Below are 54,982 nucleotides of genomic sequence, written 5' to 3' on the forward strand. Positions count from 1 at the left end.
GGGCGCGGCTGTTCGACCGGGGCTGCGCGTGCCGGTTCGACCGGGCGCGGCGGCTCGGCGGCTTTCGGCGGCGGATCGGCTGCGACCGGGGCCTCTTCGGCCTCTTCCTCGGTGGTGGCCGGGCCGACGCGGTTGGACAGGCCAAGCCGGTGGACCTTGCCGATCACCGCATTGCGGGTGACCCCGCCGAGTTCCTTGGCGATCTGGCTGGCTGACTGGCCTTCGGCCCACATCTTCTTGAGCGTCTCGACGCGCTCGTCGGTCCAGGACATGGGTAAACTCCGCAATTGCCGCCATGGCCACCAGCTGGGCCATTCTAGACGGGACGTGCGTAGATACAGCCGCAACCGGCCAAGTTCAAGGGGCGAGGGCGCGGGAGGCGGGGGAGTGACGCGAAGTCGGGGCCAAGGGGCTGGACGGGCGGGGTCTTTGATGCGGCGCGGCGATGCGCTAGATTGGCCTCATGTGTGGACGCCTGACCCTGACCCATCCGAACGAGGCCCTGGCTGCGCTGTTTGGCGCGGTGGCGGCCAATGACCTGCCCGAAAGCCCGCGCTTCAACATCTGCCCGACCGAGGCGGTGCCGGTGGTGACCTCGACCGCGGGGAGCCGGCGGTTGCGGCCGATGCGCTGGGGGCTGGTGCCATCCTGGTACAAGACGCCGACCGATGGGCCTTTGATCATCAACGCGCGGTCCGACACCGTGGCGGAGAAGCCGGCCTTCCGCGAGGCGATCCGGCAGCGGCGCTGTCTGGTGCTGGCGAGCGGGTTTTACGAATGGAGTGCGGGGGAGGATGGCGCGCGGCTGCCCTGGTACATCACGCGGAAGGATGGGGCGCCGCTGGCCCTGGGCGGGCTTTATGCGCCCTGGGGGGAGCTGGTGACCTGTGCCGTCGTGACCCTGAATGCCGGGCCGAACATGGGCGGCATCCATGACCGCGAGCCTTTGATTCTGGAGTCTGCGGATTGGCCCCTGTGGCTCGGCGAGGCGGGGCATGGCGCGGCTTTGCTGATGAAGCCCACGGCGCCCGGGGTCTTGCAGGCGCATCGGGTCGGGCGGGCGGTGAACTCGAACCGCGCCACCGGGCCGGAGCTGATCGAGGAGATCGAGGCGTGAGAGGCTATGTGATCTGCGCCACGCCGCGCAGTGGCAGCACGCTCCTTTGCCATTTGCTGCGCTCCTCCGGCCGGGCCGGGCATCCGCAGTCGTGGTTTCGCGCCGAGGACCGGGTGGAATATGCGGCGGACTGGGGCGTGGATCCGCAGGATTGGCGGGCCTATGGCCAGGCGGCCTGCCGCGCCGGGCGTGAGGGCGGGGCGGTCATGGGCCTGCGGCTGATGTGGGAGACGCTGGGCGAGGTTGAGGCGGGCCTCGGCGGGGACTGGATGCAGGGGCTGGGGCTGAGCCATGCGATCTGGCTCAGGCGGCTGGATACGGTGGCGCAGGCGGTGTCGCGGTTGAAGGCGGAGCTCAGCGGGACCTGGCATCTGGGCTTTGAAGAGGCGGCGCATCCGGCGGCGGTGGCTTACGACTTCGAGCGGATCCGGACCTGGCGCGACGCGGCTGCGGCGCAGAATCGCGCCTGGCAGGACTGGTTTGCGCGCCGGGGCGTAACGCCCCTGGCGCTGACCTATGAGGAGCTGGCGGCCGATCCGGTGGGCGTGGCGGAGCGGGTTCTGGATTTTCTGGGCCTGCCGATGCCGGCGGGGCAGCGGCCCTCTGCCAGCAACCGGCCGATGGCGGATGCGGTCAGCGCGGAGTGGGCGGCGCGTTTTAGGGACGAAGCACGGCGCCGGGGGTGTTGAGCCTGCCCGCGCGGGATGCTATGAGAGGCGGAGCGCGGGCGTTGTGTAATGGTAAGACCTTAGCCTTCCAAGCTAAAGACACGGGTTCGATTCCCGTCGCCCGCTCCAAAATCCACCAAATCCGATCCATTGCGCCTTTGGCGGGCCGGGGCCTCCGGCGGGGATATTTGTGCCAGACTGAAAGGCGCAAGGGCGGGGGGGCGTGCAGGGCGGCTTTGGGCCGGGCCGTCAGCCCTGTGCGGCTGCGGGGTCCATCCACATCGGGCCGAAGCCGTTGCCGTCGGGGTCCTCGAAGGCGCGGGAATACATGAAGCCGAGGTCTTCCGGCTCGTGGAGGGATTTGCCACCGGCGGCGAGGGCGGCGTCGGTCATCGCATCGACCTCGGCGCGGCTGTCGCAGGACAGGGCGATAAGCACGCTGGCGCCTTCGGAGGGCAGGACCAGCGGTTTGGGCGAGAACTGGCGGAACTGCTCATGCGGTGCCAGCATGAAATAGATCGCCTCGGAGACGACGACGCAGGCCGAGGTCTCGTTGGAGAATTTCTCGTTGATGGTGAAGCCGAGCGCCTCGTAGAAGCGGCGGCTGCGGGCGATGTCGGTGATGGGCAGGGTGAGAAAGATCATGCGGGGCATGGCGCGGTCCTGACGCTAAGGGGGGGGTGAGGCAAGGCGGCTGGTCGGGGTGAGCCCTGCCGGTCGGGGCCTCCGGCGGGGATATTTGGGCAAGCATGAAAGGGGCAGGGGGGGTCAGGGGGCGGCGGCGGCGGGGTCCATCCAGAAAGCCTCCAGCACATTGCCGTCGGGGTCCTCGAAGCTGCGGCCATACATGAAGCCCATGTCCATCGCGGGCTTGGGTTCGGCGCCGCCAGCCTTGAGTGCGGCGGCGGTGAGCGCATCGACCGCGTCGCGGCTGTCCTGGCTCAGCGCCACCATGACGGCGGTGCTGGTGGCGGGGTCGGCCAGCGGTTTGGTCGCGAAACTGGCGAATTTCTCGTGGTTCAGGATCATGAAATAGATCGTCTCGGAGACCACGACGCAGGCGCCGCTGGGGTCGGAGAACTTTTCGTTGATGGAAAATCCGAGCGCCTCGTAGAAGCTGCGGCTGCGGGCGACGTCGGTGACGGGAATGTTTACAAAGATCATTTGGGGCATGGCGGGCCTCTGTTGAATGTTAGCTAATAAGCTAAGTGTTGGCCGATCACGCAACGCCAGGCAAGCAAAAAGCGCGGCACCCTGCGGCGCCGCGCTTCTTTTTGCCAAAAGCTGGCTTCAGATGTTGTCCTGCTGCGGCATGCCCAGAATGTTGAAGCCGCAATCGACATGGACGACCTCGCCCGTGGTGCAATTGCCGTAGTCCGAGCAGAGCCAGACGGCGGTGCCGCCGATGGCCTCCAACGTGGCGTTCTGGCGCATCGGCGCATTGGCCTCGGTGAAGCGGAAGGTGGCGCGGGCGCCGCCGATCGCCGCCCCGGCCAGGGTCTTCATCGGGCCGGGCGAGATCGCGTTGACGCGGATCTTTTGCGGGCCGAGGTCATTGGCGAGGTAGCGGGTGGCAGATTCCAGCGCGGCCTTGGCGACCCCCATCACGTTGTAATTCGGCGTGACGCGGTTCGAGCCGGCATAGGTCAGGGTGATCAGCGAACCACCCTCGGGCATCAGTTCGGAGGCGCGGCGCGACACGTCGATGAAGGAGAAGCAGGAGATCGCCAGCGAATGGCTGAAATTCCCGCGCGAGGTGTTGATGAAGCGCCCGGTCAGCTCGTTCTTGTCGGAAAACGCGATGGCATGGACGAGGAAGTCGATGGTGCCCCACCGCTCTTTCAGGGCGGCAAAGCAGGCGTCCAGGCTTTCGTCATTGGTCACGTCGACATCGACCAGGAAGTCCGATCCGACCGTGGCGGCCAGGGGCTCGACCCTTTTGCCGAAAGCCTCGCCCTGGTAGGAGAAGGCAAGCTCGGCCCCCTCGGCTGCCAAGGCCTTGGCGATGCCCCAGGCGATGGAGCGTTCATTGGCCACGCCCATGACAAGGCCGCGCTTGCCCTTCATCAGTTCCGCCATCACGTCCCCCTAAAAGGCCCCGGTTTTCCGGTTCGGCCTGATAAATGCCGCGCGCCCGGCTGCGTCAGGCGCGATACTTGCTCATCACCAAAGTCGCGTTGGTGCCGCCGAAACCGAAGCTGTTGGACAGCACGCTGTCGATTTCCACCCCGTCGCGCAGGGTCATCACGATTTCGGACGGGTCCAGCGCCGGATCCAGCGTGGTGATATTGGCCGAGGCCGCCATGAAGCTCTTGTTCATCATGATCAGCGAATAGATCGCCTCATGGACCCCGGTGGCGCCGAGCGAGTGGCCGGTCAGCGATTTTGTCGAGGCGACGGGCGGATGCGCCTCGTTGCCGAAGACGCGGCGGATCGCCTCGATCTCGGTCACGTCGCCGACGACGGTCGAGGTGCCGTGGCTGTTGATATAGTCGATCTGGCGGCCCTCGGGCAGGGTCGAAATGGCCAGGCGCATCGCACGCTCGCCACCTTCGCCCGAAGGGGCGACCATGTCGTAGCCGTCGGAGGTGGCGCCATAGCCGGTGACCTCGCCATAGATCTTGGCGCCGCGGGCAAGGGCGTGGGAGAGTTCTTCCAGCACGACGACACCGCCGCCGCCGGCGATGACAAAGCCGTCGCGCGTCGCGTCATAGGGGCGCGAGGCGGTCGAGGGATTGTCGTTATATTTCGAGGACATGGCGCCCATCGCGTCGAAAAGGCAGGACAGCGTCCAGTCCAGCTCCTCGCCGCCACCGGCGAAGACGATGTCCTGCTTGCCCATCTGGATTTGTTCCACGCCATTGCCGATGCAATGCGCCGAGGTCGAGCAGGCCGAGGTGATCGAATAGTTGACGCCCTTGATCTTGAAGGGCGTGGCCAGGCAGGCCGAATTGGTCGAGGACATGCAGCGCGTGACCATGAAGGGGCCCATCTTCTTGGGCGCGCCCTTGTTGACGACCGCATCGAAGGCCTGGAAGAAGTTCGAGGTCGAGGGCCCGCCGGAGCCCATGATCAGGCCGGAACGCTCGTTGGAGACGTCCGAGGGTTCCAGCCCGCTGTCGGCGATCGCCTGTTTCATGGCGAGGAAGTTGTAGGCAGCGCCCGGCCCCATGAAGCGCAGGTCGCGCTTGTCGACATGGTCTTCCAGCACGATCTGCGGCTGGCCCTTGACCTGGCTGCGGAAACCGCGCTCGGCATAGTCGGGGGCGGCGACGATGCCGGACTTGCCGGCGCGGAGCGAGGCCTCGACCTCCTCGGCCGAATTGCCGATGGGAGAGATGATGCCGATGCCGGTGATGACAACACGACGCATGGGATATCCTTTCCGGGGCGGGTCGCCCGAATTAGTTGGCAGAGAGGGCGACTTTCATGTCGGTGACCTGATAGATCACTTCTCCGTCCGCTTCGACGCGGCCATTGGCCACGCCCATGGTCAGGCGCCGGGTTTGCAGCGCCTTGGTGAAATCGACGAAATAGCGCAGCATCTTGCGGTCGGGCCGCACCATGCCGGTGAGCTTGACCTCACCCACGCCCAGCGCATAGCCGCGCCCCTGCCAGCCGCGCCAGCCGAGGTTGAACCCGGTGAGCTGCCAGAGCCCGTCAAGACCGAGGCAGCCCGGCATGATCGGGTTGCCGGGGAAGTGGCAGGCGAAGAACCACAGGTCGGGGGTGATGTCGAACTCGGCCACGATATGGCCCTTGCCGAATTCCCCGCCATCTTCCGAGACTTCGGTGATCCGGTCCATCATGAGCATCGGCGGGGCGGGCAGCTGGGCATTGCCGGGGCCGAAAAGTTCGCCGCGCGCGCAAGCCAGAAGCGCCTCCTTGTCGAATGTGGTCGGAAAAGCGCTCATGCTGCCGTGGTCCCCCCGGAACTGCCTATGCCTGTTGCATCCCATGTAACATCTCGTGAGAAGGGGGCGCAAGGGTGGCAGCCTGCGAAGGCGCCATTGCGACCGGGGCAAAGCTCCCTATCTTGGTCAGACACGGCTTGAACAACGGGAAGGACGGCGGATGAGCACAGCGACAGGCGCAGAGAGCGGGCAGGCCGCGACAGGATTGTCGCAGGAAGCCTGGGGGGGGATCGTTCTGATCGTCGCAACACTTCTGGCGCTTCTGGCGGCGAATTCGCCCCTTGCTGCGGCCTATCAGGGCTTTCTGGACACGCCGATCTCGATCGCGATCGGGGGAAGCGGCTTGGACAAGCCCTTGATCCTGTGGGTGAATGACGGGCTGATGTCCTTGTTCTTCCTCTCGGTCGGGCTGGAGCTGAAATACGAGATGCTGGAAGGCAAGCTGCGCGACCCGAGTGCGGTGGTGATGCCCGGGCTGGCGGCCCTGGGCGGCATGGCCTTTCCGGCGCTGGTCTATCTGGGCCTGACGGCCGGGGTGGGCGTCGGGCAGGGCTGGGCTATTCCCACGGCCACCGACATCGCCTTCGCCCTGGGGATTCTGGCGCTGGCGGGCAAGGGCCTGCCGCCGGGTCTGCGCAGTTTTCTGCTGACTTTGGCCATTCTGGATGACCTGGGCGCGATCCTGATCATCGCGATCTTCTACGGCCATGACCTCAATGTCAGCTATCTTCTGATGGCCCTGGTGCCGCTGGCGGGGCTGATCCTGCTTTGCCGGCTGAAGGTGGCGCGGCTCGGCCCGGCGCTGCTTCTGGGGGCGGTTCTGTGGGTGCTGGTGCTGAAATCGGGCATCCATGCCACTTTGGCCGGGGTGGTTCTGGCCTTCTGCATTCCGCTGGCGGACCGCAGCGGTGGCTCGCCGCTGCATAAGCTGATCGATGCCTTGCAGCCCTATGTGGCCTATCTGATCGTGCCGCTCTTCGCCTTTGCCAATGCCGGCCTGCCCCTGGGCAATCTGAGCCTCGGCGGCAGCGGCGGGCAGATCGCGCTCGGCGTGGGCCTGGGCCTTCTGGTAGGCAAATTCGCCGGCGTTATGGCGATGACCGGGCTGATGGTGGCGACCGGGCTGGCAAAACTGCCCGACGGGATGCGCTGGCCGCATATGGCGGCGGTGTCCCTGCTGGCGGGGATCGGCTTTACCATGTCGCTGTTCATCGGCGGCCTGGCCTTTGGCGAAGGGGCCGAGATGAATGCGGTGCGGCTCGGGGTTCTGGCGGCCTCGGTGATCGCGGCGGGGGCGGGGCTGGTGCTGTTGCGCATGCTCTCTGGCCATGCGGACCCGGCGCTTGTATAGTCGGCAGGCTCGCGGTGGCGGGTGCGATCTTGGCAGAACAGGGTGACAGCGGCATGACGTCTGAGATGCAGTTCAATCCGATGGGGCCCGAGGCCCTGCGCGCAACGGAGTGGTTGGCGCGTGGCGGATTGCGTCCGACGCGGCAGCGGCTGGCCCTGGCGCGGCTTCTGGTCGGCGACGGCGAGAACCGCCATGTCACGGCGGAGAGCCTGTTTGCCCTGACCGGTGGGGCTGGCGAGAAGGTCAGCCTGGCCACCGTCTACAACACGCTGCGCGCCTTTTGCGCGGCGGGCCTGATGAACGAGGTCGTGGTCGATGGGGCGCGCAGCTATTTCGACACGCGGATGGACGATCACCCGCATTTCTACTGGGAAGACAGCCACGCCCTGACCGATGCGCCTGCCGACCAGATCCGGATCACCGCGCTGCCCGAGGCCCCCGAGGGGACCGAGATTGCCCGCGTCGACGTGGTGATCCGCCTGCGCCGCGCCTGAGCGGCGCCGATTTTTCGCAGAAAAATCGAGGGGGGCACGATTTTTCTGCGAAAAATCAGGTTGGAATCGTATCTGCCGCAGCGCCAGGGCAGGCACGATTTTTCGCCGAAAAATCGGGATCGCGCCACCCGGCGTTCAGAACCACTGGCCCGGTTCCATCAACCCCAGATCCATCAGCTGCTGGCTCGACCAGGTGAAGGGGGTCGAATTGTGCCAGCGGAAGGTCTGGATATCGAAGCGCGAGCCCGCGTTGGTTTTCAGCGCCTTGGCGGTGCGAAAGCTGGCCACGGCGGTGGTGATGTTGTGATGCCAGGGGCAGGAATAGGTGTTGTATTCCTCGTCCGAGAAGGTGAAATCCGGGCGCAGGATCAGCCCCGGCCTGGCGCGGAACAGGCAGATCCGGTCGATCTTGCGCCGGGCTGGCGGCACATGCTCCTCGAACCGCCAGCGCAAGCCCCCGAAGAAATCCAGCTGGCGCTCCTTGGGGTGGTTGTGGTTGGCGACATCTGGCCGCCCCAGCGCGTAATAGCCCGACCGGTCGAGATGGGCGCGCTCCAGCGAGACAGCATTGGGGAAAGCCTCCAGATCGTCGGCGTAAAGATCGACGACATAGGACAGCATGGCATCGCGGCGTTCTTCGGTGTGGAAGGCCAGCGCTTCGCGGATGTTGCGGGTCTCGCAAAACGGGTGGAAGAGATATTCGGCGTTGTAGCAGTAATAAAGCCAGATCCCCGGCGCGGCCTCGGCCACGCGGTTGACCGCCGTCATCATCGCCTGATCGGCCAGGGCGTCATAGTCGATCCGGTGCACGCGCGGCGCCAGTGCCACGTCCAGGGGCACCGAAGGGTCGGTCAGCAGCAGGACCTGGACGAAGCCCGCCTCCAGATGGTGGCGCAGGGTCGAGGCGACCTCGACCGCATCCTCGGCCAGGATGATCGCCACCGGCCCCTTGGCCAGCGCCGCCTTGCCCGTCTCCAGAAAGTCGTCAAGCGTGTTGTAGTGCATCCATCACCGTGCGGTCTTTGCCCCAACGTCTCGCATGGCCGCGCCTAACGCAAGGGGCTGCGGGTCCTCGCCCACGCCCCGATTTGGGCGCCGGCGTTGCCAAGGCGGCGCGCTTGGCGTATGGGCGGATTGTCCCCAACATCCGTGCCCCTCATGTCCGACCTCAAGAAGCTTTTCATCAAGACCTATGGCTGCCAGATGAATGTCTATGACAGCGAGCGCATGGCCGAGGCCATGGCGCCGGAGGGGTATGTGACGACCGAGGTGGCCGAAGAGGCCGACCTTGTCCTGCTGAACACCTGCCACATTCGCGAGAAGGCGGGGGAGAAGCTCTATTCCGACCTCGGCCGGATGCGGTCCCTGAAACAGGCGCGGCCCGACATGAAGATCGGGGTGACCGGCTGCATCGCCCAGGCCGAAGGGGCCGAGATCATGCGGCGGATGCCCTTGGTGGATCTGGTCGTGGGGCCGCAAGCCTATCACCGCCTGCCCGAGCTGACCCGCAAGGGCGGCAGCCCGGTCGACACCGACTTTCCCGCCGAATCGAAGTTCGACCTCTTGCCCGAACGCCAGGGCCGCCGCGGCCCGACCGCCTTTCTGACCGTGCAGGAGGGCTGCGACAAGTTCTGCGCCTTCTGTGTCGTGCCCTATACCCGTGGCGCCGAAACCAGCCGTCCGGTGGACCGCGTTCTGGCCGAGGCGCGGGGCCTGGTGTCGCGCGGGGTCAAGGAAATCTCGCTGCTGGGGCAGAATGTGAACGCCTATCACGGCCAGAGCGCGGGCCGCGATCTGGGCCTGGCCCATCTGATTGACGAGCTGGCCAAGATCGAGGGGCTGGAGCGGATCCGCTACATGACCAGCCACCCCAACGACATGACCGACGATCTGATCGCGGCGCATGGCAACCAGCCCAAGCTGATGCCCTATCTGCATCTGCCGGTGCAATCGGGTTCGGACCGCATCCTGAAGGCGATGAACCGCAAGCATACGGCGGGGGGCTATCTGCGCCTGCTGGACCGGTTCCGGGCGGCGCGGCCGGATATCCTGTTTTCCTCGGATTTCATCGTGGGCTTCCCGGGTGAGACCGATCAGGACTTCGAGGACACGCTGAACCTCGTGCGCGAGGTCGGCTATGGCGCCTGTTACACCTTCAAATACTCGCCCCGTCCGGGCACGCCCGCCGCCGAGAAGCCCGAACTGCCGGCCGAGGTTGCCGACGCCCGCCTGCACGCCCTGCAGGCGCTGATCACCAGCCAGCAGCGCGCCGCGCAAGAGGCGATGGTCGGGCGCGAGACCACGGTGCTTTACGAAAAGCCGGGCCGGATGGCGGGGCAGATGGTGGGCAAGTCCGAACATCTGATGGCGGTCCATGTCGCGCATGAGGGCGCCCAGGTCGGCGATCTGGTGCGGGTGCGGATCACTGGCGCCTCCAGCAACTCTCTCGCGGCGGTGCCCCTCGGCTGAGGCGCTGATTCTCTGTCCGGTGGTGCGGCGGCCCCTTGTGGCCGCCGTTCTCATTTGTGCCGCATTTTGTGGCGGGCGGGAAAAAACAATCATGGCTAAAATGTGGCAACATGTTTCCAGACTCGCTTCAATGATTTACCATCTTTGGCTCTGGTTCCGATGGGTCAACAATTAACCTGTAACTTCAAATGCTTAGTCTGGTTTTTGCTTTACTTCGTGCGGGGGGCAAGGCAATTCTGTGGCAAAGGCGCGGCATGGGGCGCGGACTTTTGGGACAATTTTAGGAGGCCTTGGCTGTGGAACGTATTTCCAGCGCTCTGAGGATGGCGATAGGGGCGGGGGCCCTGTCGGCTGGGCTGTTCGGAGCAAATTTCGCGATGGCGCAGGGGGTGGCTGTGCAGCCGCCGCCGCAGGTCGCGGGCAAGATCAATTGGGGCATCTGGGTCGATGACGACGGCTGCATGCACTGGTGGGCGGATGGCGGGCTGGAAGGCTATATGCTGGACCGCGTCAATCCCAAGACCGGCAGGCCGGTCTGTCTGGCCAAGAACACCTGCCTGACCGCCAACACCGACACGCTGTTCGCCACCGACTCGGCGCAGCTGACCGGCGAGGGGCGTCGCCGCCTGACCGCGTTTTTCCAGAGCGCCGGGGCCTTTGGCTACGCGATCTACGGTCATACCGACAGCCGTGCCTCGGATGAATACAACATGAAGCTGTCGCAGCGCCGGGCTGCAGCGGTGGGCGATGTCGCCCGCTCGGTCGGCGGCGTGGTCCAGCGCCAGCTTGGCTTTGGTGAACGCCAGCCCATCGCCTCGAATGCGACGGCTGCGGGCATGCAACAGAACCGCCGCGTTGAAGTGGTCTGCTATACTTGGGGGCAAAACTGATGCGTGTGGTTTCTCTCTCCAAGGTTCTGGCCGGGCTAGTCGCGGTCGGCACGCTTTCGGCCTGCAGCGACCTTGCGCCCTATCAACCGGGCGCGGGCGAGGTGATTGCCACCTCGCATGACACCGGGATCGACGGCAGCGCCCTGCGCGACAGCCAGGCCGCCATCGCCTATGACCCGGATGGCTGCCAGGGCTGGATCATCGACGACGGGGCCGAGGGCTATTCGGGTCGCCGCTATGACCCGAAATCCGGCCTGCCGGTCTGCAACAACCTCTATCCGCCGGGCACCGTGCTGGGCGATTACCGTCGGCAAAATCCGGGCATGCCGGATTGGGTTCCGGTCAACTGAGATTAGTGTGGCGTCACGAGTGTCAAAGGGGCTGCAGCGTGCTGCAGCCCCTTGTTTTTTTGCCGATTGCCGGTGCCGGCGCCTGCCGCCGCCTTGAAGGCGTTTGATCCGTGCCTATTTTGTCATCGTAAAGTCGCACCCTTCAGCAAGTGTGAAGCTGCAAGCGAAATCCGCTCTGGACTCAAAGCCTCTGCAGGCTCAAACTTGCCTTACGGAACTACAGATTGCGTAAGACCTGACAGCTTCGACTGAATCTAGCACCAGAAGGAGAGCCCATTGGGCATCAGCGCGCTGACCCCCCCGACCCGTCCGGAAGACATCGTGGAAACATTGGTGGAATTCCCGGACAATCGCCTCTTGATCGAACTGTGCGGCGAATTTGACCGGAACCTCGCACAGGTTGAGCATCAGACGGGTGTGCATGTGTTGCGGCGTGGCAATCGACTTGCGGTGATCGGCGACCGCTCTGCCCGCGAGCAGGCCTGCGCCGTTTTGCGCGGGCTTTACGCCCGGCTTGAGGCGGGCAAACATATCTCGGCTGGCGACATCGACGGCTCGATCCGCATGGGTCGCCCGGCCAGTGATCAGGTCCGCCCGCTCGGCGACCAGATCGAGATGTTCCAGACCGGGGCGATGGAGATTCGCACCCGCAAGAAGGGGGTCGAGGCCCGGACCGAGGCGCAGAAGAACTACGTGGCCAACCTGTTCTCGCACGAGATGGGCTTTGGCATCGGGCCTGCGGGCACCGGCAAGACCTATCTGGCGGTGGCGGTCGGTGTGACCATGTTCATCTCGGGCGCGGTCGAAAAGATCATCCTCAGCCGTCCGGCCGTCGAGGCGGGCGAGCGTCTGGGCTTCCTGCCCGGCGACATGAAGGAAAAAGTCGATCCCTATATGCAGCCGCTTTACGACGCGCTGAACGACTTCCTTCCCGCCAAGCAGGTGCAGAAGTTGCTGGAAGAAAAGCGGATCGAGATTGCGCCGCTGGCCTTCATGCGCGGGCGCACGCTGTCGAATGCCTTTGTAGTGCTGGACGAGGCGCAGAACGCCACCTCGATGCAGATGAAGATGTTCCTGACCCGTCTGGGCGAGGGCAGCCGCATGGTGATCACCGGCGACCGCACCCAAGTTGACCTGCCGCGTGGCACCGCCTCGGGTCTGGCCGAGGCCGAGCGGATCCTGAAGGGGGTCAAGGGCGTCAGCTTCAACTACTTCACCTCGAAAGACGTGGTGCGCCATCCCTTGGTGGGGCGGATCATCGAGGCTTACGAGGCCGACGAAGCCCAGGGCTGAACCCGGGGCGGAATGTTGGAATAATGCAGGATGAGGGGGCGTTTGCCCCCCTCATTTTCATTCGCGGCGTTGGAATTCCGCATCCCAGAAGGCGGCGCTGGTCAGGGCCGCAAAGCCCGTGCGCCACTGTTTTTCCAGCCTTTTGTGCCCGGCCAATAACCGCAGGACATTGCCGACGCCACGCAGGGCCTGGGCCAGAAGGGCGCGCTTGTTCTGCCGCACCGTCATGGTCCTTTGACCCCTGGCGTCGACATAAGAGATCTGGCTCGCCCCCAGCGCCGGGCCGAAGCGGCCCCTTTGATCGGGGCTGAGCGTGATGTGATTGGCGAAGCTGGCATAGAAGGGCAGGAACAGGCCGTTGAGCGTGGCCAGAAGCACGGCTCGTGTGACGCGGGCCTGCGGGTTGATGCGCTGGCGTGTTTCGGGCGGCTTGGTCAGGGGGCGCCAGACCTCCTCGCGCGCTTGGGCTGCAATCTCGGCGCGGCGTTCGGCAAGGTCGGCGTGGGTGGCGAAATAGCCCGGGCCACGCAGGACATCCTCGATGGCGAGGTTCAGGGCCCGCAGGGAATCGACATGGTGCTGGAGCAGGCTGCGGCCGAAGAAGATCATCGCGATGCGGGCAAGCTGCCAGCGGCTCAGCGCGATCTGCGGCAGGGCGAGGTGCTGGATCAGGTGGTTGCGCAGTTCAAGGTAAAGCGTGAGGGCGCCCTCCTTGGCGGCAAAATCCTGATCCTGAAAGCAGATCACCCCGGGGAGCGTGGTAAAGCGGAAGGGGTTGGAGAGCGAAAAGGCAATGTCATCGCCGCGCACGAAGAAGGGGAAGGGCTCGTGCCGGACCGCGGCCAGGGGGAAGGCCAGGAACCAGAAGCCTGCGTAGAAGTCGAAGGGCTTGTCGAAGGTCTCGCTCTCCAGCGCCACGGCGGCGGCGGTGGAGGTCAGGTCCAGCCCGCGATGCAGCGGGCGGCAGATCAGCCGAAACGTGGCGCCGCTTTCGAAAATCCGCGTCGGATCGGCGCCTTGCGTCAACCCGCCATAGACCGCCGTGGCCGGGTCGGTGGCATAGGACAAAAACGCCCTGACCCGCGCAATCGCCCCCATGTCGATGGCCGCATCGTCATCCATGAAGATCGCATGGCTCGCCCCGATGTCCCGCGCCGCGTGCAGGCAGCGCGCAAAACCGCCCGCACCGCCGAGGTTGCGGCTCGGGATCACCGTGACGCCCTCCAGCGCGGGCAGGCGCAGGCTTTGGCCATTGTCGACCACGACGAGATGCAGATCCTTCTGCTTCTTGGCGAAGGCGGCAAAGCGCGCGGCAGCGGCCGAAACCGCCGCCTCGCGGTGAAAGGTGGTGATGCCGAGCACGATCTTGGGCTGGCATAGCGGCGTCTGCGCGGTCTGCCACTCGGCCGCCTTCAGATGGCCGGGAGTCAGGGCGCGCAGGCGGATCGCCAGCACCGGCGCATCGCGGTGCAGGGCAGGGGTGAGGTCGATCAGCGGGAACTCGGAAAGATCGACTTCGCAGGTCAGGATATCGCAAGGCTCGGGGCCAAGCCCGCTGACGGTCAGCTGAAAGCGCCCCTCGCCGCGCAGGGCAAGCCGGAGGTCGTCGAGGGCGCAAAACTTGCGCCATTTGGCCAGGGGGAAGAGGTTGAAGGCGGTGTCGAAATCGACCGCCCCGCCTGCGTCAAAGCCGATCCCTTGCCCGTTCAGCCGCGCCCCCGCCCGCAAGCGCAGGGTCAGGCCCGGGTCGGGGCAAAGCTGCGGATCGGGCCAGAGCAGCGCCTGCAAGAGGGTCAGGCCGGGCGCGGTCATGCAAGCTCCCCCAAGGCCGGCTCAGGGCATCAACTGGCCGCCGTTCACCTCGATCACCTGACCGATGATATAGCCCGACAGCGCCCGGCTGGCGAGGAAGAGGTAGGCCCCGGCGCAATCCTCGGCCAGCCCGAGGCGGCCCTGCGGCACGGTGGCAAGGTTGGCGGCCAGCTGGGCGGCGGAGGAGTAACGCTCGTGGAAGGGCGTGGTGATCACCCCCGGCGCCACGGCGTTGACGCGGATGCCGAAGGGGATCATCTCCTTGGCCAGCCCGCGGGTCATGTCATGCACGAAAGCCTTGGAGGAGCCGTAAAGCCCGGCCCCGCCCGAAGCCCCGTTGCGCGCCGCAATCGAGGTCGTGTTGATGATGAAGCCGCTGTCATCCCTGGCAGCCGCCTTCAGATGCGGGATCGCCGCCGCCGTGGCCACCACGACCGAACGGGCGTTGAGGTCCATGATATCGTCATAGTCCTTCTCGGTGGCATTCTCATAGGTCACCCGCCGCACCATGCCACCGGCGTTGTTGATCAGGCCATCCAGACGCCCGAAGGCCGCCACCGCCTGATCCACCGCCGACTTCGCCCCGGCCCCGGTCGAGACATCGGCGCGGATCAGCGCCACCTGGCCGCCGGACGCGGTGATCTCCGCCGCCAAAGCCTCCGCCGCCTCGACGCTGGCGTTAAAATGCAGGCCGACCAGTGCGCCCTGCGCGGCAAAGGCCTGCGCCATGGCGGCGCCGATCCCAGTCGAGGCGCCGGTGATCAGCACCGCCTTGCCGGCGAGGTCAGGAATCTTCAGTCCGGTGAAGGAAGCCAAGGTCATGATGCAGCCCTTTCCTCAAGGCGGGTTTCCACGGCGGCGACGGCGGCCTGAACCGCCTCGTCCACCGTCATTTCGGATGTGTCGAGCATGATGGCATCTTCGGCCGGGCGTAAGGGGGCCTCGGCCCGTGACATGTCGCGGGCGTCACGCTCCTGAACCTCGGCCAGAACCTGGGCCGCGTCGCCGCCGACCTCGAGCCAGCGGCGATGGGCGCGGACCTGGGCGCTGGCGGTCACGTAAAGCTTCACCTCGGCCTCGGGGCAGATCACGGTGCCGATGTCGCGGCCATCGAGAACGGCGCCACCGGGGGCGCGGGCAAAGCGGCGCTGAAATTCGGTCAGGGCGGCGCGGACCTCGGGCAGCACGGCCACCCGGCTGGCTTCCTGCCCCGCGGCAAGCGAGCGCAGGTCGGGCCGGGCCAGATCCTCGGGGGTCAGCGTGCGGGCGGCGGCAACCGGGTCACCGCCCTTCACGCCGACGGCGCGGTACAACAGCCCGGTGTCGAGATGGGCAAAGCCGAAGCGCCGGGCGATTTCGCGCCCGATGGTGCCCTTGCCCGCCGCAGCCGGGCCGTCGATGGCGACCGTGAAAATCATCGCGCGCTCCTTCGTGCGGGCCAAGCCTAGGATGGCGGGGCCTTCGCGTCAAACCGATGGTGTCAGCGTTTGCGCCAGGCCTGCCAGGTTGCGATCAATGCCAGCACAAGCGCCAGGGCCAGCGCCAAGAACTTGGCTTGCGTGAAGCCCGAGGCCACCGACACCGGCCCCGCGCCCACATCCATCCCCAGCCGCAACAGGCGGGCCACGGCGACATTCTCGGCCAGATCGAAGATGCCATAGGCCAATGCGGGCAGGAACCACAGCTGGCCGCGCCCGCGCAGGGGCAGGCACAGCGTCAGGGTCAGAAGGATCGGGAACAGCGTGTCGGCCAGCCGCGCCATCCCAAGGTAAAGCGCGGTGCCGGCCGGCGACAGCGCCGCCAGATAGGCCCGCGCCTCTTCGAGGTCATAGCCATCGACCCGCAGGTCGAACGGCAACCCGCCCGAGGCATCGGCCACGAGCGCGGGCACGATATACCAGGCCAGCAGCGCAAAGAACGCAAGCGTGGTCAGGGCCAGAGCCCAGTTCAGAAACCGCATGATATCCTCTGCCTTCCGGCTTTGCCGTCAAAGCGCCCCATGCGAGAGGCGGGCGCCCAGCCCGGTCATCAGGCTTTCGAAAATCGGGAAGGAGGTGACGATGGGCGAGGCGTCGTCGATCGAGACCGGCTTTTGTGACGCCATCCCGGCGACCAGAAAGCTCATCGCGATCCGGTGGTCGATATGGGTCTTGGCCGTGGCGCCGCCCGGCATGCCGCCCGGGCCCATGCCGTGGACGATCAGCGTATCCTCGTCTTCCTCGATCGTCACGCCGCAAGCCTCAAGCCCGCGCGCCATGGCGTCGATCCGGTCGCTTTCCTTGACACGCAATTCCTTGACGCCGCGCATCACGGTCTTGCCCGTGGCGAAAGAAGCCACGACCGACAGGATCGGATATTCGTCGATCATGGAGGGCGCCCGCTCGGGCGGCACCTCGATGCCCTTCATGTTGCCACTGAAGCGCACGCGCAAATCGGCCACCGGCTCACCGCCCTCGGTGCGGGGGTTCTGGAACTCGATCTCGGCGCCCATTTCGACCAATGTCAGATAAAGACCATTGCGGGTCAGGTTCTGGCTGACTCCGGGCACGAAAATGTCGGAATTTTCAACGATCAGCGCGGCACACACCGGGAAGGCGGCCGAGGACGGATCGCGCGGCACCGCCACCGTCTGCGGCCGAAGCTCCGGCTGGCCGGTCAGGGTGATGACATTGCCCTCGGCGGTCTTCTCCACCGTCAGCTCTGCGCCAAAGCCCAGAAGCATCCGCTCCGAATGGTCGCGGGTCGGCTCTTTCTCGATCACCACGGTCTGGCCCGGCGCGTTCAGCCCCGCCAGCAGGATCGCCGATTTGACCTGGGCCGAGGCCACGGGCAAAGCATAGCGCACCGGCACGGCATGGGCCGCACCCACCACGGTCATCGGCAGGCGCCCACCCTTGCGGCCAAAGGCCTGGGTGCCGAACAGGCTCAAAGGATCGGTCACCCGCCCCATCGGCCGCTTGCGCAAGGAGGCATCGCCGGTGAAGGTCGCGGTGATCGGCGTCGTGGCCATGCACCCCATGATCAGGCGCACGCCGGTGCCCGAATTGCCGCAGTCGATCACATCGGCAGGCTCCTGAAAGCCGCCCACGCCCACCCCCTGCACCGACCAGGCGCCCGGCCCATGCTGCATTACGGTCGCGCCAAAGGCCCGCATCGCCTTGGCGGTGTCGAGCACGTCCTGGCCTTCCAGCAGCCCGGTGATCGTCGTCTCCCCCACCGCCATGGCGCCAAAGATCAGCGCGCGGTGGCTGATCGACTTGTCCCCCGGCACCGAGGCCGTGCCTTTCAGCGGGCCGGATTTATGGGCGATCATCGGTTGGGCAAGGCCGTGGGCGGACATGGGGGTCTCCTCTCGTTCCACCCGCCTGATAGCGCAAGCAGGCCACAGGGTCCACCCTCCAGCGGTCACAAGCCAGTGCCCGCCGCAGACCAGACCAGCCACCCCCCCCTTTGCCCTCTGCCCAAATACTCCCGCCGGAGGCAGCGCCCGAGCCGGTTGGCCGCAGGCCAGAGGCGAGAAAAAACAATGCGCGAAAGCGCGCCTTTGGATCAGCGCTCAGGCCCGGCGGAAGGTCAGGTAATGCGGCGCCCGGCCTTCGCGCAGGGCCTTTTGCTCGTAGCGGGTCGAAAACCAGTCGGCCCAGGGCGTGCTGCCCTGATCGACCAGCGTAAACCCGGCCTGCGGCACCTCTTCCAGCGTCTGGCGGACGTAATCGGGGATGTCGGTCGCCACGCGGAACTCGGCCCCCGGCACCAGCACGCGGTGAAGGGCGGCGAGGTAATCCGGCGTCACAAAGCGCCGGCGGTGGTGGCGCGCCTTGGGCCAAGGGTCGGGGTAGTTCAGGAAAGCCTTCTCCACCCCCGCCGCGGGCAAGACCTCGAACAGGTCGCGCACATCGCCGGGATGCAGGCGCAGGTTGGTGACCCCGGCTTTGCGGATCTTGCCCAGAAGCATCGCGATGCCATTGACGAAGGGCTCGGCGCCAAGGAGCGCCACTTCCGGATAGGTCTCGGCCATATGCACCATATGCTCGCCGCCGCCAAAGCCGATTTCGAGCCAGAGCGGCCGGCCCTGGCGCCAGGGCTCCATCTCGACCAGGCTGCGCGCCGGGTTTTCCTCGCGCGTGACGCCATTCAGGGTCATCGGGCCGAGGTCCTCGGCCAGGTAGTCCTTCTGGCTCGCCCGCAGGGTCTTGCCGCGGATCCGGCCATAGAAGTTGCGGCGCGGGGTCGGGGTTTCGGCCTCCATCAGCCGCGACCCCGGTAGGGGGCGACGCCCTGATCGGGGATCCAGACGCCTTCGGGAGGCGCGCCGGTCTGCCAGAAGACATCAATCGGAATCCCGCCGCGCGGATACCAATAGGCGCCGATCCGCAGCCATTCCGGGTTGAGCAGCGCCACCAGTTTCTTGGCGATATCCAGCGAGCAATCCTCGTGGAAGGCGCCATGGTTGCGGAAAGAATGCAGGTAAAGCTTCAGCGACTTCGATTCCACCAGCCAGTCCTTCGGCACATAGTCGATGACGATATGGGCGAAATCCGGCTGCCCGGTCATCGGGCAGAGCGAGGTGAACTCGGGCGCCGTGAAGCGCACGACGTAGAGCGTGCCGGCATGGCTGGCCGGCACCCGCTCCAGAATGGCCTGATCGGGGCCTTCGGGCAGGGTGGTCGCCTGGCCAAGCTGGGTCAGGCCGGAAACATCGGTTTTGGACATGGGGCAGCCTCGCACCGGTTTGGAATCCGGGCCTGCTGCCTGAAAACCCGGCGCTTGGCAAGTCCTCCGCAGGGTCACGTCCGCAGTCAGGCGCTGGCAGGCATGGTGTCAAACCGGGGCAGGGCGGGGTCGAGATGGTCCCAAGCCTGCGCCCGGCTGTGGTAGGCCACGAACTTCGGCTGATAGAGCGAAGGGTCGTCGAGCGAGGCGGCGCGGACGGCGAAGAGGCCCGGCTGCGCCTCGAACGTGCCATAGACCGGGGTGCCGCAGGTGGGGCAGAAGGCGCGGGTCTTGATCGTGCCGCTGTCGCCGCGCATCGGCCAGAAGCTGGCCGCGCCGGTCACCGTCACCGCCGCGCGCGGGAAAAGCACATGGCAGGCATGGCCGGTGCCGCTGTCCTTCTGGCAGTCGAGGCATTGGCAAGCGACCATGACCAAAGGTTCGGCTTCGGCGCTGTAGCGCAGGGCGCCGCAGAGGCAGCCTCCGGTGATCGGGCTCTTCACGGGATCACGCATGCGGCACCGCATCGGCATCGCGCGCCGCCTCGTTCAGGCGGGGCATCAGGGTGACCCAGCCCTTGCTCATGTTTTCATGCGCGAAAGCGTTGCGCGGCAGTTCGAAGCCCGCGTGTTCGACCTTCAGCCGCGTGCCGGTGGGCGTGGGCGTCAGGGTCATCGTCACCGTGGTCGAAAGGCGCGAGCCGTAGCCGACATTGCCGTCATCGCCGCCCTGCCAACTGTAGACCAGCCTTTCGCGCGGCAGCACTTTCAGCACGCGGCAGCGGATCGTGCCATCCCACAGACCCGCCGGCTTGGTCTGAAAGGTGAAATCCTGGCCCTCCACCGCGGCAAAGCCCTGCGGCGGCATCATCCAGCGCGCCATCAGCGCCCCCTCGGTCAGGGCGCGCCACATCAGGGCGGGGGCATGGGGGAAGTCTTCTTCCACGGTGATCGTGGCCAATGGCTCAGGCATCGGAATTGTCCTTGCTGTCAATCGTTGGGTCTGGCTTTGGGTCCATCTGCTGCAACAGGGCGCGCAGATCGCCGAAGCTCTGGCGCCAGAACTGGCCGTAATGGTCGAACCAGGTGGCGAGGGGGGCGAGCCCCTCAGGCGTGGCACGGTAATGCACGTTCCGGCCCTGCGGGCGTTCCGCCACGAGACCGGCGAGCCGCAAAGCCTTCAGATGCTGCGAGACGGCGCCTTGGGTGACGCCGCTGCCCTTGGTCAGGTCGGCCACGGTCAGCTCCGGCACCTGCGACAGGCGCTCATAAAGCGTGCGCCGCGTCGGGTCGGCCAAGGCGCGCATCAGGGCGGAAAGATTGGGGTCCTGGATCATGGGATAATCATTAGCATTGGCTAATCAATGAGTCAACGCTAATGCAATGCTGCAGCAAAAAGCCCGCGTCCCGAAGGGGCGCGGGCTTTGGATAGGCTCAGACCGGACTCAGACGGCTTTCTTCAGCGCATCGACCAGATCGGTGCGTTCCCAGGAGAAGCCGCCGTCCTCGGTCGGCGCGCGGCCGAAGTGGCCATAGGCCGAGGTCCGGGCGTAGATCGGCTTGTTCAGGCCCAGATGCGTGCGGATGCCGCGCGGGGTCAGGTCCATGCAGTCTGCCACGGCCTTTTCGATCTGCGCTTCCTCGACCTGGCCGGTGCCATGGGTGTCGACATAGATCGACAGGGGCTTGGCCACGCCGATGGCGTAGGAGACCTGCAGCGTGCAGCGGTCGGCGAGGCCTGCGGCCACCACGTTCTTGGCCAGATAGCGCGCGGCATAGGCGGCCGAGCGGTCGACCTTGGTCGGATCCTTGCCCGAGAAGGCGCCGCCGCCATGCGGTGCCGCCCCGCCATAGGTGTCCACGATGATCTTGCGGCCCGTCAGGCCCGCATCGCCATCCGGACCGCCGATCACGAAGGTCCCGGTCGGGTTGACCCACCATTCCGTCTTCTCGGTGATCCAGCCCGAAGGCAGAACCGCGCGGATATAGGGCTCCACAATCGCGCGGATGTCGTCGGAGGATTGCGTGTCGTGGGCGTGCTGGTGGCTCAGCACGATCGACATCACTTCGACCGGGACGCCGTCTTCATAGCGCAGGGTCAGTTGCGATTTGGCATCCGGGCGCAGCGTCGGCTCGGCGCCGGATTTGCGCGCTTCGGCCAGGCGGCGCAGGATGGCGTGGGAATACTGGATCGGCGCCGGCATCAGTTCCGGCGTCTCGCGGCAGGCATAGCCGAACATGATGCCCTGATCGCCCGCGCCGTCGCGGTCCACGCCTTGCGCGATATGGGCGGATTGCTTGTGCAGGTAGTTCTGCACCTTCAGCGTGTTCCAGTGGAACTCGTCCTGTTCGTAGCCGATGTCCTTGACGCAGCCGCGCACGATGTCCTCGACCCGCTCCATCATCGCCTTGAGCGCTTTCTTGTCGGACAGGCCGACCTCACCGCCCACAACGACCCGGCCGGTGGTGGCGAAGGTCTCGCWGGCGACGCGCGCGTGGGGTTCCTCGGTCAGGAAGGCGTCCAGGACCGCGTCCGACACGCGGTCACACAATTTATCAGGATGCCCCTCTGATACGGATTCAGAGGTGAAGACATAGGACTTACGCGGCGAGGTCGAAATCATGGGGGAAGTGCTCCGTTTGATGATCCCTGTCACGCCAGGAAGCCGTTGTGACAGTTCGGTGCGAAGGGCTAGACCGATTGGCCGGGGGCGTCAAGCGGAAGGGGAGGATTGTCGGCGTATCGCCAGAAGGGCGAGGGCTGCCAGCAACAGAAGGGCCGGAATCTCGCCCCAGCGGGCATAGGGCGGGGCGGGCAGGGCGCCGGGCAGCGCCACGTCCAGCGCGCCCTGGGTGCCGAAGGGCAGGGCGGCCACGATGCGGCCGCGCGCGTCGATCATCTCGGTGACACCGGTGTTGGCGGCGCGGGCGAGGGGCAGGCCCTGCTCGATGGCGCGCAGCCGCGACTGGGCGGCATGCTGGAACGGGCCGGAGAAGGTGCCGAACCAGGCGTCATTGGTGATCTGCAGGATCCATCCGGCGCGCTCGGCCACCCGCAGATCCTGGGGAAACACCGCCTCGTAGCAGATCAGCGGCAGGACCTTGCCAAGCTTGGCCCCGAGGTCCAGCACCTTGGGCCCCGGGCCCGCCGTATAGGCCCGCCCCGCCCGCGCCGCAAAGGCGCTGATGCCGAACCAGTCATAGGCGAGGTCGCCGAGCGGGATATACTCGCCGAAGGGCACCAGATGGTGCTTGTCATAGGTCGCAATCTCCACCCCGCCCGGGCCAAAGACCTTTAGGCTGTTGAAGCCGCGGATATCCTCGCCCGACCGTTCGACCCGCTGCAAGCCCACCACGACCGGCGCGCCATGGCCTGCGGCGGCGATCATCGCGGGCAGTTCGGGCGCGTCCTCGATCAGATAGGGCAGGGCGGTTTCGGGCCAGATCACCAGATCGGGCTTGACCGGAGGCTGCGCGGTGGAAGGCGCCGCGGTCAGCGTCATCAGCCGGTCGAAGAAGGTCTGCGCGTGGTCGGGGTCCCATTTGGCATCCTGCGGCGCATCGGGCTGCACCAGCCGCAGGGTCACGCCCGGCGCGGGCGGCGCCGGTTGCGCCAGCGCCCAAAGCCCATAGGCCCAGCCCGCCGCAACCAGCGCCACGCCGCCGGCCGCGCCGCGCAGGGTCAGCCGGCTCGCCAGAGCCGCAGCGCAAAGCGTCAGCAGGGTCAGGCCGAAGGGGCCTGTCAGCGCATCGACCTGCGCCACCGGGGTGTCGATCCAGATATGGCCGGGCAGGGCCCAGGGAAAGCCGGTCAGGATATAGCCGCGCAGAAACTCCATCGCGGTCAGGCCCGCCACAAGGCCGGGGGCACGGCGCGGCAGCAGGGCGCCAAGGCCGAAGCCCGCCGCCCAGAACAGCGACAGACCCGCCGCCATGAAGACCAGGGCAAAGGGCGCCATCCAGCCATAGGTCGCGGCATCGACCATGAAGGGCTCGACGATCCAGGTCAGCCCGGCGCCGAAATAGCCCAGGCCCGCGAGCCAGCCGATCCAGGCGGCCTGCCCGGGCGAGGCCGCAAGCGCCAGCCGGATCACCAAAGCCAGCGCCGCCAATGCCAGCCACCACAGGCCAAAGGGCACCAGCCCCAAGGCCATCAAGGCACCCAGCGCCACGACCCCGAGGCCGCGCCGCCAGCCAGGCAGGCTCTGCCGCATCAGGGTGCCTTGGCCACGGCGTCGTCGGCCTGCGGTTCGGCCTCTTTGCGCACGCCGGCCCAATCCGCGGCGACGGCCTTCAAGGCGGCGCGATCAGCGGCCGCCTTGTCGGCGGCGGCTTTCTCGGCGGCGCGTTCGACGACCTCGGCTGCCGCGGCGGCGGAAACCGCGCCGGGCAGGCGGACGCGCAGGCGCTTGATCCGGCGGGCATCGGCATCGACGACCTCGAACTCCACACCGCTTTCATGCGGCACGATCTCGCCCCGCGCGGGCATCCGCCCGGTGCGGATCATCACGAGGCCGCCTAGGGTGTCGATCTCCTGATCTTCCTCGGTGGTGCGCAGCGTCACGCCGATGGCAGGCTCGAATTCCTCCAGCGGGGCGGTGGCTTGCGCGAGGAAAACGCCGGGCTTTTCCTCTTTCCAGAGGGTATCCTCGGCCTCGTCATGTTCATCCTCGATCTCGCCGATCACGGTTTCGATCAGGTCCTCGATGGTGACCAGCCCGTCGACCCCGCCATATTCGTCGATGACCAGCGCCATATGGACCCGCTCGCGCTGCATCTTCTGCAACAACACGCCGACCGGCATCGAGGGCGGTGCATAAAGGATCGGGCGCAGCAGTTTGCGCAGCGAGAAGCGGCCGCCGGGGCCAAAGCCGTGCTGCAGCGCGAGATCCTTCAAAAGGATCAGACCCTGCGGGCTGTCCAGCGTGCCCTTGTAGACCGGCAGGCGCGAGAAGCCATGTTCGCGGAACACCGCGACCAGATCGTCCTTGCCGATGTCCAAGGAGACGGCGACGATATCGACCTTCGGGATCGCCACGTCATCGACGCGCAGCCGCCGCAGATTGCTCATCCCATGGGTGGCCACGACCTGCACGACCGGGGGGCTGGCGTCCTGCGTCACCGGCGCGGGAGCCGTGCGTTTGAACAGGCGTCCCAGAAGCCCAAGCTGCGGAGGCTTGTCGGCCTCCGAATTGAGTTGGTCGGAAGATTTCGTATCGGTTGCGGCCGGCGAAGATGAGGCCGGTCCTTCGGTGCTACTGCCCATTGGTCCTGTGTCCAGAGTGGCCCTGCGAGAGGGTTGCGATCTAATATGGGTCAGGAAGGCCCAAAGATGCAAGTATCCGTACCTCCAACCCTTCCATGCGGGCGGCATCGCCCTCACGGACGTGATCATAACCGAGGCAATGTAACAGGCCGTGAATGACCAGATGGGTCACATGATCGGCCATGGGCTTTTCCGCCTCCTCCGCCTCGCGGGCGCAGGTTTCCCAGGCAAGCGCTATGTCGCCGAGGGATTCGGGGTCCGCAGGGTCGCCCTCGCCGGGCAGGAAGGGCTCGTCGCCCTCATCCTCGGGGGAAAGATCCTCGGTCGGCCAGGACAGCACATTGGTCGGCGTGGGCTTGCCGCGGAACTCGGCGTTGAGCGTGGCGATGCGGGCGTCATCGCAGCCCATGACGCAGATCGTGTATTCGTTCAGCGGGAGTTCAAGCGCTGTCAGAGTGGCTGTGGCCGCACGGGTGGCCAGTGCCTCCAGCCCGAAGGCCTGCCAGCGGTCATCTTCAAGAACGAGGTCAACAAGGTTTTCCATGCGCGGCTGATAGCCTTTCGGGGCGCAAAGGGGAAGATGGGAGCGGCGAATCGGGGCGGGTGCGTTCTGGCGCGAGGCAGGGAACCTTTGCCGCGCGCTGGCGTTCCCTCCCGGTGGCGAGCTGTGGGGGATGACTATGGAGCAGGGCAGGGCAATCCGGGTGACCCGCGTGCGCACCGTGACCCGGCCCGGCGGCGGGGTCGGGCAGCTTGTGGTCAAGGCCCTCGTGGTCGGCACGGCCCTTTGGGCGTTCAACCGCCTGATCGAAAAGCCGCAGCCGAGCCTTGTCGCCGCCTCGCCCCGGGGGCGGTTGCAGCTGGATGGCCCGCCGCATGGCGGGCTTGTGCAGCCGGGCGATCCCAAGCTGGATGGGGCGGGCGTCTGGTTCACGACACGCAGGCTCTGGGAAGAGGTCAGCAAGGACCGCGTGCTGAGCGTGGCGGGCGGCCTGACCTTCTTCTGCCTTCTGGCGCTGTTCCCCGGCCTGACGGCTTTCGTCTCGATCTTCGGCCTTTTCGCCGACACGCAACAGGTCGCGCAGAACCTTGGCAGCCTGACCGCGCTTCTGCCGCATGACGCGGCGCTGATCCTGATCGATCAGGCCAAGGCGATCACGGCGGCGGGGCCGGCCAAACTCTCCTGGGCGCTGGTTCTGGCGCTGGCCTTGGCGCTCTGGTCGGCCAATGGCGGCACCAAGGCCCTGATCGAGGCGCTCAACGTCGCCTATGGCGTGGCCGAGACCCGCAGCTTCCTGCGGATGAGCGCGCTGTCGCTGGTGGCCACCCTGGGGACGATTGCCACCGGGCTGATGCTGGTCAGCGCGGTGGCCCTTCTGCCGCGGTTTCTGGAGATGATCTGGCTCGGCGCCTTGTCGGAAAACCTGATTCTGCTCGGGCGCTGGCCGGCGATCTTCGTGATCATGCTGGGTTTTCTGGCGGTGGCCTACCGCTTTGCCCCGAACCGCCCCGATGCCCGGTGGCGCTGGATCACCCCGGGGGCGGTGCTGGCGGCGACCGGGCTGCTTGGCTTCTCGCTTCTGTTCAACTGGTATGTGCAGAACCTCGGCACCTATAACCAGACCTATGGTGCCCTGGGCGCGGTGATCGCCCTGATGACCTGGATGTGGCTTTCGGCGGCGCTGGTTCTGATCGGCGCCGAACTGAACGCCGAGCTGGACCGCCAGTCGGTCGCCGCCAACAAGAAGGGCCCGGCAGCAGCGCCCGCCAACGCCTCGCGCTAGGGCCAGCCCCAGAGACTGCGCCAAGGGTCGCGCGAGACCCTTCCGGCCCTTAATATACTGGACATAACGCGCCCCAGAGGGTAAAGCGGCGCGAGCTTAGGCAGGGTCGGGCATTCTCCCGGCCCTGTTGGCATTGAGCAAGACCGGCGGAGCCAACCGCATGGCCAGTAAAATGAGTGAAAAGGATAACGACTGCATGTGCGCTAAAAACACTATGGAAGACTTCGAAGCCCTGTTGAAGGAAAGCTTTGAAATCGACACGCCCGAAGAGGGCACGGTTGTCAAAGGCCGGGTCATCGCGATCGAAGCGGGCCAAGCCATCATCGACGTCGGCTACAAGATGGAAGGCCGCATCGATCTGAAAGAATTCGCTAATCCCGGCGAAGACGTCTCGCTCAAAGTCGGCGATGAAGTCGAGGTCTATCTGGACCGCGTCGAGAATGCCCGTGGCGAAGCCCAGATCTCGCGTGAGAAAGCTCGCCGCGAAGAAGCCTGGGACCGTCTGGAAAAAGCCTACGCCACCGAGACCCGCGTCGACGGCGCGATCTTCGGCCGCGTCAAGGGCGGCTTCACGGTCGACCTCGGCGGTGCCGTTGCCTTCCTTCCCGGCAGCCAAGTTGACGTCCGCCCGGTGCGTGACGCCGGCCCGCTGATGGGCATGAAGCAGCCCTTCCAGATCCTGAAGATGGACCGTCGTCGCGGCAACATCGTTGTCTCGCGTCGTGCGATCCTTGAAGAATCGCGTGCCGAACAGCGTGCCGAAGTCATCGGCAACCTGCACGAAGGTCAAACCGTTGACGGCGTGGTCAAGAACATCACCGAATACGGTGCGTTCGTGGACCTCGGCGGCGTTGACGGCCTGCTGCACGTCACCGACATGGCCTGGCGCCGCGTCAACCACCCGTCGGAAATCCTTGCCATTGGTGAGACCGTTAAGGTCCAAGTCATCAAGATCAACAAGGAAACCCACCGTATCTCGCTGGGCATGAAGCAGCTGCAGTCCGATCCGTGGGATGCCGTCGAGAAAGCCTACCCGCTGGGTTCGGTCCACAAGGGCCGTGTCACCAACATCACCGATTACGGCGCATTTGTTGAGCTGGAAGCCGGTGTTGAAGGCCTGGTTCACGTCTCGGAAATGTCCTGGACCAAGAAGAACGTGCACCCCGGCAAGATCGTCTCGACCTCTCAGGAAGTCGAAGTCATGGTGCTGGAAATCGACAGCGCCAAGCGTCGCGTTTCCCTGGGCCTCAAGCAGACCCAGCGCAACCCGTGGGAAGTCTTCGTCGAGAACCACCCGGTCGGCTCCGTCATCGAAGGCGAAGTCAAGAACATCACCGAATTCGGTCTGTTCGTGGGTCTGGACGGCGACATCGACGGCATGGTCCACCTTTCGGACCTGTCCTGGGACCAGCGCGGCGAAGATGCCATTGCGAACTATCGCAAGGGCGACACCGTCAAGGCCTCGGTCACCGAAGTCGACGTCGAGAAGGAGCGCATCTCGCTCTCCATCAAGGCGCTGGGCGATGACAGCTTCACCGACGCCGTTGACGGCGTGAAGCGCGGTTCCATCATCACGGTTGCGGTCTCCGCGATCGAAGAGGGTGGCATCGAGGTGGATTACAACGGCGCCAAGTCGTTCATCCGCCGCTCGGACCTGAGCCGTGACCGTGGCGACCAACGCCCCGAGCGTTTCTCGGTCGGCGACAAGATCGACGTCCGCGTCACCAACATCGACCCGAAGACCCGTCGTCTGGGCCTGTCGATCAAGGCCCGCGAGATCGCCGAAGAGAAAGAAGCCGTCGAACAGTATGGCTCCTCCGATTCGGGCGCTTCGCTGGGCGACATCCTCGGCGCCGCGCTGAAAGGCGACCGGAGCTGATCTAAGTCACCGCAGGTGATGAAAGGCCCCGCCGAAAGGTGGGGCCTTTTGCTTGTCGGCTGTTTTTGCAGATCAATTTCATTTGTGCGGGGCGGAATTTTCGTTACAGTCACGATCAATGTGAACAACAGCGGCATCAAACGGCCCGGAACAGGGCTGGGGTGACCGCGAGGGGGGTGTCGGATGATCCGTTCGGAACTGATCCAGAAGATTGCGGATGCGAATCCCGATCTGTCGCAAAAGGTGGCCGAAAAAGTCGTGCAGACGGTCTTTGACGAGATCATAACCGCGCTGGCCAACGGCGACCGGGTCGAACTGCGCGGGTTTGGCGCTTTCTCGGTCAAGGCGCGCGACGCCCGCGTGGGCCGCAACCCTCGCACGGGCGAGGCGGTCAAGGTCGAGGACAAGAAGGTTCCCTTCTTCAAGACCGGCAAACTCTTGCGTGACCGGCTCAACGGCAAGGCCTGAGGCGGCTCCAAGCTTGCAAGCCCGCGCCAAGACGGTGATACAGGACGGGACAACCCCTGATCCGAAGGTGCGGGCATGAGCCGATATCTGCGATATTTCCTGCTGTTCGTTCTGACGCTGGTCCTTCTGGTCCTGGCGCTGGCCAATCGCACGCCGGTGACGCTGAGCCTTTTGCCCGACGACCTCGCAGTGCTGCTGGGCTGGCAGGGGCGGATCGACGTGCCGGTCTTCGTGGTGCTGGGCCTGGGCGCGGTGGTCGGCCTGGCGCTGGGCTTCATCTGGGAATGGCTGCGCGAGCACAAGCACCGCAAGGTGGCCCGGGTCCAGACCAAGGTGGTCTCGAAGCTGGAACGCGAACTGGCCGCGATGAAGGACCAGCATTCCCTGCCCGAGGACCCGGTTCTGGCGATCCTGGAACGCCCCAAGGCACAATGATGGGAGAGATCCGCGTCAAGATCTGCGGTCTGCGGACCGAGGCGGATGTGGCTGCCGTGGCTGCGGCCGGCGCGGCCTATGCCGGCTTCGTCTTCTTCGCCAAATCCCCGCGCCACCTGACCCTGGAGGAGGCCCGTCCCCTGGCACTCGCAGCCCCGCCCGGCCTCGCCAAGGTGGCGCTGACGGTCGATGCGACGGATGCCTTCCTCGATCAGCTGGTCGAGGCGATGCCCCTGGACATGCTGCAGCTCCACGGCCACGAAAGCCCCGAGCGGGTGGCCGAAGTGCGCGCCCGCTATGGCCTGCCGGTGATGAAGGCGGTGGGTGTCGCGGATGAGGATGATCTGGCCGCGATCCTCGATTATGCGCTGGTGTCCGACCAACTGCTGATCGACGCCAAACCGCCCCGCAACGCGGCGCTGCCGGGCGGCAACGGATTGACCTTCGACTGGCGCCTCGTGGCCCAGCGCCGCTGGCTGCGCCCCTGGATGCTGGCCGGCGGCCTGACCCCGGACAACGTGGCCGAGGCGGTGCGCCTGACCAATGCCCGACAGGTCGACGTCTCCTCCGGCGTGGAATCGGCGCCCGGCATCAAGGACCACACCCGGATTGCCGCCTTCGTCGACGCTGCCGGCTGATCCAATAGCGCGCCTGCGGCGCAAGCCTTGTCCTCGCCTCTGGCCTGCGGCCAACCGGCTCAGGCCTGCCTCCGGCGGGAGTATTTGGGCAAAGCGCAAGTCGTAGTGGCCTCTTCTTTCCTTTGCGCTTTGCCCAAATACTCTCGGGGGGTGAGCGCGCAGCGCGAGGGGGGCAGACAGCCCCCCTTTCCTCGCCCCCTGCAAGGCGCTAGGTAAGATGGCAACAAGCGTTGAGGGAGACAGGCCATGGCCAAGGACAATCCGAATTCTTTCATGACCGGCCCGGACGAGCACGGCCGCTTCGGCCTCTTTGGCGGGCGCTTTGTGTCCGAGACGCTGATGCCGCTGATCCTCGACCTGGAGGAGCGCTATGAATTCGCCAAGACCGACCCTTTGTTCTGGGCCGAGATGGACGACCTCTGGAAGCATTACGTCGGCCGGCCCTCGCCCCTGTATTTCGCCTCGCGGCTGACCGAGCATCTTGGCGGCGCCAAGGTCTACATGAAGCGCGACGAGTTGAACCACACCGGGGCGCACAAGATCAACAATGTGCTGGGGCAGATCATTCTCGCCCGCCGCATGGGCAAGACAAGGATCATCGCCGAGACGGGGGCAGGCCAGCACGGCGTGGCCACCGCCACGGTCTGCGCCAAGTTCGGGCTGAAATGCGTGGTCTACATGGGCGCGCATGATGTCGAACGTCAGGCGCCCAACGTCTTCCGGATGCGGCTTCTGGGGGCCGAGGTGATCCCGGTCACCTCCGGCCGTGGCACGCTCAAGGACGCCATGAACGACGCTCTGCGCGACTGGGTCACCAATGTGCGCGACACTTTCTATTGCATCGGCACCGTGGCTGGCCCGCATCCCTATCCGGCGATGGTACGCGATTTCCAGTCGATCATCGGCAAGGAAGTCCGCTGGCAGCTGGCCGAGCAGGAGGGCGAGGGCCGTCTGCCCGACACGCTGGTCGCGGCGATCGGCGGCGGGTCGAACGCCATGGGCCTGTTCTTCCCCTTCCTCGATGACCCTTCGGTCAACATCATCGGGGTCGAGGCCGGCGGCAAGGGCGTCGACGACCGGATGCAGCACTGCGCCTCGCTGACCGGCGGCCGCCCCGGCGTCCTGCACGGCAACCGCACCTATCTGCTGCAGGATCCGGATGGCCAGATCCTCGAAGGTTTCTCGATCTCCGCGGGTCTCGACTACCCCGGCATCGGGCCGGAGCATTCCTGGCTCCACGACATCGGCAGGGCGAAATATGTCTCGATCACCGATGCCGAGGCGCTGGAGGCCTTCCAGCTGTCCTGCAAGCTCGAAGGCATCATCCCGGCGCTGGAGCCGTCGCACGCCCTGGCCCATGTGATGAAGATCGCGCCGACCCTGCCGAAAGACCATATCATCGTGATGAACATGTGCGGTCGCGGCGACAAAGACATCTTCACCGTGGCCAAGCACCTCGGCTTTGACATGAAGGTCTGAGCCCTCCGGGCCGGGGGCGCCACGAACCGCCCCCGGCGCCCCGGTTTTTCGTCGAAAAATCGTGTCCTGATTTTTCGCAGAAAAATCGTGCGCCGTGCGCCGCGCGCGCGCAGGTTCAGTTGGCCGGAGCGGTCGCCGCCGGGGCAGGGGCCTCGGGCGGGGCGATCAGGATGCCGTGTTTCCAGACCCCTTCGCTGATCTGGTCCTTGCGGTAGGTGAGCTTGCCTTGCCCCTCGCGCTGGCCCGCCACGAAAGCGCCTTCGTAGACCGCGCCGCCGGGATAGGTGGCAATCCCCGTCCCCTCGATCACCCCGGCCTTCCAGTCGCCGTCATAGCTGAAACCGTCCTTGGCCTTCAGACTGCCCTTGCCGTCGCGCAGGCCGGCGGTGAAATGGCCGTTGTAGACCGTGCCATCGGCATAGGTTGCCACCCCTTCGCCCTCGCGTTCGCCGGCCTTCCAGCTGCCGGAGTATGTGTAGCCATCGGCATAGGTCATCGTCCCGCTGCCCTCGGGCTTGCCGGCGACGAAATCGCCCTCGTAGGCCTGGCCATTGGCATAGGTTGCCCGGCCCTTGCCGGCGATGACGCCCGCCACCCAGGCGCCGTCATAGGTCGTGCCATCGGCATAGGTGATCTTGCCCGTGCCATCGGGCAGGTCGGCCTTGAAATTGCCCTCATAGACCGCGCGATCGGGATAGGTCATCTTGCCCGCGCCCTCGCGGCGGCCCGCAACCCAGGTGCCGGTGTAGGAGGAGCCGTCCTTGGCGGTAAAGCTGCCCTGGCCCTCGCGCAGATCGGCCTTGAAGTCGCCCTCGTAGACATCGCCATTGGCATAGGTCACCATGCCCTTGCCGTCGCGCTTGCCGTCCTTGAAGGCGCCCTTGTAACTGTCGCCATTGGCCTGTTTCAGCAGGCCCTCGCCGTTGATCTGGCCCGCGGCCCATGCCCCGTCGTAGCTGACGCCATCGGGCATGACGAGCTTGCCTTTCCCGGCCCGCAGGCCCGCCTTGAAGCTGCCCTCATAGGTCGTGCCATCGGGGCTGGTGATCTTGCCCTGGCCCTCTTTCTCGCCCGCGACCCAGTCGCCCTCGTAGGTCGTGCCATTGGCATCGGTCATCACCCCCTTGCCCTGGCGCTTGCCATCGACAAAGCCGCCGACATAGGTCGCGCCCCCGGCATAGGTCGCCTTGGCCGTGCCGGTCATCGCACCACCCTTCCAGTCGCCCTCATAGGTGCTGCCATCGGCGAAGGTGATCTTGCCCTTGCCCTCGGGATGGCCCTTGGCGAAGGTGCCGACATAGGCCGAGCCATTGGGGTAATGCGCCGTGCCCTGGCCCTTGATCTCGCCATCGACCCATTGGCCGGAATATTCATAGCCATTGGGCAGCTTGTAGGTGCCGGTGCCGTCCTGCCGCCCGTTCTTGAAGGTGCCTTCATAGATCGAGCCGTCGCTGTACTGCTTGGAGACGACCTCCTGCGCAAACGCCGCCACCGGCGCCGCGGCGAGGCCCGCCGCCAGACCCAGAACCGCCATTCCGCTGCGCAACACCATCGCATTCTCCCCAACCGCCACCGGCGCGAACCCTAGCCCCCGGTCCCGGACCTGACAAGTCTTGCAGATCACAACCCCGTCAGGCGCCAAGAGCGTGATCCCCGGGCTTTTCCCCGCGCGACAACCTGCTAGAACCGGGAAGAACATGGAGAGACCGATGCAAGCGACCTTCCGTCTGACACTGGTGCAAGCCAACCCGACCGTGGGTGCCTTGGAGGCCAATGCCGCCCTGGCGCTGGAGGCCTGGAAGACCGGCAAGGCCGCCGGCGCCGACATGGTCGCCCTGACCGAGATGTTCATCACAGGCTATCAGACCCAGGACCTGATCATGAAGCGCGCCTTCGCCGAGGCGGCACTCGACCGGCTGGCGATCCTCGCCGACGACTGCGCCGATGGCCCGGCCCTGGGCATCGGTGGCCCGGCGCTGAAAGACGGCAAGCTCTTTAACGCCTATCACATCCTGAAGGGCGGGCGGATCGCGGCCACCGTGCTGAAGCACGAATTGCCCAATGACGGGGTCTTCGACGAAAAGCGCCTCTTCACCCCGGCGGATATTTCCGGCCCGATCCCGATGGGGCCGATCCGCCTCGGCATCCCGATCTGCGAGGATGCCTGGCACAATGACGTAGCCGAGACCCTGGCCGAGACCGGGGCCGAGATCCTCTTCGTCCCCAATGGCTCGCCCTATCACCGTGGCAAGCCCGAGGTGCGCACCAACCTGATGGTGGCCCGCGTGGTCGAAACCGGCCTGCCGCTGGTCTATCTCAACATGATCGGCGGGCAGGATGATCAGGTCTTCGACGGCGCCTCCTTCGTGCTGAACCCCGGCGGTGTGCTGGCGACCCAGCTGCCGCAGTTCGAGGCTTGCGTCGAACATGTCGATTTCATCGAGACGCCCGAGGGCTGGCGCGCCAAGCCCGGCCGGATGGACCTGCTGCCCTCGGCCCAAGAGGCGGATTACCATGCCATGGTCCTGTCCCTGCGCGACTATTGCCGCAAGACCGGCTTCGGCAAGGTGCTGCTCGGCCTGTCGGGCGGGGTCGATTCGGCGATTGTCGCGGCCATCGCCGCCGACGCCCTGGGCGCTGACAATGTGCGCTGCGTGATGCTGCCCTCGCGCTTCACCTCGCCGCATTCGCTGGAAGATGCCGCGGCCGTGGCCAAGGCCCTTGGGACGCGGCTCGACACCGTCCCGATCTCCGGCCCGCAGGCCGCGGTGGGCGACGCTTTGGGCCCGCTGTTCGCCGGCACCGAGGCTGGCGTGACGGAGGAGAATATCCAGTCCCGCCTGCGCGGGCTTCTCCTGATGGCGCTGTCCAACAAGTTCGGCGAGATGCTTCTGACCACCGGCAACAAGTCGGAAATGGCGGTCGGCTATTGCACGATCTATGGCGACATGAACGGCGGCTATAACCCGCTGAAGGACCTTTATAAAACCCGGGTCTTCGACAGCTGCCGCTGGCGCAACGCCAACCACCGCCCCTGGATGATGGGGCCAGCAGGCGAGGTGATCCCGCCCCGCGTCATCGACAAACCGCCAAGCGCCGAACTGCGCGAGAACCAGAAGGACGAGGACTCCCTGCCGCCCTATCCGGTCTTGGACGCCATCCTGCACGGTCTGGTCGAGGAAGAGCTTTCCGTGGCCCAGATCGTCGCCCGCGGCTATGAACAGGCGACCGTCAAGCGGATCGAGCACCTGCTCTATATCTCGGAATACAAGCGCTTCCAGTCGGCCCCGGGCACGCGGCTGACAAACAAGGCCTTCTGGCTCGACCGCCGATATCCGATCGCCAACCGCTGGCGCGACCCGTCGTGAGGCGGCGGTGAGCCTCGCCCTCTACGCCCTGGCGGCGCTCGCCGAAATCGCCGGCTGCTTTACGGTCTGGATCTGGTGGCGCGGCGCCTCCGCCCTCTGGCTGCTGCCCGGCGCTCTGTCCCTCGCGGCCTTCGCCTGGCTTCTGGCCCTGACCCCGCCCGCCCATGCCGGGCGCTCTTATGCGGCCTATGGCGGCATCTACATCGTGGCCTCGCTGCTCTGGCTCTGGCTGATCGAAGGCGTGCGCCCCGACCGCGCCGATCTGGGCGGCGGTGCCTTGGCCTTGGCTGGCGTGGCGGTGATCCTGTTCCTGCCGCGCGGCTGAAAGGGCAGAGCCTCCGGCGGGGATATTTGGACCAAAATGAAAGGGCAGGGTCGCTCTTCCCCTTTCATTGGTCTGTAAATATCCCGCAGGGGGGACGGAGCAGCGGAGACGCTGCGACGCGGGGGGACGCGAAGTCCCCCCGCCGGGTCCGCCGAGCGCCCCCCGGCTGCAGGATTACACCGGGCTGACCCGGCATTCCGGCAAAAGTCGGATCACATCGTCAAGATGGCAGAGCTGGGTCGCGTCGGTGGTCACGGCGGCGGAGGCGCTGGCTGCGGCCATGGCGAGGGCTTTCTCGGGCGGCTCGCCCCTTGCGAGGCTGAGGATCAGGCCGGCCACGAAACTGTCCCCGGCGCCGACGGTGGACTTGACCTTGACCTTGGCGGCGGTGGTGAAGATCCGCCGCGCGCCATCGACGAGGACCGAGCCTTCGGCGCCGCGCGCCACGATCACCATCCGGGCCACCCCCGCCTTGACCAGCGTTTCGGCGAAATCGGCCGAGGCCTTGCGGTGGTCCAGCACCCTGCCGGCCAGCGCCTCGGCCTCGGCGCCGTCCATCCGCAGGATGGCAAGGCCGGGGATCGGACGCGCCACGGCCTCGTGCAAGGCCGGGCCCGAAGTGTCCAGCACCACATTCAGCCCCGGCATTGCGCGTGCCAGCCGGGCGGGGAAATCCACCGGCACGCCGGGCGGCTGGCTACCCGAGATCACGCCAAAGGCGCCGGGCCGCGCCGAGGCGCGCAACAGGGTGAAGACGCGCTCCTGATCCGCCTCGGCCCAGACCGGGCCGGGCAACATGAAGCGGTACTGGTGGCCGGTGCTGAGCTCGGTCACGGTCAGGCTCTGGCGCGTCTCGCCCGGGGCGGTCAGGGCCAGAAAGGGCACGCCCTCGGCCCGGATCAGCCCGGCCAGCCTGTCGCCGGTCAATCCGCCTAGGGCGACCAGCGCCAGGCTCTCGCCGCCCAAAGCCGCTATCGCCCGGCTGACATTGAGACCCCCTCCGCCCGGGTCCAGCAAGGGCTCGGTGCAGCGCAGCTTCTGGTCGGGGATGAGAGCGGGCACCTCGCTCGACATATCCAGCGCCGGGTTCAGCGTCAGGGTGACAATCGGGGTCTGCGCTGAAGCAGGAGACATCACGGCACCCTTACTTGGTGATCTCGATCGCGGTCTGGAAACTGCCGGCCTTCTGCGAGTTCTTGTCGCGCAGCGTGGTGACCAGCGTGTAATGCCCTGGCTGGATGCCATCCAGCGAATAGGTGATATTGGCCTGCACCTCGCGGTTCTGATGGCGCGAGGTCATGTTGTATTCGGTGGCATTCGGCGCATTGGCCATTTGGTTGCCCGAAGCATCCAGGATCTGCAGGTCGATGAAGAAATTGACCGAATAGAGCCCCTCGCCCGGCGCGCCATAGGCGAAGCCATAGGGCTCGCAATAGATCAGGATCGGCTCGCCCTTCTTGAACATGTTGGTCGGGCGCGGGTTGTAGACCCCATAGCCGGTGGCATTCTCGGCGACCAGCGTCGCCTGGGTGAAGCCGATCGTCGCATTGTGATCCCAGACCTGGGCGAAAAGATCCCCCGCCGCCAGGAGCGCCCCCGCCGGGTCGCCATCGCCCAGCTTGCCCTCGATCGCCTTGGCCGCATCGGCGATCGGCCCGGCGAAGACCGGCGGCGCGAAGGCCATGACCGCCGCAAGCACTGTGGGTAGCAAAGTCCTGAGCATCACCTTGGGCTTGCCTTCTCTTCGGGTCTTCTCCGCCTAGTTAGCGAAAAAAAAGCCCCGAGGCCAAGAGGAAAGCCTGTTATTCCCACCAGGGATCGATCTTGGCGATCTCGGCGTCGGTCCAGCCGAAGTGATGCGCCAGTTCGTGGACCACGACATGGGTGACCAGCTCTTCCAGCGAGACATTGCCGCGTTCGACCCATTCTTCTAGAATGGGGCGGCGGAACAGGAAGATCTGGTCATTCTCCAGCGCGGGCGACGACAGATCCTTCTCGGTCAGGGGCACGCCATCGTAAAGCCCGGTCAGCTCGAACGGATCGGCGATGCCCAGGGCCTCGAGCAGGTCCTCATCGGCGAAATCCTCGATCCGCAGCGCGACCTCGCGGGCGGCCAGGCGGTAGGGCTCGGGCAGATCCTCCAGCGCGGCTTGCGCGAGATCGAGGATCATCTGCCCGTCGGGCGCAATGGCGGAGGAGGGAACGCGTGTCATGGTTCCGATTTAAGGGCTCCGCGCGCGGCGGCAAGGGGCGAATGCGTCACCTTGCAGAAGGAAGCGGCATGGCGGGGCCGCGCCACGCAAAGGTGATGCGCCGGCGCCGGCCCAACTGGACATTTGCCGCCACTCGTGACAGGGAAAGATCGCTTTCAGGAGGTTCTCATGACCCAGCGCCCGACCGTGACCCGTTTCGCCCCTTCGCCCACCGGCTTCATCCATGTGGGCAATCTGCGCACCGCCTTGATGAACTACCTGATCGCCCGACAATCGGGCGGCACCTTCATCCTGCGGCTGGACGATACGGATCAGGAACGCTCGAAGGAAGAGTATTCCGAAGGCATCAAGACCGACCTGACCTGGCTCGGCCTGACTTGGGACCGCAACGAACGGCAATCCCTGCGCTTTGACCGCTACCGCGAAGCGGCCGAACAGCTGAAGGCCGCCGGCCGCTTCTACGAATGTTTCGAGACCCCGGTTGAACTGGACCTGAAACGCAAAAAGCAGCTCAACATGGGCAAGCCGCCGGTCTATGACCGCGCCTCCCTGCACCTGACCGAGGCCGAAAAGGCCGCCTACCGCGCCGAGGGGCGCGAGGGCTACTGGCGCTTCAAGCTCGATCTGGAACGGATCGAGTGGAACGACGGCATCCTGGGGCCGATCTCGATCGACGCGGCTTCGGTCTCGGACCCGGTGCTGATCCGCGCCGATGGCCAGATCCTTTATACCTTCGCCTCCTCGGTCGATGACATCGACATGGGGGTGACCAATATCGTGCGCGGCGCCGACCATGTGACCAATACCGCGACGCAGATCCAGATCATGAAGGCGATGGGCGGCACCCCGCCCGAGTTTGCACACCACTCGCTCCTGACCGGCGCGCAGGGCGAGGAACTGTCCAAACGTCTCGGCGTGCTGGCGCTGCGCGACCTGCGGGCGCGCGGCATCCAGGCGATGGCGCTGCTGAGCCTGATGGCGCGGCTCGGCTCCTCCAAGCCGGTCGAACTGGCCCACACGATGCAGGACCTGATCGACGGCTTCGACGTCGGCAGCTTCGGCGCGGCGCCCACCAAGTTCGACGCCGAGGATCTTCTGCCGCTGACCCGCCATTACAACCAGTCGCTGCCCTATGCGGCGGTGGCCGACCAGATCCGCGCCATCGGGGTTCCCGATGACCTGGCCGAGCATTTCTGGAAGGTCGCGCGCGAGAACATCACCCTTCTGTCCGATCTGGAAGGCTGGTGGCACCTGTTCCGCGACGGCGCCGAACCCCTGGTCGATGTCGAGGATGCGACCTTCGTCGCCGATGCCGTGGCCATGCTGCCGCCGCGGCCCTGGACGCAAAGCACCTGGCACGACTGGACCGAGACGGTGAAGGCCGCCACGGGCCGCAAGGGCAAGGGCCTCTACCGCCCCTTGCGCCGCGCCCTGACCGGCCGCGACACCGGCCCCGAAATGGCCGATGTCATGCCGCTGTTGCAAGTGATCAAAGCCGGGAACTGATCCTGCGCTCCCCCAGGGCCCGTAAGCCGGGCCCTGATTTTTCGCAGAAAAATCGTGACCTGGCCCCCGATTTTTCTGCGAAAAATCGCCCAGGGGAAACCCGATTTTTCGACGAAAAATCGTATCCTGCCCGCGATTCGGAAAGACCAGTTAACGCCTTCCAACCTCCCCGCGCGTAGAGACGCAAGGAAGACAGAAAGAAGACGGGTTCAAGACCCTTGAACCCGCCTCCCCTCGCTCGATTAACGCCGCGTTCCCAAGCCCTTGCCCTATTCGGCCGCCTCGGCGTAGCTTTCCAGCGGCGGGCAGGTGCATTGCAGGTTCCGGTCGCCCCAGACGTTGTCGACGCGTCCGACCGGAGGCCAGTATTTGTCGACCCGGAAGGCGCCCGGCGGGAAGCAGCCCTGCTCGCGCGGATATTTCCGCGTCCAGTCCGCTACCAGGTCCTCCACCGTATGCGGCGCATGGCGCAGGGGGGAATCCTCCGCCGAAATATCGCCGCGCTCGACATCGGAAATCTCGGCCCGGATCGCCAGCAAGGCATTGATAAACCGGTCTATTTCCGCCTTTGTCTCGGATTCCGTGGGCTCTACCATCAGCGTGCCCGACACCGGCCAACTCATCGTCGGCGCATGAAAGCCGTTGTCGATCAGCCGCTTGGCAATGTCATCCACCGTCACCCCGGCTTCCGCAAAGGGCCGCGTGTCGAGAATGCATTCATGCGCCACCCGCCCCTTGTTACCCATGAACAGGACCGGAAAGGCCCCTTTCAGCCGGGCTGCGATGTAATTGGCGTTCAGGATCGCGACCCGCGTCGCCTGGGTGATGCCCTCTCCACCCATCATCAGGCAATAGGCCCATGAAATCAGCAAGATAGAGGCAGACCCATAAGGCGCTGCACTCACCGGGCCCTCGGTGCCGCCGGTGTGCAGATGGCCCGGCAGATAGGGTGCCAGATGCGCTTTCACCCCGATCGGCCCCATGCCCGGCCCGCCACCGCCATGCGGGATGGCGAAGGTCTTGTGCAGGTTCAAGTGGCTGACATCGCTGCCAATTTCGCCGGGCCGCACCAGACCCACCATCGCATTCATATTGGCCCCGTCCAGATAGACCTGGCCGCCGAATTCATGGGTGATGGCGCAGATGTCGCGGATCGTTTCCTCAAAGACGCCATGGGTGGAGGGATAGGTGACCATGCAGGCCGCGAGCTTGTCGCCCGCAGCCTCGGCCTTGGCGCGGAAATCCTCCAGATCCACATCGCCATTGGGCGAGGATTTGACCACCACCACCTGCATCCCCGCCATCTGCGCGCTCGCCGGGTTGGTGCCATGGGCGGAAACCGGGATCAGGCAAACCTTCCGGTGATGATCGCCCCGCGCCCGGTGATAGGCGAGGATGGTCATGAGGCCGGCATATTCTCCCTGCGCGCCCGAGTTGGGCTGCATCGAAAAGGCATCGTAACCTGTTATGTCACATAGCTTTTCGGTAAGATCCGAGATCGCCTCGGCATAACCCGCCGCCTGATCCAGCGGCACGAAAGGGTGGATATTGGCGAACTCGGGCCAGGTGATGGCGGCCATTTCGGCTGCAGCATTCAGCTTCATCGTGCAGGACCCGAGCGGGATCATCGCCCGGTCCAGCGCCAGGTCGCGGTCCGACAGGCGGCGCATGTAGCGCATCATCTCGGATTCCGCCCGATTCATGTGGAAAATCGGATGGTTGAGGTAGGTGGAGCTGCGCAGAAGCTCCTCCGGAAAGGACAGTTCCGCGCGGTGCGGCGGCACGCCTTCGATGCCGAAGGTGCGCAGGATGCGGATCAGGACCTGCTCGTCCGTCGTCTCATCCAGCGAGATCCCGACCCGGTCGGCCCCGATCTTGCGGAAGTTCAGCCCCTCGGCCCGGGCGGCAGCCAGGATCCCGGCTTGCCCCACGCCCACCTCGACGGTGATCGTGTCGAAAAACGCCTTGGGCGTCACCTTCGCCCCTGCCGCCATCAAGGCGCGGGCCAGCCGGTTGGCACGAAAATGCACCCGCTCGCCAATGGCGCGCAGGCCCTTCGGCCCATGAAAAACCGCGTACATTGAAGCCATTACCGCCAGAAGCGCCTGCGCCGTGCAGACGTTGGAGGTGGCCTTCTCGCGCCGGATATGCTGCTCGCGCGTCTGCAGCGCCAGCCGGTAGGCCTTGTTCCCGCGCGAGTCGATCGAGACCCCGACGATCCGCCCCGGCATCTGCCGTTTCAGGGCATCGGCGCAGGCAAAGAAGGCGGCATGCGGGCCGCCGTAGCCCATCGGCACGCCAAAACGCTGGCTGGAGCCGACCGCGATATCCGCCCCCATGGCCCCCGGTTCCTTGAGCAGGGTCAGCGCCAGAAGGTCGGTCGCCACCACGGCAATCGCCCCCTTGGCATGTAGGGCGGCAATCTCGGGGGTGAAGTCGCGTACCTCGCCAAAGGTGCCGGGATATTGGAAAATTCCGCCAAAGACCCGTGCCGCGTCCATGGCTTCGGGAGCACCCACGATGACCTCGATCCCCAGGGGCAGGGCGCGGGTCCGGATCACGCCGATGGTCTGGGGATGGCAGTTTTCATCGACAAAGAAAGCGCGGGCTTTGGAATTGGCGCAACGCTCGGCCATGGTCATGGCTTCGGCGGCGGCGGTGGCCTCGTCCAAGAGGCTCGCATTGGCGATGTCGAGGCCGGTGAGGTCGCAAACCATGGTCTGGTAGTTCAGCAAAGCCTCGAGCCGGCCTTGGGCGATTTCGGGCTGGTAGGGGGTGTAAGCCGTGTACCAGGCCGGATTTTCCAGGATGTTGCGCTGGATCGCCGGCGGGGTGACGGTGCCGTAATAGCCCTGGCCGATCAGCGAGGTCATCACCTTGTTGCGCGATGCCACCGCCCGCATCCGCGCCAGGAGGTCCTGCTCGGAGAGCGGCGCCCAGCCGAGGGACGTGCGCTGGCGGATCGAGGGGGGGATGGTCTCGTCGATCAGCGTCTCGAGCGTGGGGGTGCCCACGGCTTCCAGCATCTCCGCCATCTCGGCGGGGGAGGGGCCGATGTGGCGGCGGTTGGCGAAGTCGTAGGGATTGTAGTCGATGGGCGTGAAGGTCATGCCAGACTCCTGGATGCAAAGCGCCGAGCGCCCCGAATTTTCTGCGAAAATTCAAGGACGTGACGGGCGGCGGTGAATTTTCGCAGAAAATTCGGGTTTGGGTCAGCCGATCAGGTCGTTGTATTCGTCCTCGTCCATGAAATCGTCGAGGACGCTGAGGTCATCAATCTTCATCTTGAAGAACCAGGCCGCACCGGTCGGGTCCTCGTTCACCAGGGCCGGGGCATCGACCAGCTTTTCGTTCACCGCGACGATCTCGCCGTCCAGCGGGGCCAGGATGTCCGAGGCGGCTTTCACGCTCTCGATCACGCAGACCTCGTCGCCTTCGGCCACCACGGTCTCGATCTCGGGCAGTTCAACGAAGACCACGTCGCCGAGCTGGGCGGCGGCATGTTCGGTGATGCCGACGACGACCAGATCGCCTTCAACACGCAGCCATTCGTGTTCCTTGGTGTATTTCATCTTCAGTCCTCAGCGTTTGTAGGAAGTAGGGTGGAAGGGCATGGCGCATATGGTGACAGGCAGACGCTTGCCGCGCAATTCCGCTTCAAGGCGGGTGCCCTCTTTGGCATGGGCGATCGCCACATAGCCCATGGCCACGGGCGCTGCGACTGAGGGGCCGAAGCCACCCGAGGTGACCTTGCCGACCAGGGTGGAGCCGGCATAGAGTTCGGTCCCCTCGCGCATCGGGGCGCGTCCCTCCGGCCGCAGGCCGATGCGCAGGCGGTCGGGGCCGACGGCGAGTTCGTGCAGGATCTGCGAGGCGCCGGGAAAGCCGCCGGGGCGGCTGCCGCTGGCACGCCGCGCCTTCGATATGGCCCAGGTCAAATTGCCCATGACCGGCGTGGTCGTGCGGTCAAGGTCATGGCCGTAAAGGCAAAGCCCGGCTTCGAGCCGCAGGCTGTCGCGCGCGCCAAGGCCGATGGGCTGAACCTCGGGCTGGTCCAGCAGGGCCTCGGCCAGGGCCTGGGCCTGCGCCTCAGGCACCGAGATTTCATAGCCATCCTCGCCGGTATAGCCCGAGCGCGAGACCCAAAGCTCGACCCCGTTCCAGTCAAGAAACGCCATGTCCATGAAGCGCATCGCTGCGGCGCCCGGCACGAGGCGGGCGAAGGCGGTCTCGGCCAAGGGGCCTTGCAGCGCCAGAAGGGCGCGGTCGGTGATGGGCTTGACCTCGGCCACGGCGGCGAGGTTGGCTTTCATATGGGCGATGTCGGCCACCTTGCAGGAGGCGTTGACCACGACGAAGAGGTGATCGCCACGGTTGGCGAACATCAGATCATCGAGGATCCCCCCCGCCGCATCGGTGAACATGCCGTAACGCTGACGGCCGATGGGCAGATCCAGCACATCGACCGGAATCAGCGCCTCCAGCCCAAGCGCCAGATCGGCCAGGCTTTTCTTCGGCTTCAGGATGACCTGGCCCATGTGGCTGACATCAAAGAGGCCGGCGGCGGCGCGGGTGTGCAGGTGTTCCTTCATCACCCCGGCCGGGTATTGCACCGGCATCTCGTAGCCGGCAAAGGGCACCATCCGCGCGCCCAGGGCCACATGCAGGTCATGCAGACACAGGCGCTGCAAAGGCGCGTGCAGAGTTTCGTCGGACAAGCCGAACCCCCAATTCTTCCGCCGGAAAATCGCATGCCGGCACCGTTCGAGGCAGGCTGATCCCTGCCCCCCGATGCCCCCTCTGTCCTTGCCAGCGGTCCCTTTGGGGGCCAAGGCGCCTGAGATCGTTATCCCTTCGGCGGGTGCGAACACCACTCTCCAGAGTTCCGTGGTCAGGACGGTTCTTTTGCCTGAGAGTTTACCGGGGCGGTTGCTCCTTCGGCACCAGCGCGGGGCTGGATTCTCCCGAACCTGACTGTCGGAAAATAGGCGTGAAGCGTCGGATTTGGCAAGAGGGAAAGTGGCGGCCCCGAAACCTTGCCCCGCGAGTGCTTGATCCACCGCGGCAATGCTGCGCAAGATTTGGGCGGGTCCGCTTGACAGGCGGGGGCGGGGGTGGCTACCGCTTGAGCGATGCGCAACCCATCTTCCGTCCGGGCCGGATTGCAGGCCGCTTTTCCCCTGGTGCTGGGCTATTTCCCCATCGCCTTTTCCTTTGGCGTCGCCGCGACCCGGCAGGGCCTGTCGGGGCTGGAGGCGTTCAGCCTGTCGCTGATCGTCTTTGCCGGGGGCTCGCAGTTCCTGGCCATTGCTCTGGTCACCAGCGGCGCGCCGGTGCTGGCGGCGGGCCTCACACTGGCCGCGATGAACCTGCGGCATCTGCTCTACGGCCCGACGCTCCTGCAAAAGGCCGGGGCTGCGGCGCGGCGGCGCTGGTCCTGGGCCTGGGCCTTTACCCTGACGGATGAGGTCTTTGGCGCGGCCCTCGGCGCCCTGGCCAAGGGTCTGCGGTTTTCCGAGCCCTTCATGCTGACCTTGGGTCTTTGCGCCTATGCCTCCTGGCTCGCCGGGACGGCCCTGGGCGCCTGGGCCGGCGGCGGCGCGTTGGAGCAATGGCCTGCGGTCGGCGCCGGGCTGGATTTCATGCTGCCGGGGCTGTTTCTGGCGCTGCTTCTGTCCATCCTGAACGGGGCGCAGGTGCCGGTGATCGTGGTGGCCGGGCTGGCCACCATGGCGGGCACCTGGGCCTTTTCCGGCACGATCGGGCTTTTCGCCGGCATGATCGCCGGGGCGCTGGCCGGCATCGCCCTGCCGCTGCGGAGGGTCCGCCATGCGGCTTGAGGTTCTGGAACTGGCGCTGATCGCCGGGGTGCTGACCTATCTGTGGCGGTTTCTGCCCCTCAGGGCCAACCTCAGCAGCACGGCGCCGGGCGGGCTGATGGCGCGCTTTCTGGCGGCGACCGGGCCCGCGGCGATTGCGACGCTGTTTGTCGCCGAGATGCTGCCCCTGATCCATGCCACGGTGGCGGTGCAGGGGCGGTCGGCGGTGGGCGTGCTGGCGGTGCTTCTGGCCTATCTCTGGCGCCGCTCGGTCGTCTCTGCCACGCTGGCCGGCGCCCTGGCCTGCGGGCTTGCCGCCGCCCTGGGCGCGGGCTGACGCGGATGGCGCAAGGCAGCCCACGCCGCCGCTGGTCTGACCTGTCACTCGCCGGGCAGTTCGCGCTGGCGGGCGGGCTGGTGATGGTGCTGGCCGCACTTGCAGTGGGCTTCTGGGTCTCGGGCCGGATCAAGACGGATGTGGTGCGCAACACCGCGAACGCGACCGCGCTCTACATGGAGAGTTTTTTCGCCCCGCTCATTCAAGAGCTTGCCACGTCCGACCATCTGACCTCCGAAGATGCGGCGGCGATTTCGCGGCTTCTGCATGACACGCCCTTGGGCAGCCGGGTCGTCAGCTTCAAGATCTGGGTCAAGGGCGCCAAGGTCGTGGCCGCCTCCGACCCCGATATCATCGGCAAGACCTTTCCCGGCAGCGAAGACATCAAGCAGGCCTGGGCCGGGCAGGTCGTAGGCTCCTTCGACAAGCTGGACGAGGACGAGAACATCGCCGAACAGGCGCTGAACATGCCGCTGTTGCAGATCTACGCCCCGATCCGGGCCCGCCAGTCCGGCGAGATCATCGCCATTGCCGAGTTCTACGAGGTCGCCACCCAGCTGCAATCCGATCTCACCATGGCGCGGATGACCAGTTGGCTCGCGATCTGTCTGGTGATGGCCGCGATCTTCGCCAGCCTCTTTGCTATCGTCCTGCGCGGCAACCGGATCATCGACCGTCAGATCGTCGACCTGAGCGAGATGGCCGCCCGCAATGTGACGCTCCGGCTCAGGGTGCAGGGCGCGGCGGCGCGCTTTTCGCAGTTGAACGATCAGGCGCTGCGCCGGATCGGAGCCGATCTGCACGACGGCCCGGCCCAACTGATCGGCTTTGCCGCCCTGCGCCTGGACGCCCTGCGCCGCGAGGCCACCAGCCCCAAGGCCCAGGCCGAGATCGACGGCATCGAAAAGGCGGTGCGCGAGGCGATCACCGAGATTCGCACCATCTCGCGCGGGGTGTCGCTGCCCGATATCGAACGGCGCGATCTGACCGAGGTCATCCAGGGCCTGGTCGATGCCCATGCCGCCCGCACCCACAGCGAGGTCGCCCTGACAACGGCGCTCGCGACGCGGGATCTGCCGATCGCGGTGAAGATCTGCATCGGCCGCGTCGTGCAGGAGGGGCTGACCAATGCCTGGCGCCATGGCGCGGGGCAGGGGCAGGCGGTGACCCTCTCCGAGGTGGCAGGGGTGCTCCGCGTCTCGGTGCGCGATGGCGGGCCCGGGCTGGCGCTGGAGGGGACAGAGGACGATCTGGCCGAAGGGCGCTATGGTCTGGGGCTGGCGGGGCTGGCGGGAAGGGTCGAAAGCCTGGGCGGGCATTTGACCCTCGGCCGCAGGTCGGATGGGCTGCCCGGCGCGGAATTGCGGATGGAACTGGATTTGAGGGGCGTGGAATGACTGACGAGATTCGTATCGTGCTGGCGGACGACCATCCGATCTACCGCGACGGTCTGGTGCGCAGTCTGGCCGATGCCGGCGGGATCGCCGTGGTGGGCCTGGCCAAGGATGGCGAGGAGGCCGCCGAGGTCGTGGCGCGCGAAAGGCCCGATGTGGTGCTTCTGGACATCTCGATGCCCAAGGGCGGTGGCCTCGCCGCCCTGAGCCGTATCTTGCAGATGGAAAACCCGCCGCGTGTGGCCATGCTGACCGCCTCGGAGAGCGACGAGGACCTGATGCAGGCGATCAAGCTGGGCGCCCTGGGCTATATCCTCAAGGGCGTCGGCGGCGAGGAACTGGCGGACCTCGTGCGCGAACTGGCGGCAGGACGCTCCTATGTCTCGCCGGGGCTGGCTGGGCGGCTTCTGGTGGCGCTACGCCGCCCGCCGGCCCCGGCTGCCGCGCCCAACCCGCTGGAGGAGCTGACCAAGCGCGAGGAGGATATCCTGAAGCTGGTGGCCCAGGGCAAATCCAACCGCGAGGTCGGCGAGGTGCTGGATCTGCAGGAAAAGACCGTCAAACATTACATGACCTCGATCCTGCAAAAGCTGCAGGTCCGAAACCGCGTCGAAGCCGCGATGCTGGCGCGGGCCCATCTGAAAGGCTGACCTCCTTCGGGGCGAAAGGCGGCCCGGCAAAAGTCCGAAGCAGGGGCGGACCTAGGTCCTAAGGGAGCCCGCAGATCGCCCGCCCTCGGTCGGTGCCCGCGGGGGGAGCGAATCGCTAGAGTGATCTGACCGGAGCAGACGCCCAAGCGCTCCCCAACCCCAGATCGGAGACTTCGACATGAAATCCCTCATCCTTGTGACCAGCTTCGCCGCCCTGACCCTCTCCACCCTGGCCCCGCTGCATGCCGCGACCTTGGCACCGGTGCTGACCCTCGACAGCCACAGCGAAATCGACCGCCGTGGCCGCGGCACCGACTCCCGCCGCGACAAGACCGAACGCCCCGGCGTCGCCCATCCCTGAAGCCTTGCACCCCCTCTGCAAAGGCGGGCCCCCGGGCCCGCCTTTCGGCATTTTGAGGACGCGCACCCGCCTTGACAATTCCCCGCAGTTCGCTCAGAAATTCCCGCGCGGATGGGGCAATAGCTCAGTTGGGAGAGCGTATCGTTCGCAATGATAAGGTCAGGGGTTCGATCCCCCTTTGCTCCACCAACTACCCTTGAAAACATTGATTTTTTCTGTCGTCTACGGGTCTGGCCCCTAACCAGCCCCTAAATCTTTGCCGGTGCTATCTGTGACCTTGGTCATCGACCGGGGTGCGCCTCGGATGTTTTGAGGCAAGGCAGTACCGCGCTGGCTCCGTCTGCTCCGGCCCTGTCCCTTCGCGTCCTCGCCTTCAACATCCTGTGTTCGACATTGGCCGGGACGCGCAATGCTCCGAATTGGCGCGTCATGTCGTACCAAGGCCCTGGGCCGCGCTGGACGCAGACGAGGGGCCGAGACTGCCGGACGCAGGTCCGCGCCGGACGGCCCCCCCACCCTCCGGCCTACCCCGACCGGAGCGGCGCATATGTCTATCGCCCTCGCGCTCAAAGTGACGATTATTCCCAACTTTTGGGCAAGGCAGACAAAGTTGGGCGGCGGGGCGTCCATGCCGGGCTATTCCTGTTCCTCGTCGTGGCGTGGGGGCAGGCTTTCCCGCCGATAGGCGCGGACCAACTCTTGCATGGCCCAAGTCCCGTCCTTGCCTTCCGGCACCCAGAAATCGCAACCTCCGCCGCCCCGGACGTGGACGTAGTCCGTCACGATCCCGGCTGAGCCGTCCATCAGGCTCATCGGGGACCAATTGATGAGAATTGGCATAAAGTCGGGGGCCTCACCTCGCCCAACGAGAACACGCTCAGAAAATGACGTGGTGTCCTTTGACACCCATTCCCCGGCACGGACGCCGCCGACGCAGAGCCCATTGTAACTCATTCAGATGCCTTCGAACCAGCGGGACACAGCGATAGGTGGTTGTCTAGCCCGTCACTCATAGAGGTATTTCTGGAACCCGGCGAACGATTTCGCCACAATTTCGGCGCCGCCAAGTGCCTGCGCTCCATCTGCGAAGGTGCCGTATTGCAGTTTCAAGTAGTCCGGCAGGTGCGACCTGTCCAAGCCATCGGCGTCCGCATCGACGTACTGGCCCAAAACATAGTGCAGGAACGCAGCCAGCTTGGAGTTGTAGGATTTGTTGATCGCCGTTTCGCCCTTTTCCGCCCGTTCGGCGCGAGTCTTGGGTTCGGTGGCATAGGCTATGTGAGCCAACACATCGAACAGGTCGCTTTTCTCGGCCAAGATGGCCGAGCGCATTTGTTTCAACACGGTCAAGTCGTAGCCGCGTTCTGCCAGCTTTTCCAACAGGGCCTTGCGGGTGTCCGGGTCGCCCCACAGGACCCGCAACTCGTCCTCATCCTTGAACAGGTCCGGCAACTCGCCGAACATGCGTTCAATGAACTCCCTGGCGCTCATGGGCTTGCCGTCCGGCCCCCAGAAGGTTGTGGCAGCGATGACGGCAATTGACCTGCCTTTGACCAGTTCGATCTGGATCATTTCGGGGCGCGGGGCAGGTTCCCCGCCGGCTGGAGGTTCACCGCCCGGTGGCGGCTCATCGCCGGGTTCTGGCCCATCGCCCTTAGGCTGGCGCGGTACTCTGGGGTCAGGGGGATCGACGATGATTGCGGCGGGGTCGCCGTCCCATTCGGGGTCGTCGAACTTCAGATGCGCTTTCACGAAGTCATAGACAGTGAAGTAATCCTTGCCCTCGAAAGTCCGCGTCCCTCGCCCGATGATCTGCTTGAACTCGATCATCGAGTTGATCGGGCGCATCAACACAATGTTGCGGACGTTCTTGGCGTCCACCCCGGTTGAAAGCTTTTGCGACGTGGTCAGGATCGTCGGGATCGTCCTGCTGTTTTGCTGGAACATTTCCAGATGCCGTTCGCCCTCTGCCCCGTCGTTGGCTGTGACACGGACGCAATAAAACGGGTCGGGGTGTTTGACCTCCTGATTGATCAGGTCGCGGATCAGGGCGGCATGGGCTTGGGTTGCGCAAAAGACCAGCGTCTTTTCAGAGTGGTTGATTTCGGACAGGAAGGTGCGGACGCGGTGCAATTCGCGTTCTCTGATCTGGATGACCCGGTTGAAGTCCTTTTCTTCGTAGGTCGTCTCGTCGTCCGGCGCGCCTGCCAGCACGTTGTCGGCCCCGTCGAACTGATAGCTGTCGATGGTCGAGGAATATTGCCGCACCCGGAACGGGGTCAGATAGCCGTCCTCAATGCCCTCGCGCAGGGAGTAGGTGTACACCGGCTCGCCGAAATAGGCGTAGGTGTCGGTATTGTCGGTGCGTTTTGGGGTGGCGGTCAGTCCAAGCTGATAGGCGGGCTCGAAGTAATTCAGGATCGCCCGCCATGAGCCTTCTGCATTGGCTCCGCCCCGGTGGCATTCGTCGATGATGACGAAGTCGAAGAAGTCGGGCGGGTATTGCCGGAACGCTTCGGACCCCTCGCCCCCGGTGGAGAGGGTCTGGAAGATGGTGAAGAAGATGCTGGCGTTTTTCGGCACTTCGCCGCGTTTGGCGATGGCTTCGGGGTCCACGCGGGTTCTGGCCCCGTCCTCGAACGCGCCGAATGAGTTGTAGGCTTGGCTGGCGAGGATGTTGCGGTCAGCGAGGAACAGGATGCGGGGGCGGCGGGTCGGCTCGCCGCCGAGGTTCCACTTGGCCTCGAACAGCTTCCAGCACAGTTGGAACGCGATGCCAGTCTTGCCGGTGCCGGTGGCGAGGGTCAACAGGATGCGGCGCTGGCGCGAGGCTATGGCCTCCAGTGTCGCGTTGATGGCATTGTGCTGATAGTAACGGGGTTGCCACTTGCCGCCGCCCGCCTCGAAGGGCACGACACCGAAGCGGTCGCGCCAGGCATTCGGCACCTTGTAGGCGCGGTGCCAGAGGTCTTGCGGGGAGGGAGGGCCAGAAACCTCGGCCTCACCTCCGGCCATGTTGATTTCGTACCAAGTCAGGCCGTTGGTGGCATAGGCGAAGGGGGCGTTCAGCCGCGCGGCGTATTCCTTGGCCTGCATCACCCCTTCTGCGGTCGCAAGCCCCGCCCGCTTGGCCTCGATCACGGCGAGCTTCTGGTCGCGGTAGTGGAGGACATAATCTGCGGACATCGGGTTGGCGCGCTTGCCGCCCGGCACGATCCGGCCCGGAGCAATTTGCTCGCGCCGCACATGAGCGTCCGGAGGCAACCAGCCCATCTGCACCAAGACCGGATCAATACGGTTCGCGCGGGTGTCAGCCTCGGTTTCGTCGTGGATCGACATTAGGCATCCTGAGATGGTGCGGTAGGGGACAAGAGTTGTTCGATCTGTTCCTGCAAATCAAAGACACCACGGACCATCCGGCAAATTGCCTCCGCTTCGTCGATGGTTGCAGCATAGTGATTGCCATGCGCGAGTTTATTCCGCAGTTTCTCTGCTCTGCCTGTGAGGGCCATTATCTGCCTATTTGACCATTTCAAACGCTGTGTTTTCCGGACAAGCGTTGCCTTGTCACAGAATTGCGTCAACACAAGGTCGCCGGTGTAGGTGTCTTGCTCCCGCGCTTTAGTAATTTCGTCTGCGAGATAGGCACGGCGTTCTGGGTTCAGGTTGGTCTGCCAATCGCCATTTGGCCAGACGAGTTCGATCAGCGCGGCCATCGCCATTTCAAACCCGGTGATCAGCGTGAATAGAGCGGCCCTGACAGGCAAGTGCTGAATATCCGATAGACTGACCATCCCAGCAATGCCGTGCTCCCGCACCACAAACCGCGTGGGATGGCTGTCGGCGGTTCGGATGAAATCGAAGATGCTGGCATCTGCACCGATCAGAATGTCTTCGCTAATGGGGGTGAAGTTGTTGCCCACGGGTTCTGGCGGGGCCGGTTCTTTGAACCAGCGCGAGGCATCGTATAAACCGATGATCCGATCATCGCCCCCGACGACGGGCAGTGCGCTGTAGTCGTTTACGTTCCGGCGGCGCAGTTCGTCCTGCCGATCAGAGCGGCTGCATTTCATTAGGCTGCCGCGAGGGACCATGATCAAGGATACGGTCAAGCCACCTTGCACCTGCCGAAGGCGACCTGTTGTCAGGTCATGTGACGGGACGGGGTTCATGTCAGTTCCCCCACAAAAGCCTTTTGCAGGATGGATTGGCGGAGGTCATCAAGATCAGCGAGTTTGGCGCGGTAGTGGGATTGTAGTTCTTCCGACTGTTGCCAAATTACTTGGAGTTCTGCCGCAATCTCTTGCTGGCGTATTTTTTGGGGCAAGACCAGTGGCCAGTCTGAAACAGTCGCCTTAGTGATCGACGGAAGGGCGGCCTTGTTCGAGAATTCATAGATATCGAACCCTTGTAGCCACCATGAAAGATATGCAGCGTCAATTTTCTCGGGTATCGGCCAAAGCCCCATGACATTGTTGTCAACGCAGCTTGGAACTATGATCTTGCGCTTTTTGTTCGTTGCGATGGCACCGCCAACCTTTGGGAAAACGATGCTGTCAGGTTTGAACACTTTGGCTCCAAGGACCTTTCTAACTTCGTCGGAAACATAATTGTTGGCGGTCTGTAGGGCAATTTCGTTGCCCGCCTTGTTCATATCTCCGACTTTGAAGAATGGGAAATCACCGGACGCAAGGCCCTGATATCTGTCAGGAAAGCCCGCACCAGAGTGTATTTCGCATACCTCCCCCAAGCTGGTCAGAATTGTCGCTGGGTCTTCTGCTTCGTGATCCAGAAGACTTCGGATCGTTGTGCCGAACAACTCCCGCGCGTTTTGGAGGTTGGTTTCGGTGTGGGCGCGGGCGCGGGTGAGGCCCTCAAACGCCGCATCCAGAACCGTAACAATCCGCTTTTGTTCGGTTAGGGGCGGAAGGGGGATGGGGAAGGCTTGCAACTGAGCTTTGGTCAACGCCTGACGGGTCGCACCGCCCTCGTCGCCAATGCCCAAAAGCTTGTCCTTCATTTCCTTTGAAACCAATAGGTACGCAAGGAACTCGGTCGAGAGGGTCTGAGGTTTGGGACGCAAGATCGACACGTGCTGGTTCACTCGCGCAGGGAGCATGTCGACAGGGGCGATGCAGCACCGCGCCACGGATGCGCCGGTGATGTTCAAAAGAACGTCGCCAGCAATGACTTCGACATTGGAAAGGGCTTCGGCCTGCTCATCGTCGATCCGGGCCAATTCCTTTAGGCGGAACTCAAGGTCATGGACGTTCAGACTGCGGATGAGGGGAATCCCAGCTTCCTTGTAGGACTCGTATCCGCCCCGTGGAGTCGCGCCACTTCCGATCTTGGTGCAAACCTCTCCCAGCGCCTTGACCTCCCACCCAGTCTTCACAGCATCCCCCGGATGGTTTCCAGAATCCCGGCGGTCTCGGCGTCACGCTCCAGCATGTCGTCAATGATCTGGGCGGGGTCGCGCAGCGGTGCTTGCTCGGGGGCAGACGGGTTCTTCACCGACAGGTCATAGCTGGCGGGGTCTAGGGTCAGCGCATCGACCAGCCAAGACTTCTCGCCCACCGCGCGGGTCTTTTGCAGGGTGACGAACTCGGCCAGGTCGGCATCGTTCAGCGGGTTGGTCTTGCCCATGTTGCGACCGGGGGTCAGTTGGTAATACCAGACCTGCCGCGAGCGCCGCCCCTTTTCAAAGAATAAAACCACGGTTTTGACGCCCGCACCAAGAAAGGTGCCACCGGGGCAATCGAGGACGGTGTGCAGGTGGCAATCGTCCAGAAGTTGCTTGCGCAGGGCAACCGAGGCGTTGTCGGTGTTGCTCAGGAAGGTGTTCTTGATCACGATGGCCGCGCGTCCGCCCGCCTTCAGGCTTTCGATGAAGTGTTGCAGGAACATGTAGGCGCTTTCCGAGGACTTGATCGGAAAGTTCTGCTGCAGCTGCTTGTTCTTGTTGGTGCCGAAGGGTGGGTTGGCGAGGATGACGTTGTAGCGGTCCTTATCCTCGATATCGGCGATCCGTTCGCTCAGCGTGTCGGTGCGCAGGAAGTTTGGCGCGGGGATGCCATGCAGGATCATGTTCATCAGGCCGATGACATAGGCGAGCGGGGCCTGTTCCTTGCCGTAGAAGGTGTGGCGTTCCAGCAATCGCAATTCGGCGGGGGTTTTGACTTTGGGGCGGAGGTATTCAAACGCCTCGCACAAAAAGCCTGCCGAGCCTGCCGCGCCGTCATAGATGGTTTCGCCCTGACGCGGGTCCGTGACAGCGATCATGGCGCGGATCAGCGGGCGGGGGGTGTAATACTGCCCGCCGTTGCGCCCGGCGTTACCCATGTTCTTGATGCGGGTCTCATAAAGGTCTGATAGTTCGTGCTTCTGTTCCTGGCTGCCGAAGGTCAGTTGGTCGATCAGGCCAAGAGCGTCTCGCAGCATGTAGCCGTTCTGGAACTTGTTGCGGACCTCGGTGAATATCTCGCCGATCTTGTATTCGACGGTGTCCGGGCCGGTGGCGTTGGCGCGGAAGCTGCGCAGGTAGGGCATCAGGGCGTTGTTGACGAACTCGACCAAGTCCGAGCCGACGCGGGCCTTGTCCTGATCGGGTTTGCCTGAGGTTGTCTTGGGCGCGGCCCATTCCGACCAGCGGAAGCGTTCCTCAAACAGAAAGCTGTAAGGCTTGCCAGTCAGTTGTGCCTCAACCGCGCGTTCTGTTTCCTGATCGTCCAGGTATTTCAGGAACAGCATCCAAGAGGACTGTTCGACGTAGTCCAACTCGGTGTTGCAGCCGGGTTCCTGAAACATGATGTCGTCAAGGTTCTTGAAGGTCTGTTCGAACATGCCCGTCCCGTTTTTGATTTTCGGCACCGTCGCCCGTATCTGACCGGTGGACAAGTGCCGAGCCACCGCAGGTTGAAAATAGTTGGCGTCCATTTCGGCGGATTGTTATAATATAACCCATGTCAGCTGGACTTGGGGTCAATGACTATATCCACGCAGACGTCTGGGTTGGAGTTCAATTCCTGTCTCGGGCGCTTTCGGGAAGCGGCAGAGTTACATGGGCGGGGCGGGTCCATGTCGCCGCAGTGCGGTGCGCGGACTAAGTCCGGTCGGGCCTGCACGCAAATTCCGATCACTGACAGCCGCACCGGGCGCTGCCTGCGGCACGCGGGGCCGAAGGCGGCAGCGGCGCACCGGGAGCGGCAGTTGGCGGGGTTGCGGTCCGGGCGGGTGACGCCAGAGGTATTCGCCCGTGCGGAGGCCCGAAGGGCGCGGAACAGGCTCTTGGACGCATGGAAGCGCAATCCGTCCGTGCCGGGGGCGACCATCGACCTTGGGGCCGACGAGGGCGGCTTTCAGGACTCGCTAGCGGCGCTGGGCGTCCAGCCCTGCACGGACCTGCCTGCGGTCATGGACTGGCTGCGCTGGCGCTATCGGCGCTGCATGATTGACCGGGCGGACGCCGGGGCGTGGGCGGGGGCGGTCCAAGATGGGCTGCGGAAGCGGGTGGCCGCAGCGGGGCTGGCGCTGCAATGGGTCAGGCTTGGCAACCACGATAAACGTACCAAGGCTGGGCGCGCCATCATGGCGGCGCTCAAGGCCGGAGGCGAGGCCCATGCGGCTGCCGTGGCGCTGCGCATGGCCGTGGAGGCTATCACCTCGCGTGCCGGACGCGGACCGGGCCTGACGCCGCTGGCCGCTCGTCCGTGGCGGGACGGGACGGCCAGCCCTAGCCTCAAGCGCAGGCGGGCTGACCAGCCCAAGGTCGCCAAGCCCGCCGTCCAAGCCCGGCACGGGGGGCCGAAGCGCCCACGGCAGGGGGCGGCGGACGCTATCGGGTTGGACGCGCTGATTGCGCTGCTACACAGGTCCGGGCCGGAGGTCCGGCGCATGTTCGCGGCCTGCGAGGGGGCTGACGATCAGGTGCAGTTCCTGACCGCCCTGCGGGACTACCTGCAAGACCCGGACGACGCCCCGGCACGAGATC

At 65.3% G+C, this 54,982-nt stretch carries 56 protein-coding genes, 2 tRNA genes and 2 riboswitches (1 of these 60 cut by a window edge); of the genes, 25 read left to right on the forward strand and 33 right to left on the reverse strand.

Annotation, left to right across the window (positions count from 1 at the left end; genetic code table 11):
- The coding region (locus AC1DVR_RS17025; protein WP_478001796.1) for a GcrA family cell cycle regulator at positions 1-272 on the reverse strand (272 nt) is incomplete at its 3' end.
- A 191-nt stretch (positions 273-463) separates the two neighbouring features.
- On the opposite strand from AC1DVR_RS17025, the gene AC1DVR_RS17030 reads away from it, so the two are divergent.
- From AC1DVR_RS17030 to AC1DVR_RS17040, 3 genes are all read left to right on the forward strand, one after another.
- Complete coding sequence (locus AC1DVR_RS17030) at positions 464-1,117, forward strand: SOS response-associated peptidase (protein WP_478001797.1); 654 nt, start codon at positions 464-466, stop codon at positions 1,115-1,117.
- On the forward strand, positions 1,114-1,806 hold the full coding sequence (locus tag AC1DVR_RS17035; protein ID WP_478001798.1) for a Stf0 family sulfotransferase: 693 nt from the start codon (positions 1,114-1,116) through the stop codon (positions 1,804-1,806). Before AC1DVR_RS17030 ends, AC1DVR_RS17035 begins: the two co-directional genes overlap by 4 nt.
- Before the next feature lie 34 nt (positions 1,807-1,840).
- Positions 1,841-1,914: transfer RNA gene (locus AC1DVR_RS17040), tRNA-Gly, on the forward strand.
- 120 nt (positions 1,915-2,034) lie between these two features.
- Here the strand turns inward: AC1DVR_RS17040 and AC1DVR_RS17045 are convergent.
- The 5 genes from AC1DVR_RS17045 to fabA all read right to left on the reverse strand — a co-directional run bounded on the left by AC1DVR_RS17045 (position 2,035) and on the right by fabA (position 5,699).
- Positions 2,035-2,439: a VOC family protein gene (locus tag AC1DVR_RS17045; RefSeq protein ID WP_478001799.1), complete on the reverse strand. Its 405-nt coding sequence runs from the start codon at positions 2,437-2,439 to the stop codon at positions 2,035-2,037.
- 114 nt (positions 2,440-2,553) lie between these two features.
- A complete protein-coding gene (locus tag AC1DVR_RS17050; RefSeq protein WP_478001800.1) occupies positions 2,554-2,958 on the reverse strand; it encodes a VOC family protein in 405 nt (134 codons plus the stop codon).
- Between the two features lie 117 nt (positions 2,959-3,075).
- Positions 3,076-3,864 (reverse strand): enoyl-ACP reductase FabI, encoded by a 789-nt coding sequence (locus AC1DVR_RS17055; RefSeq protein ID WP_478001801.1) that lies wholly within the window; start codon positions 3,862-3,864, stop codon positions 3,076-3,078.
- A gap of 64 nt (positions 3,865-3,928) precedes the next feature.
- Positions 3,929-5,158 carry a beta-ketoacyl-ACP synthase I gene (gene fabB / locus AC1DVR_RS17060; protein WP_478001802.1) on the reverse strand — a complete coding sequence of 410 codons (1,230 nt, stop codon included), beginning with the start codon at positions 5,156-5,158 and terminating at the stop codon, positions 3,929-3,931.
- 31 nt (positions 5,159-5,189) lie between these two features.
- On the reverse strand, positions 5,190-5,699 hold the full coding sequence (gene fabA / locus AC1DVR_RS17065; RefSeq protein WP_478001803.1) for a bifunctional 3-hydroxydecanoyl-ACP dehydratase/trans-2-decenoyl-ACP isomerase: 510 nt from the start codon (positions 5,697-5,699) through the stop codon (positions 5,190-5,192).
- A 160-nt stretch (positions 5,700-5,859) separates the two neighbouring features.
- Here fabA and nhaA point away from each other — a divergent pair, with 160 nt between their 5' ends.
- Together nhaA and irrA are read left to right on the forward strand one after the other, a co-directional pair.
- A complete protein-coding gene (gene nhaA, locus AC1DVR_RS17070) occupies positions 5,860-7,050 on the forward strand; it encodes a Na+/H+ antiporter NhaA (protein ID WP_478001804.1) in 1,191 nt (396 codons plus the stop codon).
- Between the two features lie 53 nt (positions 7,051-7,103).
- Positions 7,104-7,544: an iron response transcriptional regulator IrrA gene (gene irrA, locus AC1DVR_RS17075; RefSeq protein WP_478001805.1), complete on the forward strand. Its 441-nt coding sequence runs from the start codon at positions 7,104-7,106 to the stop codon at positions 7,542-7,544.
- 135 nt (positions 7,545-7,679) lie between these two features.
- Here the strand turns inward: irrA and AC1DVR_RS17080 are convergent, their stop codons facing one another.
- Positions 7,680-8,549, reverse strand: coding sequence for a hypothetical protein (locus tag AC1DVR_RS17080; RefSeq protein ID WP_478001806.1), 870 nt, complete (start codon positions 8,547-8,549; stop codon positions 7,680-7,682).
- Positions 8,550-8,702: 153 nt separating this feature from the next.
- On the opposite strand from AC1DVR_RS17080, the gene miaB reads away from it, so the two are divergent.
- The 4 genes from miaB (at position 8,703) to AC1DVR_RS17100 (ending at position 12,546) form a co-directional block, all read left to right on the forward strand.
- On the forward strand, positions 8,703-10,013 hold the full coding sequence (gene miaB, locus AC1DVR_RS17085; RefSeq protein ID WP_478001807.1) for a tRNA (N6-isopentenyl adenosine(37)-C2)-methylthiotransferase MiaB: 1,311 nt from the start codon (positions 8,703-8,705) through the stop codon (positions 10,011-10,013).
- Positions 10,014-10,309: 296 nt separating this feature from the next.
- Positions 10,310-10,903, forward strand: a complete 594-nt coding sequence (locus AC1DVR_RS17090) for an OmpA family protein (protein ID WP_478001808.1) — start codon at positions 10,310-10,312, stop codon at positions 10,901-10,903.
- Entirely contained in the window at positions 10,903-11,253 is a 351-nt protein-coding gene (locus tag AC1DVR_RS17095; RefSeq protein ID WP_478001809.1) for a hypothetical protein, read from the forward strand. Before AC1DVR_RS17090 ends, AC1DVR_RS17095 begins: the two co-directional genes overlap by 1 nt.
- A gap of 276 nt (positions 11,254-11,529) precedes the next feature.
- A complete protein-coding gene (locus tag AC1DVR_RS17100; RefSeq protein ID WP_478001810.1) occupies positions 11,530-12,546 on the forward strand; it encodes a PhoH family protein in 1,017 nt (338 codons plus the stop codon).
- Between the two features lie 57 nt (positions 12,547-12,603).
- On the opposite strand, the gene AC1DVR_RS17105 is transcribed toward AC1DVR_RS17100, so the two are convergent.
- From AC1DVR_RS17105 to ybeY, 14 genes are all read right to left on the reverse strand, one after another.
- Positions 12,604-14,358: a glycosyltransferase family protein gene (locus AC1DVR_RS17105; RefSeq protein ID WP_478001811.1), complete on the reverse strand. Its 1,755-nt coding sequence runs from the start codon at positions 14,356-14,358 to the stop codon at positions 12,604-12,606.
- Between the two features lie 21 nt (positions 14,359-14,379).
- On the reverse strand, positions 14,380-15,180 hold the full coding sequence (locus tag AC1DVR_RS17110; RefSeq protein ID WP_478001812.1) for an SDR family NAD(P)-dependent oxidoreductase: 801 nt from the start codon (positions 15,178-15,180) through the stop codon (positions 14,380-14,382).
- Positions 15,177-15,776, reverse strand: coding sequence for a (d)CMP kinase (locus AC1DVR_RS17115; protein ID WP_478001813.1), 600 nt, complete (start codon positions 15,774-15,776; stop codon positions 15,177-15,179). The genes AC1DVR_RS17110 and AC1DVR_RS17115 overlap by 4 nt, the downstream gene beginning before the upstream one ends.
- A 62-nt stretch (positions 15,777-15,838) precedes the next feature.
- Positions 15,839-16,318, reverse strand: a complete 480-nt coding sequence (locus AC1DVR_RS17120) for a hypothetical protein (protein ID WP_478001814.1) — start codon at positions 16,316-16,318, stop codon at positions 15,839-15,841.
- Positions 16,319-16,345: 27 nt separating this feature from the next.
- Positions 16,346-17,698 (reverse strand): 3-phosphoshikimate 1-carboxyvinyltransferase, encoded by a 1,353-nt coding sequence (gene aroA / locus AC1DVR_RS17125; protein WP_478001815.1) that lies wholly within the window; start codon positions 17,696-17,698, stop codon positions 16,346-16,348.
- Between the two features lie 216 nt (positions 17,699-17,914).
- Positions 17,915-18,607, reverse strand: coding sequence for a tRNA (guanine(46)-N(7))-methyltransferase TrmB (gene trmB, locus AC1DVR_RS17130; protein WP_478001816.1), 693 nt, complete (start codon positions 18,605-18,607; stop codon positions 17,915-17,917).
- Positions 18,607-19,071, reverse strand: a complete 465-nt coding sequence (queF, locus tag AC1DVR_RS17135) for a preQ(1) synthase (RefSeq protein WP_478001817.1) — start codon at positions 19,069-19,071, stop codon at positions 18,607-18,609. The genes trmB and queF overlap by 1 nt, the downstream gene beginning before the upstream one ends.
- 86 nt (positions 19,072-19,157) lie before the next feature.
- On the reverse strand, positions 19,158-19,586 hold the full coding sequence (locus AC1DVR_RS17140) for a GFA family protein (protein ID WP_478001818.1): 429 nt from the start codon (positions 19,584-19,586) through the stop codon (positions 19,158-19,160).
- Positions 19,579-20,043: an SRPBCC family protein gene (locus tag AC1DVR_RS17145; RefSeq protein ID WP_478001819.1), complete on the reverse strand. Its 465-nt coding sequence runs from the start codon at positions 20,041-20,043 to the stop codon at positions 19,579-19,581. Before AC1DVR_RS17145 ends, AC1DVR_RS17140 begins: the two co-directional genes overlap by 8 nt.
- Complete coding sequence (locus AC1DVR_RS17150; RefSeq protein ID WP_478001820.1) at positions 20,036-20,407, reverse strand: ArsR/SmtB family transcription factor; 372 nt, start codon at positions 20,405-20,407, stop codon at positions 20,036-20,038. The genes AC1DVR_RS17145 and AC1DVR_RS17150 overlap by 8 nt, the downstream gene beginning before the upstream one ends.
- A 108-nt stretch (positions 20,408-20,515) precedes the next feature.
- Positions 20,516-21,694, reverse strand: coding sequence for a methionine adenosyltransferase (gene metK / locus AC1DVR_RS17155; protein ID WP_478001821.1), 1,179 nt, complete (start codon positions 21,692-21,694; stop codon positions 20,516-20,518).
- Positions 21,695-21,702: 8 nt separating this feature from the next.
- Positions 21,703-21,751, reverse strand: a riboswitch (SAM-SAH riboswitch).
- 33 nt (positions 21,752-21,784) lie between these two features.
- Positions 21,785-23,284 (reverse strand): apolipoprotein N-acyltransferase, encoded by a 1,500-nt coding sequence (gene lnt / locus AC1DVR_RS17160; protein WP_478001822.1) that lies wholly within the window; start codon positions 23,282-23,284, stop codon positions 21,785-21,787.
- The gene (locus tag AC1DVR_RS17165) at positions 23,284-24,336 is read right to left on the reverse strand and encodes a hemolysin family protein (RefSeq protein WP_478001823.1); all 1,053 of its coding nucleotides are present in this window, start codon (positions 24,334-24,336) and stop codon (positions 23,284-23,286) included. The genes lnt and AC1DVR_RS17165 overlap by 1 nt, the downstream gene beginning before the upstream one ends.
- 40 nt (positions 24,337-24,376) lie before the next feature.
- Entirely contained in the window at positions 24,377-24,880 is a 504-nt protein-coding gene (gene ybeY / locus AC1DVR_RS17170) for an rRNA maturation RNase YbeY (protein ID WP_478001824.1), read from the reverse strand.
- Between the two features lie 136 nt (positions 24,881-25,016).
- Between ybeY and AC1DVR_RS17175 the strand changes: the two genes are divergently transcribed.
- From AC1DVR_RS17175 to trpB, 6 genes are all read left to right on the forward strand, one after another.
- Positions 25,017-26,120, forward strand: a complete 1,104-nt coding sequence (locus AC1DVR_RS17175) for a YihY/virulence factor BrkB family protein (RefSeq protein WP_478001825.1) — start codon at positions 25,017-25,019, stop codon at positions 26,118-26,120.
- A gap of 160 nt (positions 26,121-26,280) precedes the next feature.
- Positions 26,281-27,999, forward strand: coding sequence for a 30S ribosomal protein S1 (gene rpsA / locus AC1DVR_RS17180; protein WP_478001826.1), 1,719 nt, complete (start codon positions 26,281-26,283; stop codon positions 27,997-27,999).
- 183 nt (positions 28,000-28,182) lie between these two features.
- A complete protein-coding gene (gene ihfB, locus AC1DVR_RS17185) occupies positions 28,183-28,467 on the forward strand; it encodes an integration host factor subunit beta (RefSeq protein ID WP_478001827.1) in 285 nt (94 codons plus the stop codon).
- A 75-nt stretch (positions 28,468-28,542) separates the two neighbouring features.
- Entirely contained in the window at positions 28,543-28,902 is a 360-nt protein-coding gene (locus AC1DVR_RS17190; protein ID WP_478001828.1) for a LapA family protein, read from the forward strand.
- Positions 28,902-29,540 carry a phosphoribosylanthranilate isomerase gene (locus tag AC1DVR_RS17195; RefSeq protein WP_478001829.1) on the forward strand — a complete coding sequence of 213 codons (639 nt, stop codon included), beginning with the start codon at positions 28,902-28,904 and terminating at the stop codon, positions 29,538-29,540. Before AC1DVR_RS17190 ends, AC1DVR_RS17195 begins: the two co-directional genes overlap by 1 nt.
- Before the next feature lie 246 nt (positions 29,541-29,786).
- Positions 29,787-31,019, forward strand: coding sequence for a tryptophan synthase subunit beta (trpB, locus tag AC1DVR_RS17200; protein WP_478001830.1), 1,233 nt, complete (start codon positions 29,787-29,789; stop codon positions 31,017-31,019).
- 115 nt (positions 31,020-31,134) lie between these two features.
- On the opposite strand, the gene AC1DVR_RS17205 is transcribed toward trpB, so the two are convergent.
- The gene (locus tag AC1DVR_RS17205) at positions 31,135-32,571 is read right to left on the reverse strand and encodes a 2-isopropylmalate synthase (RefSeq protein ID WP_478001831.1); all 1,437 of its coding nucleotides are present in this window, start codon (positions 32,569-32,571) and stop codon (positions 31,135-31,137) included.
- 157 nt (positions 32,572-32,728) lie between these two features.
- Here AC1DVR_RS17205 and AC1DVR_RS17210 point away from each other — a divergent pair, with 157 nt between their 5' ends.
- Positions 32,729-34,387 carry an NAD+ synthase gene (locus AC1DVR_RS17210; protein ID WP_478001832.1) on the forward strand — a complete coding sequence of 553 codons (1,659 nt, stop codon included), beginning with the start codon at positions 32,729-32,731 and terminating at the stop codon, positions 34,385-34,387.
- A gap of 7 nt (positions 34,388-34,394) precedes the next feature.
- Positions 34,395-34,712 (forward strand): YnfA family protein, encoded by a 318-nt coding sequence (locus AC1DVR_RS17215; protein ID WP_478001833.1) that lies wholly within the window; start codon positions 34,395-34,397, stop codon positions 34,710-34,712.
- A gap of 174 nt (positions 34,713-34,886) precedes the next feature.
- Here the strand turns inward: AC1DVR_RS17215 and AC1DVR_RS17220 are convergent, their stop codons facing one another.
- From AC1DVR_RS17220 to AC1DVR_RS17230, 3 genes are all read right to left on the reverse strand, one after another.
- Positions 34,887-35,846 (reverse strand): 1-phosphofructokinase family hexose kinase, encoded by a 960-nt coding sequence (locus AC1DVR_RS17220; RefSeq protein ID WP_478001834.1) that lies wholly within the window; start codon positions 35,844-35,846, stop codon positions 34,887-34,889.
- 10 nt (positions 35,847-35,856) lie between these two features.
- Positions 35,857-36,423, reverse strand: coding sequence for a hypothetical protein (locus AC1DVR_RS17225; protein ID WP_478001835.1), 567 nt, complete (start codon positions 36,421-36,423; stop codon positions 35,857-35,859).
- A gap of 91 nt (positions 36,424-36,514) precedes the next feature.
- A complete protein-coding gene (locus AC1DVR_RS17230; protein ID WP_478001836.1) occupies positions 36,515-36,925 on the reverse strand; it encodes a metallopeptidase family protein in 411 nt (136 codons plus the stop codon).
- A gap of 168 nt (positions 36,926-37,093) precedes the next feature.
- On the opposite strand from AC1DVR_RS17230, the gene gltX reads away from it, so the two are divergent.
- Entirely contained in the window at positions 37,094-38,431 is a 1,338-nt protein-coding gene (gene gltX / locus AC1DVR_RS17235) for a glutamate--tRNA ligase (RefSeq protein ID WP_478001837.1), read from the forward strand.
- A 269-nt stretch (positions 38,432-38,700) separates the two neighbouring features.
- On the opposite strand, the gene gcvP is transcribed toward gltX, so the two are convergent.
- From gcvP to gcvT, 3 genes are all read right to left on the reverse strand, one after another.
- The gene (gcvP, locus tag AC1DVR_RS17240) at positions 38,701-41,541 is read right to left on the reverse strand and encodes an aminomethyl-transferring glycine dehydrogenase (protein WP_478001838.1); all 2,841 of its coding nucleotides are present in this window, start codon (positions 41,539-41,541) and stop codon (positions 38,701-38,703) included.
- A gap of 102 nt (positions 41,542-41,643) precedes the next feature.
- Positions 41,644-42,003, reverse strand: coding sequence for a glycine cleavage system protein GcvH (gcvH, locus tag AC1DVR_RS17245; RefSeq protein ID WP_478001839.1), 360 nt, complete (start codon positions 42,001-42,003; stop codon positions 41,644-41,646).
- A 9-nt stretch (positions 42,004-42,012) separates the two neighbouring features.
- Entirely contained in the window at positions 42,013-43,149 is a 1,137-nt protein-coding gene (gene gcvT / locus AC1DVR_RS17250; RefSeq protein WP_478001840.1) for a glycine cleavage system aminomethyltransferase GcvT, read from the reverse strand.
- 170 nt (positions 43,150-43,319) lie between these two features.
- Positions 43,320-43,408, reverse strand: a riboswitch (glycine riboswitch).
- A 155-nt stretch (positions 43,409-43,563) separates the two neighbouring features.
- Between gcvT and AC1DVR_RS17255 the strand changes: the two genes are divergently transcribed.
- The 6 genes from AC1DVR_RS17255 (at position 43,564) to AC1DVR_RS17280 (ending at position 47,181) form a co-directional block, all read left to right on the forward strand.
- On the forward strand, positions 43,564-44,271 hold the full coding sequence (locus AC1DVR_RS17255) for an AzlC family ABC transporter permease (RefSeq protein WP_478001841.1): 708 nt from the start codon (positions 43,564-43,566) through the stop codon (positions 44,269-44,271).
- Complete coding sequence (locus AC1DVR_RS17260; RefSeq protein WP_478001842.1) at positions 44,261-44,587, forward strand: AzlD domain-containing protein; 327 nt, start codon at positions 44,261-44,263, stop codon at positions 44,585-44,587. Before AC1DVR_RS17255 ends, AC1DVR_RS17260 begins: the two co-directional genes overlap by 11 nt.
- A gap of 5 nt (positions 44,588-44,592) precedes the next feature.
- Positions 44,593-45,984: a sensor histidine kinase gene (locus AC1DVR_RS17265; RefSeq protein WP_478001843.1), complete on the forward strand. Its 1,392-nt coding sequence runs from the start codon at positions 44,593-44,595 to the stop codon at positions 45,982-45,984.
- Complete coding sequence (locus AC1DVR_RS17270; RefSeq protein WP_478001844.1) at positions 45,981-46,631, forward strand: response regulator; 651 nt, start codon at positions 45,981-45,983, stop codon at positions 46,629-46,631. Before AC1DVR_RS17265 ends, AC1DVR_RS17270 begins: the two co-directional genes overlap by 4 nt.
- 178 nt (positions 46,632-46,809) lie before the next feature.
- Positions 46,810-46,992, forward strand: coding sequence for a hypothetical protein (locus tag AC1DVR_RS17275; RefSeq protein ID WP_478001845.1), 183 nt, complete (start codon positions 46,810-46,812; stop codon positions 46,990-46,992).
- A gap of 113 nt (positions 46,993-47,105) precedes the next feature.
- Positions 47,106-47,181, forward strand: a tRNA-Ala gene (locus tag AC1DVR_RS17280).
- Positions 47,182-47,628: 447 nt separating this feature from the next.
- Here AC1DVR_RS17280 and AC1DVR_RS17285 read toward each other — a convergent pair.
- The 5 genes from AC1DVR_RS17285 to AC1DVR_RS17305 form a co-directional block, all read right to left on the reverse strand.
- Positions 47,629-47,796 (reverse strand): hypothetical protein, encoded by a 168-nt coding sequence (locus AC1DVR_RS17285; RefSeq protein ID WP_478001846.1) that lies wholly within the window; start codon positions 47,794-47,796, stop codon positions 47,629-47,631.
- A gap of 201 nt (positions 47,797-47,997) precedes the next feature.
- Complete coding sequence (gene hsdR / locus AC1DVR_RS17290) at positions 47,998-50,331, reverse strand: EcoAI/FtnUII family type I restriction enzme subunit R (RefSeq protein WP_478001847.1); 2,334 nt, start codon at positions 50,329-50,331, stop codon at positions 47,998-48,000.
- Positions 50,331-51,164: a CBS domain-containing protein gene (locus AC1DVR_RS17295; protein ID WP_478001848.1), complete on the reverse strand. Its 834-nt coding sequence runs from the start codon at positions 51,162-51,164 to the stop codon at positions 50,331-50,333. The genes hsdR and AC1DVR_RS17295 overlap by 1 nt, the downstream gene beginning before the upstream one ends.
- Complete coding sequence (locus AC1DVR_RS17300) at positions 51,161-52,387, reverse strand: restriction endonuclease subunit S (protein ID WP_478001849.1); 1,227 nt, start codon at positions 52,385-52,387, stop codon at positions 51,161-51,163. The genes AC1DVR_RS17295 and AC1DVR_RS17300 overlap by 4 nt, the downstream gene beginning before the upstream one ends.
- Positions 52,384-53,835, reverse strand: coding sequence for a class I SAM-dependent DNA methyltransferase (locus AC1DVR_RS17305; RefSeq protein WP_478001850.1), 1,452 nt, complete (start codon positions 53,833-53,835; stop codon positions 52,384-52,386). Before AC1DVR_RS17305 ends, AC1DVR_RS17300 begins: the two co-directional genes overlap by 4 nt.
- A 444-nt stretch (positions 53,836-54,279) precedes the next feature.
- On the opposite strand from AC1DVR_RS17305, the gene AC1DVR_RS17310 reads away from it, so the two are divergent.
- Positions 54,280-54,982, forward strand: the 5' portion of a protein-coding gene (locus AC1DVR_RS17310; RefSeq protein ID WP_478001851.1) for a hypothetical protein. It continues 38 nt past the right edge of the window; the window shows 703 of its 741 coding nt (coding positions 1-703); the start codon lies at positions 54,280-54,282; the stop codon falls past the right edge of the window.

This window comes from Rhodobacter sp. P2_H5, from assembly GCF_056403335.1.

Excerpts from the sequence above, each read along its gene's own strand:
- AC1DVR_RS17095 (WP_478001809.1), top strand. The coding sequence starts at position 10,903 with ATGCGTGTGGTTTCTCTCTCCAAGGTTCTGGCCGGGCTAGTCGCGGTC.
- AC1DVR_RS17145 (WP_478001819.1), bottom strand. The coding sequence starts at position 20,043 with ATGCCTGAGCCATTGGCCACGATCACCGTGGAAGAAGACTTCCCCCAT.
- AC1DVR_RS17305 (WP_478001850.1), bottom strand. The coding sequence starts at position 53,835 with ATGTTCGAACAGACCTTCAAGAACCTTGACGACATCATGTTTCAGGAA.
- AC1DVR_RS17175 (WP_478001825.1), top strand. The coding sequence starts at position 25,017 with ATGGAGCAGGGCAGGGCAATCCGGGTGACCCGCGTGCGCACCGTGACC.
- AC1DVR_RS17165 (WP_478001823.1), bottom strand. The coding sequence starts at position 24,336 with ATGGGCAGTAGCACCGAAGGACCGGCCTCATCTTCGCCGGCCGCAACC.
- AC1DVR_RS17080 (WP_478001806.1), bottom strand. The coding sequence starts at position 8,549 with ATGCACTACAACACGCTTGACGACTTTCTGGAGACGGGCAAGGCGGCG.
- AC1DVR_RS17120 (WP_478001814.1), bottom strand. The coding sequence starts at position 16,318 with ATGCGGTTTCTGAACTGGGCTCTGGCCCTGACCACGCTTGCGTTCTTT.
- AC1DVR_RS17285 (WP_478001846.1), bottom strand. The coding sequence starts at position 47,796 with ATGGACGGCTCAGCCGGGATCGTGACGGACTACGTCCACGTCCGGGGC.
- AC1DVR_RS17110 (WP_478001812.1), bottom strand. The coding sequence starts at position 15,180 with ATGACCTTGGCTTCCTTCACCGGACTGAAGATTCCTGACCTCGCCGGC.
- miaB (WP_478001807.1), top strand. The coding sequence starts at position 8,703 with ATGTCCGACCTCAAGAAGCTTTTCATCAAGACCTATGGCTGCCAGATG.
- ihfB (WP_478001827.1), top strand. The coding sequence starts at position 28,183 with ATGATCCGTTCGGAACTGATCCAGAAGATTGCGGATGCGAATCCCGAT.
- gcvH (WP_478001839.1), bottom strand. The coding sequence starts at position 42,003 with ATGAAATACACCAAGGAACACGAATGGCTGCGTGTTGAAGGCGATCTG.
- AC1DVR_RS17030 (WP_478001797.1), top strand. The coding sequence starts at position 464 with ATGTGTGGACGCCTGACCCTGACCCATCCGAACGAGGCCCTGGCTGCG.
- aroA (WP_478001815.1), bottom strand. The coding sequence starts at position 17,698 with ATGTCCGCCCACGGCCTTGCCCAACCGATGATCGCCCATAAATCCGGC.
- AC1DVR_RS17150 (WP_478001820.1), bottom strand. The coding sequence starts at position 20,407 with ATGATCCAGGACCCCAATCTTTCCGCCCTGATGCGCGCCTTGGCCGAC.
- AC1DVR_RS17260 (WP_478001842.1), top strand. The coding sequence starts at position 44,261 with ATGCGGCTTGAGGTTCTGGAACTGGCGCTGATCGCCGGGGTGCTGACC.
- ybeY (WP_478001824.1), bottom strand. The coding sequence starts at position 24,880 with ATGGAAAACCTTGTTGACCTCGTTCTTGAAGATGACCGCTGGCAGGCC.
- AC1DVR_RS17295 (WP_478001848.1), bottom strand. The coding sequence starts at position 51,164 with ATGAACCCCGTCCCGTCACATGACCTGACAACAGGTCGCCTTCGGCAG.
- AC1DVR_RS17275 (WP_478001845.1), top strand. The coding sequence starts at position 46,810 with ATGAAATCCCTCATCCTTGTGACCAGCTTCGCCGCCCTGACCCTCTCC.
- AC1DVR_RS17055 (WP_478001801.1), bottom strand. The coding sequence starts at position 3,864 with ATGGCGGAACTGATGAAGGGCAAGCGCGGCCTTGTCATGGGCGTGGCC.
- AC1DVR_RS17190 (WP_478001828.1), top strand. The coding sequence starts at position 28,543 with ATGAGCCGATATCTGCGATATTTCCTGCTGTTCGTTCTGACGCTGGTC.
- AC1DVR_RS17195 (WP_478001829.1), top strand. The coding sequence starts at position 28,902 with ATGGGAGAGATCCGCGTCAAGATCTGCGGTCTGCGGACCGAGGCGGAT.
- AC1DVR_RS17255 (WP_478001841.1), top strand. The coding sequence starts at position 43,564 with ATGCGCAACCCATCTTCCGTCCGGGCCGGATTGCAGGCCGCTTTTCCC.
- AC1DVR_RS17115 (WP_478001813.1), bottom strand. The coding sequence starts at position 15,776 with ATGATTTTCACGGTCGCCATCGACGGCCCGGCTGCGGCGGGCAAGGGC.
- trmB (WP_478001816.1), bottom strand. The coding sequence starts at position 18,607 with ATGGAGGCCGAAACCCCGACCCCGCGCCGCAACTTCTATGGCCGGATC.
- AC1DVR_RS17265 (WP_478001843.1), top strand. The coding sequence starts at position 44,593 with ATGGCGCAAGGCAGCCCACGCCGCCGCTGGTCTGACCTGTCACTCGCC.
- irrA (WP_478001805.1), top strand. The coding sequence starts at position 7,104 with ATGACGTCTGAGATGCAGTTCAATCCGATGGGGCCCGAGGCCCTGCGC.
- fabA (WP_478001803.1), bottom strand. The coding sequence starts at position 5,699 with ATGAGCGCTTTTCCGACCACATTCGACAAGGAGGCGCTTCTGGCTTGC.
- AC1DVR_RS17105 (WP_478001811.1), bottom strand. The coding sequence starts at position 14,358 with ATGACCGCGCCCGGCCTGACCCTCTTGCAGGCGCTGCTCTGGCCCGAT.
- trpB (WP_478001830.1), top strand. The coding sequence starts at position 29,787 with ATGGCCAAGGACAATCCGAATTCTTTCATGACCGGCCCGGACGAGCAC.
- AC1DVR_RS17270 (WP_478001844.1), top strand. The coding sequence starts at position 45,981 with ATGACTGACGAGATTCGTATCGTGCTGGCGGACGACCATCCGATCTAC.
- AC1DVR_RS17210 (WP_478001832.1), top strand. The coding sequence starts at position 32,729 with ATGCAAGCGACCTTCCGTCTGACACTGGTGCAAGCCAACCCGACCGTG.
- AC1DVR_RS17045 (WP_478001799.1), bottom strand. The coding sequence starts at position 2,439 with ATGCCCCGCATGATCTTTCTCACCCTGCCCATCACCGACATCGCCCGC.
- gltX (WP_478001837.1), top strand. The coding sequence starts at position 37,094 with ATGACCCAGCGCCCGACCGTGACCCGTTTCGCCCCTTCGCCCACCGGC.
- AC1DVR_RS17205 (WP_478001831.1), bottom strand. The coding sequence starts at position 32,571 with ATGGTGTTGCGCAGCGGAATGGCGGTTCTGGGTCTGGCGGCGGGCCTC.
- AC1DVR_RS17140 (WP_478001818.1), bottom strand. The coding sequence starts at position 19,586 with ATGCGTGATCCCGTGAAGAGCCCGATCACCGGAGGCTGCCTCTGCGGC.
- AC1DVR_RS17220 (WP_478001834.1), bottom strand. The coding sequence starts at position 35,846 with ATGTCTCCTGCTTCAGCGCAGACCCCGATTGTCACCCTGACGCTGAAC.
- rpsA (WP_478001826.1), top strand. The coding sequence starts at position 26,281 with ATGGCCAGTAAAATGAGTGAAAAGGATAACGACTGCATGTGCGCTAAA.
- queF (WP_478001817.1), bottom strand. The coding sequence starts at position 19,071 with ATGTCCAAAACCGATGTTTCCGGCCTGACCCAGCTTGGCCAGGCGACC.
- fabB (WP_478001802.1), bottom strand. The coding sequence starts at position 5,158 with ATGCGTCGTGTTGTCATCACCGGCATCGGCATCATCTCTCCCATCGGC.
- AC1DVR_RS17230 (WP_478001836.1), bottom strand. The coding sequence starts at position 36,925 with ATGACACGCGTTCCCTCCTCCGCCATTGCGCCCGACGGGCAGATGATC.
- AC1DVR_RS17050 (WP_478001800.1), bottom strand. The coding sequence starts at position 2,958 with ATGCCCCAAATGATCTTTGTAAACATTCCCGTCACCGACGTCGCCCGC.
- gcvP (WP_478001838.1), bottom strand. The coding sequence starts at position 41,541 with ATGACCTTCACGCCCATCGACTACAATCCCTACGACTTCGCCAACCGC.
- lnt (WP_478001822.1), bottom strand. The coding sequence starts at position 23,284 with ATGCGGCAGAGCCTGCCTGGCTGGCGGCGCGGCCTCGGGGTCGTGGCG.
- nhaA (WP_478001804.1), top strand. The coding sequence starts at position 5,860 with ATGAGCACAGCGACAGGCGCAGAGAGCGGGCAGGCCGCGACAGGATTG.
- hsdR (WP_478001847.1), bottom strand. The coding sequence starts at position 50,331 with ATGTCGATCCACGACGAAACCGAGGCTGACACCCGCGCGAACCGTATT.